Here is a 50,428-nt window from a genome sequence, read left to right as displayed (position 1 = left end):
GCCGCTGCCGGCCCACCGCTCGCACAGAGCGTCGCGCCGACCACGGCGGACTGCCCCGGCACCTTGACCAGACCGATGAACTGGCGCGAGGCACCGACCTCACGGCACAGCCCGTCGACCGCCATGGGGTCGAGACGCGGCGGTGACTGGGCCTTGCCCGCCAGCGTCGGCGTGCGGTCCAGGACGAGGACCAGCAACGCACCGCCCGAGGACGGAAGCCGGTCCAGTGGCGGGCACAACCCGGACCCGTCCCGGGTACACCCCTGCCCGTCACCGCCGAGCGGCTGCGGTGCCGCGTACGCCACCGCCCGCACCTTGGCCATGCGGTCCTCGGGGACCGTCAGGCCGTGCCAGCCCGGGGGCAACTCCAGGGTGAGACCGGCGAGTTCGGAGTGCCGCAGCAGGTCACGGGACGCCGAGCCCGCAGGCGGTACGAACTCAGGGCCGGGCTCCGTCCCGGATCCGGGCAGCAGCGTGCCGGCCAGCACCGCCGCGGCCGCGACACAGGCACCCGCCACCGCGCCCGTCCGCCGGCGTCGCCGCCGCCGCACCACCCGCTCGCGCACCCGGCGCATCCGGGAGTCGGGGGCGGGCAGCCGGGGAACGGTCCGTTCCAGCAGGTCCCGCAGCTCACGCTCGTCATCCACGGTCATCACCCGCCCCCACCTGCTCGGGCAGCACGGCCCGCAGCGTGCGCAGCGCCTTGGAGGCCTGGCTCTTGACGGTGCCCGTCGCACAGCCGAGTGTCGCGGCCGTCTCCTCGACGCTGAGGTCCTCGAAGTAACGCAGCACGACCACCGCCCGCTGCCGCACCGGCAGTGCCCGTACCGCCGCGGCAAGGGACTGCTCCAGTTCCACACCCTCGTACGCGTCCAAGGCGGCTGCCCGGTCCGGGAGTTCGCCGTGCGGCACCTCGCCGCGCCAGCGCCGCCGCCACCAGGACGCATGCGTATGGACGAGGGCTTTGCGGACATACGCCTCGGGGTGATCGTCCGCGATCCTGCGCCACTTGGGCCAGACGCGGGCCAGCACCGTCTGCAGCAGATCCTCCGCGAGATGCGCGTCGCCGGTCAGGAGCCAGGCCATCCGGAGCAGACGGGGACCACGGGCGTCGACGAACGCCTCGAAGTCGCTCTCCTCCTCGCCCCGCCCCCCGCGCATCGCCGTCCCGCCGTTCTCTTCGGTCTCTCACACTGGTGCAACCCGTTGGGCCCCCGATCAGGTTGCCTCGCCGGGCCGACTGACGGGAAGGCGGGGTGACGCCGGTTTGGGTGCGGGTTGTCCGGTGGGGTGTGTACGGGTTGTCCGGTGAGGGTGCTCGCGGGCTGTCCGGTGGGGTGTGTACAGGTTGTCCGGTGAGGGTGCTCGCGGGCTGTCCGGTGGCGTTGTGCGCGGGTTGTCCGGTGACTCGGATCCGGCCGAACACGCTGCTAAAGTGCGGCGTTTCCATGCTCGGCATGTACATCACACAACGTCACAACACATATGCAGTACGCGTCATAGGGGGGACCTTGAGCGCGCAGTTGTATCCGGCTGCCAAGGATCTGGCGAAAGTTCTCTGGCAGCACCACACGATCTACCGCGAACGCGACGGGGGGATGGTCATTCGCGGAGAGCACGTCCAGCGGTGGATCAGCCTCGGTGTCGCGGGCACCCGGGGGGATGTCCGGATCCGGGCGGGCCTCATCCTCGACGGCGGCACCACGGCGCCGGCCCGCACCGAGACGGTCGTCCCACTGGCCGCCGGCACCGCCGAACTGGCCGCGGCCTGCCGCCGCCTCCTCGCCGACCTCACCTCGGCGGCGGAGCCCCCGACGCCCTCCCGCCCGGAACGCGAACCACGCCGGCCCAAGGCGCCGAAGGCCCGGCGCGGGCGGGGCCGCCGGGTCACCGCATGGGTGCTGGGCGTGGTCGCGATCAGCGCGGTCACCCTGTACGCCCTGGCCGCGTACTCGGCTTCGCTCGGCGGTTAGAGCGTTCCTTCCGGACCATCCGTCCGCGCCCCGGCCGCACGGATTCCATCCAGGAGGTACACGGTGCGGCGGTCGTAGTCGGCCCGGGGAGGCAGCTTGCCGTGCTTGAGGGCGAGGGCGTTGTCGACGACGAGCGCGTGGAGGTCGCCCGCCGTGAACTCCGGCCGCAACGCACCGCCGGCGCGTGCCGCCGCGACGAGCTCTTCGTTGGCATCGCTGCCGACCCGGCAGATCTCCATGAGCTGCTGCGAGTGCGGATATGTCTGCAACAGAACGTCGTTGAAGGCAGGTTGGCGGTACTGGAGGTCGCGGAGCGCGGTGAGGTAGTACGTGATCCGCTCGCCGACGTCATCGATGGTCCGCGCGTGGTCGATGACGGCGAACAGCTCACGCGCCACGACCTCCTCGATGACGGCTTCGATGAGGCCGATCCGCCCGCCGAACCGGTTGAAGATCGTGGCCTTGCTCACCCCTGCCGCCTTGGCGACCTCCTCCAGCGGCACCGTCAGACCCTGCCCCTGGAAGGCGCCGATCGCGGCCGAGCGGATCTGTTCGGAATTGCGCCGGGCGTCGGCGCGCAGCCGCGATCCCGTAGGCGACGCCGCACCTGCCATGCCCCTCACCGTCTCTTCCCGATCCCAGTCGACATAACTTGACTCCATGAGTCAGCTTACCTACGGTCGCAGACGGAAGAGAAACTGACCCACTGGGTCAAGTTGTGCTGCGCGCCCACCGCCAGGACAGAGGCCGTGGGCATTCGGAAGGGTCGAGATCATGATCGTTGTCACCGGCGCCACGGGTGGCCTTGGCGGTGCCACCGTCGAGCACCTCCTCGCGCGCATACCCGCCGACCGGATCGGCGTCAGCGTCCGCGACACGGCCAAGGCACGGCACTTCGCCGACCGCGGCGTGCGCGTACGGCAGGGCTCCTACGAGGACCCGGCCGCGCTGCGTGACTCCTTCGCCGGTGCCGAGCAGGTCCTTGTGGTGTCCGGCAACGACCCGTCCGCCGACATGGTCGGCCTGCACCGCAATGCCATCGAAGCCGCGGTCGCGGCCGGCGCCCGGCGGATCGTCTACACCAGCCAGCAGGGCGCCGTCCCCGGCAACCCGTACCGGCCGTCGGATATCCACATCGCCACCGAGGCGCTCCTCGACGACTCCGAAGTCGCCTGGACCGCACTGCGCAACGGCGCCTACGGGCCGCTCGATCAGGTGCTCGGCCCGTGGCAGCGCACCGGCGTGATCGCCCGGCCGGGAGACGGCCCCGTCCCGTACACCGACCGTGCCGACATCGCCGAGGCCACCGCGATCATCCTCGCCGGTGACCGCTCCTTCGACGGTCCCGTCACCCTCACCGCGCCGAGCGCCGTCACCCTCGACGACCTCGCCGAGATCGCCTCCGACCTCACCGGCCGCCCTGTCGAGCGCGTCGTCCTCGACGACGAACAGTGGGTCGCAGAGCAGCTCACGACCGGTGTGCCGGAGCAGATCGCCCGGCTCATGCTCACCTGGTACCAGGCCGCCCGCGCCGGCTGCTTCGCCGAAGCCGACCCCCTGCTGGCCGAACTCCTCGGCCGCAGCCCCCGCAGCGCCACCGACCGGCTCGCGGCCCACCTCGCCGCCTGAACCGGAGCTTCTCGGATCGCGTCGCTCGGACACGGGCGCCGCGGGCGCCACCACCCGCACCCAACAGCCGGACCGCACCCGCACCGAGACCGCACGCCGAGGGGCCCGGAACCGCAGCGGTTCCGGGCCCCTCGTCACGTACGGGCAAGCCCTACTCGGCGTCCTTCTTGGCCACCGGCTTGCGCAGCGAGATGTTCAGCTCCCGCAGCCGGGACTCGTCCAGCTCCGTGGGCGCGCCCATCATCAGGTCCTGCGCGTTCTGGTTGAGCGGGAACGCGATGGTCTCGCGGATGTTGGGCTCGTCCGCGAGCAGCATGACCATACGGTCCACGCCCGGGGCGATCCCGCCGTGCGGCGGGGCGCCGAAGCGGAAAGCGCGCAGCATGCCCGCGAACTCGTGCTCGACGGTCTCCGCGTCGTAGCCCGCGATCTCGAAGGCCTTGAGCATGATGTCGGGCTCGTGGTTACGGATGGCGCCGGAGGACAGCTCGATGCCGTTGCAGACGATGTCGTACTGCCAGGCAAGGATGTCCAGCGGGTCCTTCTCCTCCAGGTCGGCCATGCCGCCCTGGGGCATCGAGAAGGGGTTGTGCGAGAAGTCGATCTTGCCGGTCTCCTCGTCCTTCTCGTACATCGGGAAGTCCACGATCCAGCAGAACCGGAACACGCCCTCCTCGAAGTGGCCCGCACGCTTGGCGGCCTCGACGCGGACCGCGCCCATGATCTTGGAGACCTCGTCGAACTCGCCCGCACCGAAGAACACGGCGTGCCCGGCCACCAGGCCGAGACGCTCGGTGAGGACCTTGTTGTTCTCCTCGGTGAGGAACTTGGCGATCGGGCCCTGGAACGAACCGTCCTCGCCGACGCGGATCCACGCGAGACCCTTGGCGCCCTGCTCGACCGCGTACTCGCCGAGACCGTCGAAGAACTTACGGGACTGCGAGGCGGTGTCCGGGACGGGCAGCGCCCGCACGTGCTTGCCGGCGAACGCCTTGAACTCGGAGCCCTCGAACACGTCGGTGATGTCGACCAGTTCCAGCTTGGCGCGCAGATCCGGCTTGTCGTTGCCGTACTTCAGCATCGACTCGCGGAACGGGATCCGCGGGAAGGGAGAAGTGACCTCGCGACCGCCACCGAACTCGGTGAAGATCTCCGTCATCAGCTTCTCGATCGGCTGGAAGACGTCCTCCTGCTCGACGAAGCTCATCTCGACGTCGAGCTGGTAGAACTCGCCCGGCGAACGGTCCGCGCGGGCGTCCTCGTCGCGGAAGCAGGGCGCGATCTGGAAGTAGCGGTCGAAGCCCGAGATCATCAGCAGCTGCTTGAACTGCTGCGGCGCCTGCGGCAGCGCGTAGAACTTGCCGGGGTTCAGACGCGACGGCACGACGAAGTCGCGGGCACCCTCGGGCGAGGTGGCCGTCAGGATGGGCGTCGCCATCTCGTTGAAGCCGAGCGCGACCATCTTGGAGCGGATCGAGGCGATGACGGCCGACCGCAGCATGATGTTCTTGTGCATGCGCTCGCGGCGCAGGTCCAGGAAGCGGTACTCCAGGCGGCGCTCCTCGCCGACCCCGTCGTCCTGGTTGATCTGGAACGGGAGCTGCTCGGCCGCACCGAGGATCTCCACCTCGGCGACCTCGACCTCGACCTCACCGGTCGGCAGCTCGGGGTTCACGTTGTCGGCGCCACGGGAGACGACCTTGCCGTCGATCCGTACGACCGATTCCTTCGTCTGCTTGTCGAGCGCCTCGTACGCGGGGGTGCCGGGGCGGGCGACGAGCTGGGTGATGCCGTAGTGGTCGCGCAGATCGATGAAGAGGATGCCGCCGAGGTCCCGCCGATTGTGCAGCCATCCGCTGAGCCGGACGTCCTGCCCGACGTCGCTTGAGCGGAGCTGGCCGCAGGAATGGGACCGGTACCGGTGCATGTTCTTCATCCAGTTCTTCGCGGGCACGGTGCGCATCGGCGGTGCCGCGGGGATTCTGTTCGCGTCGTTCATCGCGAGACAAGCGGGAATCAACGCGCTCAAGGTTACCCGTCACCGTCCAGGGCGCCGTCCGGGTTTTCCCGGCCCTCACAGCCCCGGCCCGCGATGTGCACCTTTCGGTCTTACGTACTTAATCTGGGGCAATGCGAACCGACCCCGACGACGAGCGGGCCGCGTGCCTGCCCCCGGTCGGGGACGTGCTCGAGGCCGTCGCCACCGGACTCTGGCAGTGGGACGAAGCCACCGGAGTCGTCACCCTCGACGCCGAGGCCGCACGCCTGCTCGCGCTCGGCACGCCCGAGGCCCCGATCGAGGGCCAGATCGCCGTCACGGAGGCCGCGATCCGCTCCCGTTTCCATCCGGTGGACTGGAACGAGATCAAGGGCGTGGTCAACCTCGCCGTACTCGAAGGCACCCTCGCCGAGGCCCGCCTGCGGATCATGGACGACCGCGGCCAGATCATCCGCACCATACGAAGCCGTACGAAACCCCAGGTCAAGGGCGATCGCTTCAAGCTGATCGGCACGATCCAGGAGGTCACCGAACCGCCCCCGGGCGCCTCCGCCCGCAGCCCCGTCACCGGCGACTGGCGCCGCTCGCGCGAGGCCTTCCTGCTCGACGCGGGCCGGGCGCTCGCCGAGGCCCGCTCCACCGCCGAGGTGCTCCGGGTGGCCGCGGGCCTGTCCATGCCCGGCTTCGAGCCGAACGGTCTGGCCGTCTTCGGCGTCCAGGGCGACCACCTGTCGATCATCGGCCACCACGGCCATACGCAGGACGACGAGCAGCCCTTCCGCGACATCAGGCTGGACGCCCAGTACCCGGCCGCCGACGTGGTCCGCACGGGCCGGGCGATCTATCTGTCGACCCCGGAGGAGTACGCGAGCCGCTACCCCGCCACCTGGCCCTTCGTACGGCGCTTCGACCGCAAGTCCTGGGCGTTCCTGCCGCTGACCGTCGCGGGACGCACGATGGGCGCCTGGATGGCGGGCTTCGCGCACCCCGTCTCCTTCACCCCCGACGAGCGCTCGGTCCTGACCACGGTCGCCCGGATGCTCGCCCAGGCCCTGTCGCGCGCGGGCGCCGCCGAGACGGAGCGGGAGCTCACCGAGGGCCTGCAGCGCTCGATGCTGCCGACGCTCGGCCCCGAGATACCCGGCCTCTCGGTCGCCGCCCGCTATGTGCCGACCGGCGGCGGGCTCCAGGTCGGCGGCGACTGGTACGACATGATCCCGCTGCCCAACGGCCGGATCGCGCTCGTCATCGGCGACGTACAGGGCCATGACGTACGGGCGGCCGGTCTCATGGGCCAGCTGCGGATCGCCCTGCGCGCGTACGCGTCCGAGGGCCACCGCCCCGACGCGGTCCTCTCCCGCGCCTCCCGCTTCCTCTACGGGATCACCGACTCGATCACGTACGGCTCGACCGGCGGCCCCGACGCCGGCGGCACCGCCGACCCGCGCTTCGCCACTTGTCTGTACCTGGAGGCCGATCCGGCGACCGGCCATCTGGAGATCGCCCGCGCGGGCCACCCCGACCCGGTGGTCCGCACCCCCGACGGCACGGTCATGATCCGGCCCACCGCGGGCGGGCTCCCGCTCGGCATCGACCCCGACGCGGACTATCCGACGACGGCGATCTCCCTCGAGCCCGGCGAGCTCCTGATGCTCTGCACCGACGGCCTCATCGAGACCGGCGGCCACGACATGTACACCGGCTTCACCCGGCTGCAGCCCATCCTCGAACAGCACCGCGGCGACGACCTCGAAGAGCTCGCGGACGCCCTGGTCCAAGGAGTGCACGGCCCGTCCTCGCACCACTCCACGGGCCCGCTCGTCGACCGCCGCGAGGACGACATCGCGGTCGTCCTGCTCGGCCGCCCGAGCCTGCACGGAGCCGCGGACGAGCCGGTCCACCCGCCCGTGCGCCGCATCATGCTCTCGGTCGCCCAGCCCGAGCCCCAGCGCATCGCCGAATGCCGCCAGCAGCTGCGCGATCTCCTGCACGACTGGGCCGACCCCGAACAGGTCGACTCGGCGGTGCTCCTGGTCTCCGAGATGGTCACCAACGTCCTCGTGCACACCGACGGCGACGCCCTCCTGGTCGCGGAGGCCCACGGCGAGCTCGGCACCCGCCGGCTGCGCGTCGAGGTCTCCGACTCCAGCGACGACCTCCCGCACAAGCGCCGCCCCGGCGAACTCGCCTCGTCAGGACGCGGGTTGGTCCTGATGGAGCTGCTCGCGGACGCGTGGGGCGTGGACCCGCGGGGCCAGGGCAAGTCGATCTGGTTCGAGCTGTACGAGGCCGTCAAGCTCTGACGCGTACGGCGAAGACCTGACCCGTACGCCGCAGCTCCGAGCCGTACGCCGATCAGGCAGCCGGTCGCCTGCTGTACTGCTCCCGCAGCTCGGAGTAGATCCCGAACGCGGCCGCCGTCAGCGGCACCGCGAGCAGCATCCCCAGGATCCCCGCGACCGAGGCGCCCGCGGTGATCGCGATCATCACGACCGCCGGATGCATCTGCACGGTCCGCGACTGGATCATCGGCTGCAGCACATGCCCTTCCAGCACCTGCACCGCCAGGACGACACCGAGCGCCCACAGACCGATGATGAACCCCCGGTCGGCGAGCGCGACGAGCACGGCGACGGCGCCGGAGATGAAGGCTCCGAGATAGGGGATGTACGCCCCCACGAACACCAGCGCCCCGAGCCCCACGGCCCCGGGCACCTGGAGGATCAGCAGCCCGACGGTGATGCAGAGCGCGTCGATCAGGGCGATCAGCGTGGTGCCGCGCATGAAGCCCTCGATGGCCTCGAACGCCCGCCGCGCCATGGTCTCCAGGGCCTCGCCACGGCCGCGCGGGGCGAACGAGTGCAGGGCGGCGACGGCGCGGTCGGAGTCGCGCAGGAAGAAGAACACGAGGAGCAGCGCGAGCACGGCCATCGCGATCATCTCGCCCACCACGCTGACCCCGCTGATCACCCCGGACGCCGCGGTGCTGCCGAACCTGGAGAGCAGGTCCTTGGAGTTCGCGGCGAGGTCGTCGAGCGAGGTGCCGGCCGCCCCGAGATGCGTGGCAAGGGACTTCGCCGCCTCCCGGAGCGAGGCGATGATCTGATCCCCCGTCTCGATCAGCGCACTGACGACGATGTACCCGGCACCGCCGACCACAAGGACCACGGCGGCACACGTAAGCCCCGCGGCAAGGGACTTCTGCACCTTCATCTTCACCAGCCGCCGGTACAGCGGCCCGAGCAGCGCGGTGCCCAGGAGCGCGAGCAGCACGGGTACGACGGCGGTCTTGAGGTGGACGCACAGCCAGATGCCCACGGCGCTGAGCGCGATGAGCAGCAGGGCGAGCACGCTCCAGGCGCCGATCTTGCGGGCGTTCTCGGGCAGCAGGGTGAGCACGGTCCCAGCCGATCACCGCTGCCCGGGCCCCGCGCGCCGGACGGGCCGCAGGAGTGATCCCGTGCCGCACGAGGCGCCATATGTGTGCCGGCCGAGACAGAATTAGCGTGAACGCGCGGGGAAGATTTCTGGTGCGGCAGTGAGAAAGGAAATTTCCTGCGCACATGGCCCAGCGCACCGTGCTATCGTGGTTTCAGTTGCAGTTGTGGTTCCCGAAAACTTCAAGTGCCCCCAAGGCCTCCATGGCCGCTGGGAGCACTTTCGTATGTCCGGTCATTTTCCGGCGGGTTGATCATCGCGGCGACACGGGTTCCGCAAAGTGCGGAATCCGGAACTGCCCCGAAGGAGAATTGACATGGCTACTGGCACCGTGAAGTGGTTCAACGCCGAAAAGGGCTTCGGCTTCATCGAGCAGGACGGCGGCGGCCCCGACGTCTTCGCCCACTACTCGAACATCGCCGCCCAGGGCTTCCGTGAGCTCCAGGAAGGCCAGAAGGTGTCCTTCGACATCGCTCAGGGCCAGAAGGGCCCGACGGCGGAGAACATCGTCACCGCCTGACGCTCACGCAGTTGACAGCTGGGGCCCGCACCTTGCGTGCGGGCCCCAGCTCGTTGCTTTTTTCAGGCGAGGTTTCCCGCCTGTCAGAATTTCGGTCCATTGTGAATTGCACGTCGATCGAAATTATTCACGAATTTAACCTGGCTCGTTCTCGCAATTCCCTGTGCTGTTCGCTTGACTTCGGGAATTCCTTGGTACGTGCCGTATCAAGGAGGTTCCTTTGAACCGCGCACGCACAAATGAACGTTTCAGCCGCACGCGCAGCGGCTCTTCCGCCGGCAGCAAGGGCGGGGGCTCCTACGGGTCCTCCGCGTCCGGCTCCTACGGCCGCCGCGGCGGTGCGCCGAACCGGGGCGGGAACGGTGGACGCCGGAAGCCCGCGCCGCAGGGCGAGTTCGCACTGCCCGTGACCGTCACCCCCGCACTGCCCGCCGTCGAGGCGTTCGCCGATCTCGACATGCCGGAGCCGATGCTGGCGACGCTCGGCGCACAGGGCGTGACCGAGCCGTTCCCGATCCAGGCGGCCACGCTGCCGAACGGCATCGCCGGCCGTGACGTCCTGGGCCGCGGCCGCACGGGCTCGGGCAAGACCCTCGCCTTCGGCCTCGCCCTGCTGTCCCGCACCGCCGGCCGGCGCGCCCAGCCGCGTCAGCCGCTGGCCCTGGTCCTCGTCCCCACGCGCGAGCTGGCCCAGCAGGTCACCGACGCGCTCACGCCGTACGCCCGCTCGGTGAAGCTGCGTCTGGCCACGGTCGTCGGCGGCATGTCGATCGGCCGACAGGCGGGCGCGCTCCGCGGCGGCGCCGAGGTCGTCATCGCGACCCCTGGCCGTCTCAAGGACCTCATAGACCGCGGCGACTGCCGCCTGGACCAGGTCGACATCACCGTCCTGGACGAGGCCGACCAGATGGCCGACATGGGCTTCATGCCCCAGGTCACCGCGCTGCTCGACCAGGTGCGTCCCGGCGGCCAGCGGATGCTGTTCTCGGCCACGCTCGACCGCAATGTCGACCGCCTGGTCCGCACGTACCTGAACGACCCGGTGGTCCACTCCGTGGACCCGAGCGCGGGCGCCGTCACGACCATGGAGCACCACGTCCTGCACGTGTCCGGTCCTGACAAGCACCGCACGACGACGGAGATCGCCGCCCGCGAGGGCCGCGTGATCATGTTCCTGGACACCAAGCACACCGTCGACAAGCTGACCAAGCACCTGCTGAACAGCGGTGTGCGCGCGGCCGCGCTGCACGGCGGCAAGTCCCAGCCGCAGCGCAACCGCACCCTGGCCCAGTTCAAGGACGGTCATGTGACGGTCCTTGTGGCGACCAACGTCGCCGCGCGCGGCATCCACGTCGACCAGCTCGACCTGGTCGTGAACGTGGACCCGCCCACCGATCACAAGGACTACCTGCACCGCGGCGGCCGTACCGCACGAGCCGGTGAGTCCGGCAGTGTCGTCACCCTGGTGACGCCCGACCAGCGCCGCCAGATGAGCCGGCTGATGGCCGATGCGGGCATCACCCCGCAGACCACCCAAGTACGCTCCGGCGACGCGGAGCTGACCCGTATCACCGGCGCCCAGGCGCCTTCGGGCGTCCCGGTCATCATCGCGGCGCCGGCGCCCGCGGAACGCCCCAAGCGCTCCGCGTCCTCGACCCGGGGGCGGCGCAGCCGCCCGGCTCAGGCCCGACGCACCGGGAGGCCGGCGACACAGCGCCGGTCTCAGGACCGTCCGGCCTCCGGCGCCGCTTAGAGCTTTCGCTCGGCGCCATCGGACCGTTCTACTTAGAGCCCGTCACGCGGCAACCCCTCTTACCAACCTGTGAGGCATCATGCGCGTCGTCATCGCCCGTTTCCCCTTCGACCTCACCAAAGACGGTGTGATCGCCTCGATGAAGGGCATCAAGCCCGAGCCCATCACCGCCGGTTCGGTGCTCATCGGCCGCCGTCACTACCCGCTCAAGCAGGTGGGCGCGGTCGTCACGCGGCAGGACCGCCGTGACTTCTCCGCCGGTGAGGTCTCCCGCGCCATGACCCGCCTCGGCTTCACCTGCCGCGACGAGGTCGAGGCGCCCCCGCAGGCCCTCACCCCGCTCCAGGAGGCGTCCGCCGCTCTCGGCACCACCTCCGAGTCCCTCTGACGGGGGACTTTCCCAGCGCAGTACCGAACAGCTTCGAGGCCCCGCCGAAACCGTCGGCGGGGCCTCTTTGCGTGCCGCTCCGGCCGGATACCCGGGATACACCAGGGCCGCAGGCTACTTGCCGCCCTCGCGAACAAAAATCTGTGCTCGCCGAAGTAGACATTGCGAGACAGCGTGGCTAAGGTTTCTCTTGTAGGCAAGAGTCGAAGAGGACCTGGCAGACACGAACTGCCAGGTGGCTGTACCTGAAGTTCGCACGTGAGCAAGTGGAAGTACTGAGGAAGAACGGAGGAAGCAGACGCCATCAGGATCGCCCGGGCCCTCGGATCTTCACCGGCCCGGGTACCGCAAGACCCCGGAATGGAAGGTGGTCCCCGGTCACGCATCCGCGATCCTCGTTCGCCCGCCCCGCTCCCGGGCCGGGCGGCGGAAACAGTAGGTCGGCGCCACAGTAGGGCCGACAGATGGTGTTCAATTTCCTTCGGGGCCCTGGTGCCGTACGGCACCAGGGCCCCTCGACGCGTTGGTTCAACGAGGTGACATGACAGCAGATTCCCCGCTCAGCGGTCGTCTGGACGACGACGACTACCCCGCCTACACGATGGGGCGGGCCGCCGAGATGCTCGGCACCACGCCCGGTTTCCTCCGGGCGATCGGAGAGGCGCGCCTGATCACGCCCCTGCGCTCGGAGGGCGGCCACCGCCGCTACTCGCGCTACCAGCTGCGGATCGCCGCACGCGCCCGCGAACTCGTCGACCAGGGCACCCCGGTCGAGGCCGCATGCCGCATCGTCATCCTCGAGGACCAGCTGGAAGAGGCCCAGCGCCTCAACGCCGAATACAGGCGCGCCGCGGCCGAGCGGGCCACCTCGGAAGGCTGACCCGGCACGGGCCGCGGCGCGTGTGTTCCGTCCGGTCCTGCGTCAAGCGCACGCCTGTCCTGCAGGGCGCGCACGCCGGTTCCTACATCCCGTGCACGGCGGGGACGGTGCCGAGCCGGCCCTTCTGGAAGTCCTCGAAGGCCTGCTGCAGCTCCGCCTGGGTGTTCATCACGAACGGACCGTAGTGCGCCATCGACTCACGGATCGGCCGGCCGCCGAGCAGCACGACCTCGAGGTCCGGGGTGTTCCCGTCCTGCTTCTCGTCCGCGCGGACGGTCAGCGCACCCCCGTCGCCGAAGACGGCGGTCTGACCCATGTGGATCGGACGCCGCTCCTCGCCGACCGTGCCACGACCGGCGAGCACGTACGCGAGCCCGTTGAAGTCGGAGCGCCACGGCAGCGTCACCGAGGCACCCGGCCGTACGGTCGCGTGGATCATCGTGATCGGGGTGTGCGTGATGCCGGGGCCCTCGTGCCCGTCCAGCTCACCGGCGATGACACGGAGCAGCGCGCCGCCGTCGGGGGAGCTGAGCAGCTGGACCTGGCCGCCGCGGATGTCCTGGTAGCGGGGGTCCATCATCTTGTCCTTGGCGGGCAGGTTCACCCACAGCTGCAGGCCGTGGAAGAGACCGCCGGACATCACGAGGTCCTCCGGCGGAGCCTCGATGTGCAGGAGGCCCGAACCCGCGGTCATCCACTGGGTGTCCCCGTTCTGGATGGTGCCGCCGCCACCGTTGGAGTCCTGGTGGACGAAGGTGCCGTCGATCAGGTACGTGACGGTCTCGAAGCCGCGGTGGGGGTGCCACGGGGTGCCCTTGGGCTCGCCCGGCGCGTACTCCACCTCGCCCATCTGATCCATCATGATGAACGGGTCGAGGTACTTGTAGTTGATGCCCGCGAACGCGCGGCGCACCGGGAAGCCCTCGCCCTCGAAGCCGGTCGGCGCGGTCGCCACGGCAAGGACCTTGCGGGCCACCGCGTCGGCGGGAGCGGCCACCTTGGGCAGGGTCAACGGGTTCTCGACGGTTACAGCAGGCATGGTCGGTACCTCCTTCTGATCCGAGAGTAGTTGAATCTCGAACTTTCTGCCACCTGGAACGAGGAACGCCCGGGAGGTATTCCTCCCGGGCGCCTCACATAGCCGTATGCCTGCTAGCCGTACATCCGCCGCATCGCGAAGTCGACCATCTGCTCCACGGCCTTCGCGTCGAAGACCATCCGGTGCTCACCCTCCATGTCGAGCACGAAGCCGTACCCCGTCGGCAGCAGGTCGATGACCTCGGCGCCGGTGATCACGAAGTACTTGGACTCCTTGCCCGCGTACCGCCGCAGCTCCTTGAGCGAGGTGAACATCGGGATGACCGGCTGCTGGGTGTTGTGCAGCGCCAGGAAGCCGGGGTTGTCGCCGCGCGGGCAGTAGACCTTGGAGGTCGCGAAGATCTGCTGGAAGTCCTCGGCCGCCATCGAGCCGGTGGTGAAGGCGCGCACGGCGTCGGCGAGCGAGGGCGGGGACGGCTCGGGGTAGAGCGGGGGCTGCTGGCCGTACGCAGCACCGGGCATGCCGCCGCCCATCGGCTGCTGCGGCGGGGGCATCGGCGGTGCGTACTGCTGCTGCCCACCGGGGCTCTGGTCGTAGCCGTACATGGGGTCGAGCGTACTGGGTCACAGATGGCCGGTTTGGGGTTGCATCTTATTACCGACGGGTAGCATCATCGGAGCTACTAGCTGGTACGCATACGAGGATCCTGCCGGGACACCTGCCGGGATCCACCTCCTCCCGGACTTTTACGGAGCCGTCGCCATGGGGCACTACAAGTCGAATCTCCGCGACATCGAGTTCAACCTCTTCGAGGTGCTCGGGCGCGACAAGCTGTACGGCACCGGCCCGTTCGCGGAGATGGACACCGAGACCGCCAAGGACGTACTCGCCGAGCTCACCCGCCTCGCGGAGAACGAGCTGGCCGAGTCCTTCATCGACGCCGACCGCAACCCGCCGGTCTTCGACCCGGAGACCAACACGGCCCCGGTGCCGGCCTCCTTCAAGAAGTCCTACAAGGCCTTCATGGACTCCGAGTACTGGCGTCTGGGCCTGCCCGAGGAGATCGGCGGCACCACCGCGCCGCCGTCCCTGATCTGGTCGTACGCGGAGCTGGTGCTCGGCGCCAACCCGGCGATCTGGATGTACTCCTCCGGCCCGGCGTTCGCCCGGATCCTCTTCGAGGAGGGCACCGAGGAGCAGAAGAAGTGGGCGAAGATCGCCGTCGACAAGCTCTGGGGCTCGACGATGGTGCTCACCGAGCCGGACGCCGGTTCGGATGTCGGCGCCGGCCGTACCAAGGCCGTGCAGCAGGCGGACGGCTCCTGGCACATCACGGGCGTGAAGCGCTTCATCACGTCCGGTGAGCACGACATGGAGGAGAACATCCTCCACTACGTCCTGGCCCGCCCCGAGGGCCACGGCCCGGGCACCAAGGGTCTGTCGCTCTTCCTCGTGCCGAAGTTCCACTTCGACTTCGAGACCGGCGAGCTGGGCGAGCGCAACGGTGTGTACGCGACGAACGTCGAGCACAAGATGGGCCTCAAGGCCTCCAACACCTGCGAGATGACCTTCGGCGACCAGGCCGGCAACCCGGCCGTCGGCTGGCTGATCGGTGACAAGCACGACGGCATCCGCCAGATGTTCCGCATCATCGAGTTCGCCCGCATGATGGTCGGCACGAAGGCGATCTCCACGCTCTCCACCGGCTACCTGAACGCCCTGGAGTACGCCAAGGAGCGCGTGCAGGGTCCGGACCTCGCGCAGTTCATGGACAAGACCGCGCCGAAGGTCACCATCACGCACCACCCCGACGTACGCCGCTCGCTGATGACGCAGAAGGCGTACGCGGAGGGCATGCGCGCGCTCGTCCTTCACACCGCGGCCGTGCAGGACGAGATCATGGTCAAGGAGGCGGCCGGCGAGGACACCGCGCAGCTGGAGGCCCTCAACGACCTGCTCCTGCCGATCGTGAAGGGCTACGGCTCGGAGAAGGCGTACGAGCAGCTCGCGCAGTCGCTGCAGACCTTCGGCGGCTCCGGCTATCTGCAGGAGTACCCGATCGAGCAGTACATCCGGGACGCGAAGATCGACACCCTGTACGAGGGCACGACCGCGATCCAGGGTCAGGACTACTTCTTCCGGAAGATCGTCCGCAACCAGGGTGCCGCGCTCAACGCGCTGGCCGAGGACATCAAGAAGTTCCTCGCGGTCGGTACGGGCGGCGAGGAGCTGTCCGTCGCGCGCGAGCAGCTGGCCAAGGCGGCCGTCGAGCTGGAGGCCATCGTCGGCCTGATGCTCACGGACCTCGCGGCCACCGAGCAGGACGTGCGCTCGATCTACAAGGTGGGTCTCAACACGACCCGTCTGCTGCTCGCCTCCGGTGACGTGGTCGTCGGCTACCTGCTGCTCAAGGGCGCCGCGGTGGCCGCCGAGAAGCTGCCGAACGCGTCCGCCAAGGACAAGCCCTTCTACGCCGGCAAGATCGCGGCCGCGAAGTTCTTCGCCGCCAACGTCCTGCCGGGTGTCACGGGTGCGCGCAAGCTCGCCGAGGGCGTGGACCTGGACCTGATGGACCTGGACGAGTCCGCTTTCTGATCGTCGCTTCTTGATCATCGCGATCGTCCGCTGTGCGTGACGGCCCGCCCCGGTCGGGGGGCGGGCCGTCCGTATGATCGGACGTCATCGACGAGGGGCGGGGCATGAACAGCAAGTGGTACGGCGCGGTCGTTGTGGGCGGCCTTGTGCTGCTCACCGGGTGCGGTGGCGGCGGCGGTACGGAGAGCGCCGAGCCGCTGACCGCGAAGCAGGTGGAGGCCGTGCTGCCGGACGACGCGGCGATGTCGGGCTGGAAGGTCAGCACGCGAGCGGCCGAACCGCTGCCGAGGATTTCCAGGGCCGGCGTCTGCGGCGTCGCGGAAGAGAAGAAGACCCCCTGTGACGGTCTGCGCTTCTACAGCCAGGGCCAGTACACCGCGCCGGACCAGCAGTTCTCAGTGATCGTCAGCGTTTTCGCGGCCAAGGACACCGACGGTGCGGAGCCCGCGTACGACGAGCTGTGGCAGCGTGTTCTCAAGTCCGGCGCCAAGCCGGAGAAGATCGATTCCGGCGTACTCGGTGACGAGCACGACGCCTTCAAGTCCGCATACGGGCGCGCCGGTGGTCCGGTCGCGCAGATCCAGGTCCGGGTCGGAGCGAACGTCCTGCAGATCACGGGCGAGGCCGCCCCCGACAAGGAGCTCGACGTCGACGCGGTCGTGGACGTCGCCGCCGTCGTCACCGAACGAGCCGAGCAGGCCGGCCGCGGCGACTCCCCGTCGGCGGCCCTCGGCGACTGACACCACGGCTCCCGGGAGCGCGTCGGAGCGCGTCGTTAAGGTGAAGCCATGAGCAGCAGCGCAGCCGCCCGGTTCGACCGAGGCCACACCGACGACCTGATCACCTTCCTCTCCGCGAGCCCCACGCCGTACCACGCGGTGGCGAGCGCCGCCGAGCGGCTGGAGAAGGCCGGGTTCCGTCAGGTCGACGAGGCGGCCGAGTGGGACGGCACGAGCGGCGGCAAGTACGTCCTGCGCGGTGGCGCGATCATCGCCTGGTACGTGCCGGAGGGCGCCTCGGCGCACACCCCGTTCCGTATCGTCGGCGCGCACACCGACTCCCCCAACCTGCGCGTGAAGCCGCTGCCCGACACCGGCGCGTACGGCTGGCGGCAGGTGGCCGTGGAGATCTACGGCGGGCCGCTGCTCAACTCCTGGCTCGACCGCGACCTGGGTCTCGCGGGCCGGCTGTCCCTGCGCGACGGCACGACCCGACTGGTCAACGTCGGCCGGCCGCTGCTGCGCGTACCGCAGCTGGCGATCCATATGGACCGGTCGATCTACGAGAAGGGGCTGCAGCTCGACAAGCAGAAGCACATGCAGCCGATCTGGGGTCTCGGTGACGCCCACGAGGGCGACCTGATCTCCTTCCTGGAGGAGGAGAACCAGATCGCGGCCGGCGACGTGACCGGCTGGGACCTGATGGTGCACTCCATCGAGCCGCCCGCCTACCTCGGCCGCGACCAGGAGCTGCTCGCAGGGCCCCGGATGGACAACCTCCTTTCCGTGCACGCCGCGACGGCCGCGCTCGCCGCCGCCTCGGCCTCCTCCGACCTCTCGTACATCCCGGTGCTCGCCGCCTTCGACCACGAGGAGAACGGGTCCCAGTCCGACACCGGCGCCGACGGGCCGCTGCTCGGCAGTGTGCTCGAGCGTTCGGTGTTCGCGCGCGGCGGCAGTTACGAGGACAAGGCCCGTGCCTTCGCCGGCACCGTCTGCCTGTCCTCCGACACCGGGCACGCGGTCCACCCCAACTACGGGGAGCGCCACGACCCGACGCACCACCCGCGCGCGAACGGCGGGCCGATCCTCAAGGTCAACGTCAACAACCGCTATGCGACCGACGGTTCGGGCCGTGCGGTCTTCGTCGACGCGTGTGAGCGCGCCGGCGTCCCGTACCAGCACTTCGTCTCGAACAACGCGATGCCCTGCGGCACCACCATCGGTCCGATCACGGCGGCGCGGCACGGCATCAAGACCGTCGACATCGGTGTCGCGATCCTGTCGATGCACAGCGCGCGCGAGCTGTGCGGATCCGACGACCCGCACCTGCTCGCCGGCGCGCTGACGGCCTTCCTGGAGTCCTGAACCGGCCCTGCCTGCATGGCTGTTCCGGCGCCGGGTACCCGGGGTGCCGGAACAGCCATGTACAGGGAGGCGTAAGTCATGGGCATGGGCGGATGCATCCTGCTGATCGCAGGCGGCGCCATCCTCACGTTCGCGACCAACTGGGAGATGCAGGGGGTCAACCTCGACATCGTGGGCATCATCCTGATGCTCGTCGGGATCATCGGTGTCGCGGCCTTCAGTTCCGCGGCACGCAAGCGGCGGGTCATCACCCCCGGCGGCACCGTGGTGGACGACCGTCAGACCGGGCGTACGTACGAATGAGCCGTACGTACGGGGTTCGAGGGAACTGAGGCGCGGCGATCCTCGTCTTGGAGCGCGGGACGGTACGAACTCCGTACCCACTGACCGCACTTCAAGCACGGGGGATTCATTCATGGGTACGTTGCGTCGGCGCGCCGCGCTCGTCATCGCGGGAACGGCTGCTGTCGGTATGGTCCTGACCGGCTGCTCGGACTCCGGGTCCGGGCGCAAGTCGTCCAACTCGTCCGGGGGCAGCTCGTCCTCGAAGGGTTCGTCGAAGGACTCCTCGAAGGGGTCGGGCAAGACGCAGGACCCGTCGGACACCCCGACCAAGGACGGCGGCAAGACCGTCCCGGCGGGCAAGCCCTCCAAGCCGGCCGCGGGCGGCGGCGGCAAGACGGGGCCGTGCACCAACGCGGAGACGAAGCTGACCGTGACCGCCGCTCCGCGCCCGGTCAACTACCAGCTGATCACGCTCACCAACACCGGCAAGCGCACCTGCACGGTGCTGCACTACCCGGTCGTCAGCTTCGGCCCCGACCTGGACGGCACGGCGGAGGGCCGCGAGGACACCAGGCCGCAGGCCGTCGTCACGCTGAAGCCCGGTGCCTCCGCGTACGCCGGGCTCAACACGAGCCCGGCGGACCGGGCGGACGACGGCACCAAGCCGCACGCCAAGACGCTCTCCGTCGACCTGATCAGGAAGGTCGGCGCCGACGGCTCGACGGTCCAGTTCGGCGAGCCGGACACCGTCAAGGTGAACGACCTGTTCATCTACGAGCCCAAGGTGTCCTACTGGCAGCAGGAGATGGACCTGGCGCTCAGCTAGGAACCCTTCGGGGACTACGCGTCCATCCCCGCGAGCACCAGCGCCAGCCGGTCCGTCGCGCCTTCGGTGAGGCGGACCGGGACGCCCCAGTCCTGCTGGTGGACATGGCAGGCGGGGTACTCGTTCGCCGGGTCGTCGTCGCACGAGGCGGCCATGGCCGATACGTGCAGGACACCCTCGGCGACGGCCGGGTTCAGCTCAAGGTCGCGGGCCAGGTCCGTGCCCGCGCCCTCGCCGGCGAGCAGCAGCGCGGGCGGGGTGGACGAGACGAGCAGCCGGGTGGACGGGCCGTAGCGGGTGTCCAGCTTCTGGCCGGTCGGGGCCTGGAAGACCACGTCCAACGTGAGCTTGCCCGGGGCGACTTCGGTCGCGGCACGCTGCGTACGGTGCGCGACCGCCTCCACGCGTACGGCCTCGTCGGGCAGCCGCAGCCGGGTGAGCCGGTGGCGGGCGGACTCGACGACCACGATGTCCTCGCCGACCAGGACCGCGTCGGAGGGCTCGCGCAGATCGGTCGCCAGGGTGGTGACCTCCCCGGTTGCCGGGTCGTAGCGGCGCAGCGCGTGGTTGTACGTGTCGCTGACCGCGACCGATCCGTCGGGGAGCGCGGTGACGCCCAACGGGTGCTGGAGCAGCGCCTGTTCGGCGGCTCCGTCGCGGTGGCCGAAGTCGAAGAGGCCGGTGCCGACGGCCGTGTGCACGATCCGGTCGCGGTCGATCCAGCGCAGCGCGCTGGTCTCCGAGTCGGCGATCCACAGCCGGTCCTCGGTGGCCGCGAGGCCGGAGGGCTGCGCGAACCAGGCCTCGGCCGCGGGTCCGTCGACCAGCCCTTCGTTGGTCGTGCCCGCCGCGACCTGGACCGTCCCGGCCTGAGGGTCGTACGTCCACAGCTGGTGCACACCGGCCATGGCGATCCAGACCAGCCCGTCGAACCAGGCCACGTCCCACGGCGAGGAGAGGTCCACTTCGAGCGCAGGGCCCGAGGTGGGCGAGCCCTGCCACCACTGGCGTCCGGTGCCGGCCACGGTCTCGATCGCGCCGGACGCCGGGTCGTACGTCCTCAGCGCGTGATTGACCGTATCGGCGATGATCACGCGCCCGTCGGGGAGCAGGGCGAGGCCCTGGGGCTCGCTGAACTCCCCTTCCCCGAAGCCTCGTTCACCGCTGCCGATCCTGCGCACCACCGTCTCTCCGTCGGCGGCCATCTCCACCAGCTGGTGCCGGGTCGAGTCCGAGACGAGGAAGTTCCCGCCGGGCAGCAGCAGCGCCTTGCCGGGGAAGCGCAGATCGGTGGCGACCGGCTCGGGCGCGACATAGGGGCCGTCACCGCGCCGCAGCGTCCCCTTCGCCTCGTGCTCGGCCTCCAGCTCCTCGACCAGCTTCTCGATCGCGTGCGCATGGCCCTCGCCTGCGTGCTGCGCGACCACATAGCCCTCGGGGTCGATGACGACGAGCGTCGGCCAGGCCCGTACGGCGTACTGCTTCCAGGTCGCGAGCTCCGGATCGTCGAGCACCGGGTGGTGCACCTCATAGCGCTCGACGGCGTCGACGACGGCCGCGTGCTCGGCCTCGTGCACGAACTTCGGCGAGTGCACCCCGATGATCACGACGGTGTCCTTGTGCTTCTCCTCCAGCTCACGCAGCTCGTCGAGCACGTGCAGGCAGTTGATGCAGCAGAAGGTCCAGAAGTCGAGGATCGTGATGCGTCCGCGCAGGTCGGCGAGGGTGAGTTCCTTGCCTCCCGTGTTCAGCCAGCCGCCCTTGCCGATCAGCTCGGGGGCACGGACTCGGGCGCGGCGGGGGGCCGGGGCTGCGTCGTTCATGGTTCAAGCTTGCCACCCGGGCGGCGCATGGCCGTCAGGCGGTCAGCGGGTACGGATCCCGGCATGAAATATCTCGTACGCGACAAGCTCTTCGCCATCGGTGACGACTACTGGATCGAGGACGAGCACGGCCGCAAGGCCTTCTTCGTCGACGGCAAGGCCATGCGGATCAAGGAGACCTTCGAGCTCAAGGATCCCGAGGGGCGGGTGCTCATCGACATCCGCGCCAAGATGTTCAGCCTGCGGGACGCGATGACCATCGAGCGCGGCGGCGAGGCGCTCGCCACGGTCAAGAAGAAGCGGTTCTCGCTGCTGCGCAACCACTACCGCGTCCAGCTCGTCGACGGCACCGAGCTGGACGTCAGCGGCAAGATCCTCGACCGGGAGTTCGTCGTCGAGTACGAGGGCGAGATGCTCGCGCATATCTCGCGGCGGTGGCTGCGGGTGCGCGAGACGTACGGCGTCGATGTCGTACGGGAGGAGGCCGACCCCTCGCTGATGATCGCGATCACGGTGTGTGTGATCCGGCTGGCCGAGAAGGAGCGGGTCGGCGAGGTCGTGGACTGACGCCCCCGGACCGCCCTGACCCGGATGCCTTCGCACGGCGTGCGCGTCACCCAGAGCGATGGTGCCCTTACGGACAGTGGTCGATTTATCGACCTTCATCCGCAGGGAAGGAATTGGGTGGCTATGTCTGCATGGCACACCACGGGTCTGCGCGCCGCGACCGCGGCCGGGCTCGCACTGACGGTGGCGGTCACCGCCATGGGTACCGCACACGCCGACGAGAAGGAGCCCTCGTACGACTGGGGCACGGTCGTCGAGACCAAGGACGGCGTCCAGGCCAACGCCTGGGTCATCGGGGTCACGGGCATCGGCCGGTTGATCAACGCCCGGCTGTTCGAGTCGGCCTCGCCAGGCACCCCGAAGGCGCCCCGGGAGATGGAGGGCGGCAACGAGCTGATCAACCTCGCCCCGGGCGGCGTGGGCCTCGGCAAGGTGTCGGCGCTGTACTCCAAGGCCCTGACCAACAAGCTGCCGATGAACAAGTCGAGCAAGCGGACCTTCCCGGTCCCGGGTGCCTCGTACGCGAACGCCGGCGGCGGCTCCGTGCACATCGGCCTGCCCTACGTCGAGAACCCCTTCGGTGGCACGCCCCTGTCGGGCCTCGGTGTGAGCGTCGACGCGATCGACGTGCACGCGCGCTCGCTGCCGGGCCGTCCCGTGGAGTTCCAGGGCGGCGCGGCCAGCGGTGAGATCACGCTCTTCGGTACGAAGATCGTCGAGATTCCGCCGATCTGGGCGGTGAACCTCGGCGCGACCATCCCGGGCACCGGCAACGACGCCGCCCCGATCATCGCGCAGACCAACGAGCAGATCACCACCGATGCCAAGGGCGTGCCCACCAAGGGCAAGAACGGCTCGTACGCGTACGACCCGCGCGCCACGAGCGGTTACGTCAACGCTATCCACGCCAGCGTGCTCGGCCCGAACGTCGCCGACGTGACGATCGGCCACGCCGCCGTGATCCGCGACGCGGCCAAGACGGACCACCTCAAGGACAAGATGCCCAAGGTGCCGACCCTGCTCGACCTGGTCACGGCGTCCAGCCACAAGCTGCCGACGGACCCCGGCGTCAAGCTGCCGACGGTTCCCGACCTGACCAACTGAGGCCGCCGCCTCGGCCGAGACCGGCCGCCGCCCGCCCGTCCGTCCCCGACGGCGGCGGTGGCGGCCGTCTCCATGGGCACCGCCCCGCCCGGCTTCATGGGCACTGCCCCGCCGGTCTCGATGGACACCGCCCCGCCCGTCCCGCCCCATCGGCGGGACCCCTCCCCGCAGCAGCATCCCAACCCCAGGACCAGGGGGTCCCCCATGCCACCCAGCACCCGAACGTCCCGCCCGCGTACGGCCGTTGTGGCCACCGTCGCCCTGACGCTCTCCCTGTCGGCGCTCGCCTCAGGCGCCTACGCCACCGGGCTCCAGCCGCCCCCGTTCCCGCCGCCCGGCGGGATCGAGGTCAACGAGGACGGCCAGCCGCAGGGCGAGGGGAACGTGCCCGTTCCCGAGAAGCCCGAGGTTCCCGAACTGATCGAGCCCGAGCTCCCCGACACCCCGGAGCTGCCCACGCTGCCGGAGTACCCGGGGCACAAGGAAGCCGAGAGCATGTTCTCCGGCATCACGGACATCGTGCACGGCGCCCTTGATCTGGGGTTCGGCTTCTTCAAGCCGCCGAGCGCCCGCAACGCCCCTCCGCCGCCCCCGCAGCAGCCGCTGCCCGCCACCCACTGGGGCACGATCTCCGACGACGACACCTCCGCCCAGGCGAACGCCTGGACGCTGCGGGCGCGCGGCGGGAACGCCCACAGGGACGCCCGTCTGACCGAGGCGCACCTGCCGGCGCTGCCCGACGCGCCCGCCGCCGTCAGCGGTGCGGCCAAGCCCCTCGAGCTGGGGAAGAAGTACTCGTTCGGCAGTCTGCACCGGCTTTCGACGCGTACGTGGATGAAGGACGGCTCCGTGCACGCCGAGTCGAAGCTCGGGCGTGCGGAGCTGGGCGTGCCGTATCTGAAGGCGCCGGGCGGGCCCGTGGACACGAAGCGGCTGCCGGTCCTGCTCGATCTGCGGGACGCGGTGACGACGGCGGTCGCGCACGCGGACCGTGCCGCCGAGTTCCGTACGGAGATCAAGGGCGGCAGGGCGATGTCGTTCGGGCGTGAACTGATCGCGTTCGACGGCCCGTTGAAGCCAAACACGAGTCTGCGCATCCCCGCCGACAAGAAGCTGCCGCCGTGGGGACTCGTCACGTTCAACGAGCAGATCACCACCGACGCGCAGGGCCACCCCACCGCGGGCAAGGACGGCCGGTACGCCCCCGAGCCGGGGGCCGGCAGCGGCTTCGCGAACACGGCCCACATCACGCTGCTGTTCCCGGTGGCGCTCGACATGACGGTGGGGCACGCGGCGGTGCTGCACCGCGGGACCGCCGACGCGGGCAAGGCCGGCGCGGACGGCGGCGACGCACAGTGACGAGCCGCCCCCAGATGGCCCCTCCGGCATGCGGATATCGCGCTGCGTAGCGAGCCTCTAACTATCAGTGGTCGATCTTCTCGGCTGCTTCCTCCTCCTTCAGATCGACTTCAGCTCCCTTCAGATCCCTTCAGCTCCCGAAGAACCCACCCGGGACCCACTCCCGGGAGATTCACCGAAAGAGAGGGTCGGCCATGGCCTCATGGCGCATTTCAGGGTCCCGCGCCCTGCTGACAGCGGGCGTCGCCCTGACCGCGGTGCTCACCGCCACACTCCCCGCGCAGGCCGCCCACGCACCCGGCGGTGTCGACGACTGGGGAACGGTGGTGGACACCAAGGACTGCGTCCAGGCCGACGCCTGGCTGGTGCGGGTGAAGGGCCTGGGCAAGATCATCGACACCAAGCTCTTCCAGTCCCACTACCCGATCACCCCGCAGGCGCCCAAGCAGCACGCGGGCGGCCGGGAACTCGTCAACCTGGCCCCCATGGGCATCGGCCTGGGCAAGGTCTCCGCGCTCTACTCCCGCGCGATGGGCCACGCGCACCCGGCGACGACGTCCGGCAAGCAGGACGTGCCGGCGCGCGGCGAGGTGTACGCGGACGCCGGTGGCGCCGCGGTGGACATCGGTCTGCCGTACATCCAGAACCCGACCGGCGGCACCCAGCTCTCGCCGTTCGGTGTCCACGTCGAGGGCATCACGGTCTCCGCGTACTCCCAGCCGGGCAAGCCCGTCGCCTTCACCGGCGGCGCCGCCCGCGGCTACATCTCGGTGGCGGGCACCCGCATCATCGACATCCCGCCGATCTGGGCGGTCAACCTCGGTCTGCGCATCCCGGAGGACTACACCCAGGCGCCGCTCGCCCTGGCCACGACCAACGAGCAGGTCACGACGGACGTGAAGGGCAACCCGACCAAGGGTCCCAACGGCGCGTACAAGTACGACCCGAAGGCGACGAGCGGGTACGTCAACGGCATCCACGCGAGCGTGCTCGGCACGGACGTCGCGGATGTGACGGTCGTGCACGCCGCGGTGCTCCGCGACCCGAAGATCACCGACAAGTTCGCGGTGGCGCCGCGCGCGGCCTCGGACCGTGCGGGTGCCCCGGCCCGTCCGCTCTCCAAGTCCTGTGCCCCGTTCGCGCCGCCGCGTACGGCCGCCGCGGGCATGAAGGACACCTCGTCCTGCTGGTAAGTCCCCTGTGGCTTGACCTGCCGGCTTGACCTGCGGTCCCCGAGCCGCCTGCCGTACGCCGAACGAGCGTACGGCAGGCGGCTTTTCGCGTGCGGTACGCCGGCGGGCGAGGGGGCGGGGCAAGGCTGAGAGGCCCGTACCCGCCCCCGCTCGAAGGAGACCCCGTGGCCGCACCACCCCGCCGCGCACGGCGCACTGCCGCACTCGCCGTTCTCGCGGCGCTGATCCTGCCCGCACTCGGCTGCGGCGGGAAGGCAGAGAACATCCCCCAGGTGAAGGGGGAGTTCGGCAGCCGGCCCGAGGTCGCGATGCCCACGTATCCGCCGCCGAAGGACGCGCGGATGAAGGTCCTCGTCGAGGGTGACGGGCCGGTGACCCGCAAGGGCCAGGTGATCGTCACCGATGTGGACATGCGGATCTGGGAGAGCGGCCGCGCCCTGATGGACACCTACCGGCTCGAACAGCCGACGACCGCGGTGCTCGACGGCCAGCACGTCTCGCGTACGTGGGACCAGGCGCTGATCGGCCGCAAGGCCGGCAGCCGGGTGCTGCTCGTCTCGCCCGCGACGCACGGCTTCGGGCCGCACGGCATGGCGCCCGCGCAGGTCACCCCGACCGACCACATGGTCCTGGTCTTCGACGTGATCGGCGGCTACGACCCCAAGGCGCAGGCGGCGGGGCCCGGCAAGTGGCCGGCGAGCGGCGGGTTCCCGTCGGTGAGCGTGAAGGCACCGGGCGCCGAGCCGGTGATGGCGGACTTCGGCGCGGAGCCGAAGAAGGTCGGCGTACGCACGCTGGTCGAGGGCAAGGGGGCACCGCTCAAGGCCGGGCACAGCGTCGTGATGCAGTACACGGGTGTGGTGTGGGGGACGAAGACTCCGTTCAACTCCACGTATCTGCGCAATGGTCCCAACGGGTTCGTGATGAAGGACGCGGCGATGCTGCCGGGGTGGTTCGAGGCGCTCGAGGGCAAGCGCGTCGGCAGCCGCATCCTGGTCATGGTGCCGGGGAACGAGCGGCCCGGGTTCACGCACACCAAGGGGGCGCTCGGGATGCCGAAGGACAAGCCGGCGGCGTACGTCCTGGATGTGGTGGACACGCGGCCGCGGTGACTCGTGGGCAGTGGCCCGCACTGGATCCACAGGCTGTGGACAGGAGTTGACGGCAAAGCACCGCGGCCCCGGAGGCGAGTCGCCTCCGGGGCCGCGGTGTCCTTCAGCGGATCACCGCCGTACGGGGATCACTCCTCGCACTGGGCGGCGCGGGTGCTGCTCGTGATCCAGCCACCGCAGTCGATCAGCTGGCCCGCGTCCTCCTTCACCACGAAGGTGTCGAAGACCCGGTTGCCGGCGTTCGGGTCACCGGGGGTGGACAGGTCCGTCCAGCCCTCCAGCTGACCGGTCGCGCCCGCGTCGACCTTGGTGTCGATCGTGATCGTCGGGGCCTTCTTGCCCGGGGCGATCACACCGTCGTGCTGGCAGGTCACGGTCCGGCCGACGATGGCGCACTGCCAGCCGTCGCCCGCGGCCTTGACCGGGGTGACACCTTCGGGGAAGGTGCGCGACACCGTCGTACGGCCCGTGGTCGGGCCGGCCTCCGGCGCGTTGGACACGTCGATGGTGAACTGGGCGGGCTTGCCCGCGATCACATCGCCCTTGGGCTTGGTCACGACGCTCAGGTTCGGGTCCTTGGCGGGCGCCGGCTTGACGTCGGTGGTGTCCTTGACCGGACCCGTGCCCTTGCCGCCGGAGGTCGCCTCGGTGCTGCCCTCGAGCGGGCCCTTGGCGTCGTCGTCGACCTGGGTGCCGATGGAGATGGGCGGGTAGCTGTTGCCCGGGTTCAGGACGTCGCTGCCGGTGCCGGGGCGGGTGCAGGTGACGGTCTGGCCGTCGATCTTGCAGGTCCAGCCCTCACCGACCGCGTTGATCGGCTTGACGCCCTCCGGGAAGGTACGGACGACCTTGACCTCGCCGTTGGTCGCACCCGCGTCGGGCTTGTTGGCCACGTCGATCTGGTACACGGCGGGGGCACCGCCGACCACGTCGCCGACCGGCTTGGTGGTGACCACGAGCGCCGGGTCCTTGGCCGGCGTCACGGTGAAGCTGCTCGTGTCGGGCTGCTTCGGGGGCGAACCGGGCGTCGTGGCCTGCGAGGTGACGTTCTTGTCACCCTTCGCGTCGGCCGCGACCTCGGTCTTCACCTTGACCGGCGGGTAGGAGTCGCCGGGCTTGAGCGCGTCGGCACCGGTGCCGGGACGCTTGCAGGTGACCGTCTGCCCGGCGATCGTGCAGGTCCAGCCGTCGCCGGAGGCCGCGACCGGCTTGACGCCCTCGGGGAAGGTCTGGGTGGTGACGACCTCGCCGGTGGTGGGTCCGGCCAGCTTGTCGTTGGTGGTGGTCAGCTCGAACTCGGCGGGCTCGCCCGCGTTGACCGGGCCCTTGGGCAGGACGCTGGTCGACAGGTTCGGGTCCAGGGACTCGATCTTGCCGTTCCACACCTCGTGGATGGCGGTCGAGTTGCCGGTGCTGGCCGCGATGCCGATGCGCAGCGAGTCGGGCACCTTGGGCTGGCCCTTGATCTCGTCGAGGTCGACCGGCTCGATGACCTCGCGGACCGGACGTCCGTCGTGGAAGTCGATGGAGACCTTCATGACGCCCTCGTGGGACAGCTCCACGATGGCGGTACGCCGGGCCTCGGCACGGTTCTTGGCGCCGTCGGCGGCAAGCAGCCGGGTCGACTTGTACGTGGCGACCATCGGGTTGTCCACGGCTGCCGCACCGCGGACGGTGATCGAGTTCGGCGTACGGCCGTTGAGCCCGCCGGCCGCGTCGAAGTCGTCCGAGGTGAAGTTGCCGTAGACGTCCAGACCGACGCCGAGGTAACCGCCCTCGAGTCCCACATATCCGAGACCCGCACCGTTCTGGCCCGACTTCTTCGGCATCTCGGCGGTGCCGTCGAGCAGCATCAGCGAGATGCCGTCGGCGGGGTCGCCCGGACGGCCGGGGCTGTAGACGGCGAAGTCGACGCTGAACTTCATGCCCGCGCGGGCGGGGATCGCCTTGCGCGAGATCACGTAGCCGTTCTGCTTCTTGCTGTTGGTCGTCAGGCGCAGAGCACCTTCGCCGGCCTTCTCGCCCACCGGCTTCTGGCACTTCTTGAGCGGCCCCTCCGCACCGGCCGCCGCCGTGAGGCACGCGAAGCCGGTCGGGTCGCCCGGGGTGTACGGACCGCCGTACCACTTCGCCTCGTCGACCGAGGCTCCGGTGAACGGCTCCGAGGAGATCTCCTCCGCCGACGCCGAAAGGGGAGCCGCGAGGGACAGCCCGAGTGCCACCACGGTGGCCAGTCCGAACGGAGCCGAGAGACGGGCCCTGAGCGGCCCCGCCTTCCGGCCGCGCCTGTGTCCGTTTTCCGTCATTAGGGTGCCTCCTCGGGCGCACCACGCCCTGCACGGGACCTGATGATGACGTCACGTATGCAAGTGATTGCATACAGTGACCGATTTTCGATCATCAGAACACCGGCCCCGGGGCGCCGCGATCGGCGAAGCCCATGCGGGTGACGGGGTTTTCCGGCCCGGCGGGCGAACCTTCCGGTGACTACGGTGCGTCAGCGCGGGCGTGACGGAGCGTCCAGGCCGAGGACGCGGTCCTTGAGCGCCGGGAACTGTTCACGGGTGGCGGCCACGCGGGCGGGGTCGAACTCCACGCGCAGCACCTCTTCGCCGGCTCCCGCCTCGGCGAGCACCTCGCCCCAGGGGTCCACCGCGATCGAGTGCCCGGCCTGCTCCACGCCCGCGTGCGTGCCCGCCGTGCCGACCGCGAGCACGAAGCACTGGTTCTCGACCGCGCGCGCCTGCGCGAGCAGCGTCCAGTGGGCGCGGCGGCGCTCCGGCCAGCCGGCGGAGACGATCAGGGTCTCGGCTCCCTGGTCCACGAGCGTCCGGTAGAGCTCGGGGAAGCGGAGGTCGTAGCAAGTGGTGACGCCGAGCGTGGCCGCCGGATGCGCGACGGTCACGGGCGCGGTGCCCGCGCCCATCATCACCGCCTCGCCCTTGTCGAAGCCGAAGCGGTGGATCTTGCGGTACGTGGCGGCGAGTTCGCCGTCGGGGGAGAACACCAGGGCCGTGTTGTAGAGGGTGCCGTCGCTCGCGCGCTCCACGATCGAGCCCGCGTGCAGCCAGACTCCGGCGTCGCGCGCGGCCTTGGCCATCGCCTCGCGCGTCGGCCCTTCGAGCGATTCGGCTTCCTGCGCGAAGAGTTCGTACGCGAAGGCCCCGGTCGGCCACAGCTCGGGCAGCACGACCAGATCGGCGCCGGCTTCCTCCCGTACCAGTGAACCCACGTACTCGCGACGGGAATTGACCGATTCATCCGGGTTTACCGCGATCTGGATGAGCGAGGCGCGCACACTACCACCGTCCTGGCATTCGAACCGGCGGGCCCGGGTCAATCAGGACCTACGATCGTCACTCGAAAGCACTGCAAGGGGCCCTCGTGGCAGCGTAACTTAAGGGCGCGAGAGCCTCTTCTGCATGCCGCCGCCGAGCCCGCGCACCCGAACCGCCCGAGGGGTCCCGTCCTGTGAGTCTCCATCCCAGCCTTCAGTCCTACGCCGACGCCTGGACCCACTCCGTGGAAGCGATATCCGAGCTGGTGCAGCCGCTCGCGGAGGGTGAGTGGAGCTGGGCGACGCCCTGCCCCGGCTGGTCGGTGCGCGATGTCGTCTCCCATGTCATAGGCGTCGACTGCGAGATGCTCGGCGATCCGCGGCCCATCCACACGCTGCCGCGCGACCTGTACCACGTACAGACGGAGTCGCAGCGGTACATGGAGATGCAGGTCGACGTGCGCCGGCACCACACCGCGCCCGAGATGACCTCCGAGCTGGAGTACACGATCATCCGGCGCTCACGGCAGCTGCGGAACGAGACGCGGGATCCCGGGACCAAGGTGCGCGGCCCGCTCGGCAGCGAGGAGACGCTCGAAGAGTCCATGCGCCGCCGCGCGTTCGACATCTGGGTGCACGAGCAGGACCTGCGGACCTCGCTGAAGAAGCCCGGCAACCTGGACTCCCCCGGCGCCCTCGTCGCCCGCGACGTGATGCTCTTCTGGCTGCCCAAGGTGGTCGCCAAGCGGGCCGGTGCGCCCGCCAATTCGGCCGTCGTCTTCGATGTGCACGGCCCGGTGGACTTCCTTCGTACGGTACGGGTCGACGCCGACGGCAAGGGCACCATCGACGGCGCCCCCTCGCTCGGTCCCGCCGTGACGCTCGCGCTCGACTGGGAGGTCTTCTACAAGCTGGCCTGCGGACGCGTGAAGCCGGCCGCGGTCGCCGACCGGATCAAGGTCGAGGGCGATCAGGTCCTCGCGCAGGCCATCATCGACAACTTCGTGATCACTCCGTAGAGATTCCTGGCTTACGCAGGTACGTGCACGACCTCCACGCGGCTGGCCACGAGCCGTTCGCGCTCGCGGCGGGCCGCGTGCCGGCGCAGGCGCAGGATCTGGGTGACACCCAGCGCTTCCAGGACGAAGATCGAGCAGAACGCGATGCGGTAGTTGTCGCCGGTCGCGTCGAGCAGCACACCGACCGCGAGCAGGGTCGTCATGGAGGCGACGAAGCCGCCCATGTTGACGATGCCGCTCGCGGTGCCCTGGCGCTGGGGCGGGTTGGCCGGGCGGGCGAAGTCGAAGCCGATCATCGAGGCCGGACCGCAGGTGCCGAGTCCGATGCAGAGCAGGATGAGCAGCCACAGCGGCGCACGGTCGCCGGACAGGCCGAGCGTCGCCGCCCACAGGAGCGCGGTCAGGGCGATCGTGCCGAGCGCGAGCGGGGTGCGGGCCTTGTGGTGGCGGGCGATGATCTGGCCGTAGACGAGGCCGATGGTCATGCTCGACAGGACGGTGAGCGTGAGGAGTTCACCGGCGGTGTCCCGGCTCAGGCCCTGCGCCTCGACCAGGAACGGCAGCCCCCAGAGCAGCGTGAACACCATCATCGGGAACTGCGTGGTGAAGTGCACCCACAGGCCGAGCCGCGTACCGGGTTCGCGCCAGGCCGCGGTGATCTGACCTCGTACGGAAGCAAGGCCCTGCGGCCCGGACGGCTTCACCGGCTCGGGGGCCTGGCCCTCGGGGTGGTCCTTGAGGAAGAGCAGCATCAGGACGAGGACGACCACACCGGCGAGCGAGCTGCCGACGAACGCGGCGGTCCAGCCGACACCGTGCAGAAGTCGGGCGAGCAGCAGGGTGGAGACGAGGTTGCCGCCCATGCCGATCAGACCGGCGAGCTGGGCCACCAGCGGGCCGCGGCGGGCGGGGAACCAGCGGGTGCCCAGGCGCAGGACGCTGATGAAGGTCATCGCGTCACCGCAGCCGAGCAGGGCGCGGGCGGCGAGCGCCATCCCGTACGAGGGCGCGAGGGCGAAGGACAGCTGGCCGAGCGTGAAGAGCACCGCGCCGATGGTCAGCACCTTCTTGGTGCCGAGGCGGTCGACGAGCAGGCCGACGGGTATCTGCATGCCCGCGTACACGAGGAGCTGCAGGATCGAGAAGGTCGACAGGGCGGAGGCCCCGACGTCGAAGCGCTCGGCGGCATCGAGGCCCGCCACACCCAGCGAGGTACGGAAGATGACCGCGACGAAGTAGACGGCGACACCGATCGACCAGACCATCACGGCGCGCCGGCCGCCGGGCGGATCCCCCGGCAGACGTACGGCGGCAGCGCTCATGCGCCAGCCTCGCTTCGCTCGGCGGGCTGTGAGCACAGCGCGCACCTCTTATTGATTCGCTCGCTTCGCTCGCTCATCGGGCTTCCCCGCGCGCGAGCGTGTGGAACCAGCCGATGTGCCGGTGGATCACGGCGACCGCCCGGTCCGCGTCACCCGCGCGCAGGGCCTCGAGGATCTCGCCGTGCTCGCCCAGGGTCTTGGTGGTGCGGTCGGGGTGGGAGTGCATCACGGCGATGCCCATCCTCAACTGCCGGTCGCGGAGCTGGTCGTAGAGCCTGGAGAGGATCTCGTTGCCGCCGCTGCGCACGATCTCGGCGTGGAAGCAGCGGTCGGACTGCGCGGCGCCCGTGTAGTCGCCGGCGGCGGCCTGCTCCCGCTGCTGCCCGAGCAGTTCCTCGAGGCGCGCGATCAGCCGCGGCGACGCGGGCACGGCCTTGCGTACCGCGTGCTCCTCGACGAGCAGCCGCGTCTCGACCACGTCGGCGATCTCCTGCGCCGATACGGGCAGCACCAGCGCACCCTTCTTCGGGTACAGCTTGATGAGCCCCTCGACCTCCAGCTTGAGCAGCGCCTCCCGTACGGGGGTGCGCGAGACCCCGACATCGGCGGCCAGCTCCCCTTCGGTGAGCAGCGTGCCGCCCTCGTAACGCCGGTCCAGAACCGCCTGCTTGACGTGCTGGTAGACGCGCTCTGCGGCGGGGGGCTGCTTCAGGGACTTCAGGGCGGGGGCGGGTGCTGCGGGCATGCGCACAGCTTAGATACAACACGTACGCAAGTGGAGGGCGCGTCCGGGATGCGGACGGATCCGAGGGGACGGGCGGACGGATCCGAGGGGACGGGCGGACGGATCCGAGGGGCCGACGGCCGGGCCCGGGGGCGGACACGGGGTGAGCCGAATCGTGACACTCCATTTCCACCTCCCGTACATCCATCCGCACCACTCGTCCGTCTGGTCTACGGGCATCACATCAAGGGTGCCCGTCGGTGAACACACCTTTCGGAGCTGTTGAGTTGATATCTGCCATTAAGGGCACCCACCGGCGCAGCCGCAATCGCGCGCGCATCCGCAACGGCGCCATCGCCACCGTGGTCGCCGGCGGCATCGCCTTCGCCGTCCAGCCGCTGATCTCTCCCGCGCAGGCCGCGGCGACCCTGCCGACGCTCAGTGCCAAGGGGGCCTTCCTCCTCGACAACGCCACCGGGGCCAAGAAGTACGGCAAGAACGCCGACATCAAGCGCCAGATGGCCAGCACCACCAAGGTCATGACGGCGGCCGTGGTGCTCGACACCCCGGGCCTTGACCTGAACCGCAAGGTCACCATCAAGCAGTCCTACCGGGACTACGTCGCCCGCAACGGCGCCAGCACCGCGGACCTGCGCACCGGCGACAAGATCACCGTGCGCTCGCTGCTCTACGGTCTGATGCTGCCGTCCGGCTGCGACGCCGCGTACGCGCTCGCCGACGCCTTCGGCAGCGGCACCACCGAATCGGCGCGTACCAAGTCGTTCATCAGCAAGATGAACAGCAAGGCGACCGCGCTCGGGATGACCAACACGAAGTTCGACTCGTTCGACGGCATCTCGACCACGGGCAACAACTACACGACGCCCCGTGACCTCGCGAAGCTCGCGCAGCACGGGATGAAGTCGGCGACGTTCCGCGGTGTCGTGAAGACCACCAAGAAGTACGAGTACGCGACGACGTCCACGGGCGGCACGCGCAAGTACACCTGGTACAACACCAACAAGCTGCTCGGCTCGTACGGCGGCGCCCTCGGCATCAAGACCGGTACGGGCACCGCGGCCGGTCCCTGCCTGGTGTTCACGGCGACCAAGGACGGCAAGACCTACACCGGCGTCATCCTGAACGGCACCGACCGCTTCAACGACGCCGCGAAGCTGCTCGACTACGGCTTCGGCACGAGCACCGCGTCGACGATGCAGCTGCGGAAGCTGCCGCCGGGCGCCCAGCGCGACTAGCCGCTACGGGCCCTGCGCCCTCAGCGCGACAGCGGCTCCGTGGACTCGGCAGCGGGCCGGTTCGTCGTCTCGGAGGAGGCGACGACCCGGCCCGTCCGCGTTCCCGCCACCGCCGCCATCACCACGGCGACGAGAGCGAGCGCGGCGCCGGCGACGGTCGCGGGGGTGATCTCCGTATCGCCGTGCGGGAGCAGACCGTCGAGGGCGAGGGAGCCGATCAACTGGCCGGTGATGGTGCACAGTCCGAGCACCAGGACGCCCAGCTTCTGGACGGCGGCGACGGCGATGGTGATGAACACGATCCCGACGAGCCCGCCGACGTAGAGATACGGCCGGGTGGGCAGCCCGGCCGGCAGGCCGGCGAACGCGGCGTGCACGAGGAAGGCGGCGAGCAGGGCGGCCGCTCCGGTGGCGAAGTTGAAGAAGGTGCCGGTGTAGGCGGAGCGGGCGGTGTTCTTCACATGGCCGTTGACGGCCTGCTGCCAGCTGACGCAGACACCGGCGACGAGGGGGAGTGCCAGCATCGCGTACGGAAATCCGCCGCCGACCTTGTCGGCCATGGAGATCCCGACGGCGACGAGCACGAGGACCGCGCCGACGACCCGGCGCCGGGTGGGCCGCTGCGGTCCGGCGGGCCCGAGTCCGATCCGGTCGAAGACCAGACCGCCGCCGACCTGCCCGGCCACGACGGCCACGGTGAAGAGCGCGACGCCGAGTGCGGTGACGGTCAGTCCCTGGGCGAGGACGAAGGTCGCGCCACCGAAGCCGCCGACGACCTGCCACCACTTGAGCCGCTGCTCTCGTACGGCGGTGAGGACCCGCCGCACACCCCGCCGGGGCTCGGCGAAGAGGAGCAGCCCGAGCGCGAGCACGACGAACCCGGACCCGAACGAGATCACCGCCGCGGCGAACCCGTCCTTGCCGAGCCCGGCGGCGAGCTCCCCGTTGATCCGGGACTGCAGGGCTATGAGGGTCCCGGAGAAGGTGGCGAGCAGCACCCAGGGGGCTGTGGTGAGGCGCATGGTGGTTCTTCCTGCAGGTTCTGCTGATGTGCGAAGGGCCCGGGGTGAAGTGCGAAGGGCCCGGGATGCGGAGCACCCCGGGCCCTTACTCTCCAGGCACTAGGCCCAGGTGATCAAACGCTTCGGCTGTTCCAGGACCGCCGCGATGTCCGCGAGGACCTTGGAGCCGAGCTCCCCGTCGACCAGGCGGTGGTCGAAGGACAGGGCAAGGGTCATCACCTGACGCGGCTTGACCTTGCCCTTGTGCACCCACGGCTGGAGCTTGATCGCCCCGACCGCGAGGATCGCCGACTCGCCGGGGTTCAGGATCGGCGTACCGGTGTCGACCCCGAAGACGCCCACGTTGGTGATCGTCACGGTGCCGCCCTGCATGGCCGCCGGAGTCGTCTTGCCCTCACGGGCCGTGGACACCAGCTCGCCGAGCGCGGACGCCAGTTCCGGCAGCGTCTTGTCGTGCGCGTCCTTGATGTTCGGCACGATCAGACCGCGCGGAGTCGCCGCCGCGATGCCCAGGTTCACGTAGTGCTTGAGCACGATCTCCTGAGCGGCCTCGTCCCAGGCGGCGTTGACGTCCGGGTTCCGCTTGATCGCGACGAGCAGCGCCTTCGCGATGAGCAGCAGCGGGTTGACCCGGAGCCCCTGCATGTCCTTGCCGGACTTCAGCTCCTCGACCAGCTTCATCGTGCGCGTGACGTCGACGGTCACGAACTCCGTGACGTGCGGCGCGGTGAAGGCCGAGCCGACCATCGCGGCCGCGGTGGCCTTGCGGACACCCTTGACCGGGATACGGGTCTCGCGCGCACCCGCCGCGACGGGCGCGGCCTGAACGGGAGCCTGGGCGGCGGGAGTTGTTTCACGTGAAACGGGGGCCGCCGCGGGCGCCGGAGCCACCGCCGCGTGCACATCCTCACGCGTGATGATCCCGTCGGGCCCGGACGGCGTGACCGTCGCGAGGTCCACCCCGAGGTCCTTGGCCAGCTTGCGCACCGGCGGCTTGGCCAGCGGCCGCGCGGACGGGGCCTCGGGCTCGGCCGGCGCCTGACCGTTCAGCTCCGCCTGGACCGCGGCAGCGGCAGGCGAGGCGTAGTACGTACCCGCGGGAGCGCCGGACTCCTGGGCGGGAACCCCGGGAGCCTCCTTGCGCGCCCGCCGCTTCGTCGAGCTCTGGGACACCCCGTATCCGACGAGGACCGGCTGACGGCCCTCGGGCTCGGCGGCGGTCTCCTCGGCGGGAGCGGCAGGAGCGGCGGCCGGAGCAGCAGCCTCGGCCGGCGCCTCGGCAGGGGCGGACCCCGGCGCCACATCGACCGAGATGATCACCTGGCCGACATCGACCGTCGTCCCCTCGGGGAAGCGCAGCTCATGCACCACACCGTCGTAAGGAATCGGCAGTTCGACCGCGGCCTTGGCGGTCTCGACCTCGCAGACGACCTGCCCGTCGGTGACGGTGTCGCCCGGCTGGACGTACCACTTGAGGATTTCGGCCTCGGTGAGTCCCTCGCCGACGTCCGGCATCTTGAACTCACGGAAGCGAGCGTCAGTAGTCATGGTGGTCACGACCCTCTCCTCAGTACGCCAGCGAGCGGTCGACGGCGTCGAGCACCCGGTCGAGGCCCGGCAGGTACTCCTCCTCGAGCCGCGCCGGCGGATACGGCGCGTGGAAACCGCCGACCCGGAGCACGGGGGACTCGAGGTGGTAGAAGCACCGCTCGGTGATCCGCGCGGCGATCTCCGCACCCGAACCGTAGAAGACGGGAGCCTCGTGGACCACCACAAGACGGCCGGTCTTCTCGACAGAGGCCTGGATCGAGTCGAAGTCGATCGGGGACATCGACCGCAGGTCCAGGACCTCGATCGACTTGCCCTCCTCCTCGGCCGCGGCGGCGGCCTCGAGGCAGACCTTCACCATCGGGCCGTACGCCACCAGGGTCAGGTCCGTGCCCTGGCGCAGGGTGCGGGCGGAGTGCACGGGAGCCGGAATGGTCTCCGTGTCGACCTCGCTCTTGTCCCAGTAGCGGCGCTTGGGCTCGAAGTAGATCACCGGATCGTCGCTCTGGATCGCCTGCTGGAGCATCCAGTACGCGTCCTGCGAGTTCGAGGGCGAGATCACCTTGAGGCCGGCGACGTGCGCGAACAGGGCCTCGGGCGACTCGGAGTGGTGCTCGACCGCGCCGATGCCACCGCCGTACGGAATGCGGATGACGACCGGCAGCTTGACCTTGCCGAGCGAGCGGGCGTGCATCTTGGCGAGCTGCGTGACGATCTGGTCGTACGCGGGGAAGACGAAGCCGTCGAACTGGATCTCCACGACGGGCCGGTAGCCGCGCAGTGCCAAGCCGATCGCGGTGCCGACGATGCCGGACTCGGCGAGCGGGGTGTCGATGACACGGTCCTCGCCGAAGTCCTTCTGCAGGCCGTCGGTGACGCGGAAGACACCGCCGAGCTTGCCGATGTCCTCGCCCATGAGCACGACCTTGGGGTCGGTCTCCAAGGCCTTGCGCAGCGATTCGTTGATCGCCTTCGCGAGGGGCAACTTCTGTACGGCCATGGTTACTTGCCCTCCCCATCCGCGAAGGACGCCTGGTAAGCGGCGAACTGTGCGCGCTCCTCGTCGACGAGGGCGCTCCCGTCCGCGTAGACATTCTCGAAGATCGCCATCATGTCCGGGTCCTCCATGGACCGCACGGCCTCGCGCACCTTCTTGCCGAAGGCCTCGGACTCGGCCTCGAGCTCGCTGAAGAAGGCCTCGTCGGCCAGGCCCTCCGCGAGCAGGTAGGTACGCAGGCGCAGGATCGGGTCCTTGGCCTCCCAGGCCTCGCGCTCCTCGTCCCTGCGGTACTTCGTCGGGTCGTCGGAGGTGGTGTGGGCACCCATCCGGTACGTGAAGGCCTCGATCAGCATCGGGCCCTCGCCACGGCGGGCCCGGTCGAGGGCCGCTCGGGTGACGGCGAGGACGGCGAGCACGTCATTGCCGTCGACGCGGACGCCCGGGAAGCCGAAGCCCTGGGCGCGCTGGAAGAGCGGCACCCGGAACTGCTTCTCGTTGCCCTCGGAGATCGCCCACTGGTTGTTCTGGCAGAAGAACACGACCGGCGCGTTGTAGACGGCGGCGAAGTTGAAGCCCTCCATCACATCGCCCTGGCTGGAGGCGCCGTCACCGAAGTACGCGACGACGGCCGAGTCGGCGCCGTCCTTGGTGATGCCCATCGCATAGCCCGTGGCGTGCAGCGCCTGGGAGCCGATGACGATCGTGTACAGGTGGAAGTTGTTGCTGTTGGGGTCCCAGCCGCCGTTGTTCACCCCGCGGAACATGCCGAGGAGGTTCTTCGGCTCGACGCCCCGGCACCAGGCGACACCGTGTTCGCGGTACGTGGGGAAGACGTAGTCGTCGTCCTTCGTGGCGCGTCCGGAGCCGATCTGGGCGGCTTCCTGGCCGAGCAGTGAGGGCCAAAGACCCAGCTCGCCCTGGCGCTGCAGCGCGATGGCCTCGGCGTCGAACTGCCTGGTCAGGACCATGTCCTTGTACAGGCCGCGCAGCTCGTCGGCGCTCAGGTCGATGGCGTAGTCGGGGTGCTCGACGCGCTTCCCCTCGGGGGTCAGCAGCTGTACGAGCTCGGGCTCGGCGGCCTGGGCCTGCGCGGTCTTCGCGGCCTTGGTGGCGGTCTTGCCCCCGGCGCGCTTGCCACCGCTGGTGCGGCGCGGTGTGCGCGCGGCGGTGCTTTCCACGGTCACGTGTACTCCTCCGTCGGTCCGGCCCCCGGGATCGGCCGGGAACCAGTGCGGCTCACCTGTATCCGTACCCGCGCACGGGGTGGGTGCGATCGGGATGTGGGAACAGGCGTGACAGGTGCCCCGGCGAGCGCCCTGTACAAAGCACGTTACCCAGGGGATCGCATATCTGCGAAACCCCATCTGACCTGCGATTTTGCTTGGATTTCCAAGTAAATCCCGGAGATGGGGAACAGCCGCTGGTCAGCGCGTTGCAAGGGGCCGGAACACGGGCACGTTATCCCGGTCACCCTCGGCATTGGAAGGCTTGTCTTTTCCCGGATCGCCTACTCACGGGATGCGCCCGGAGCGGCGGAAGGGACGGTGTGTGACACTTGCGGTGTGCGCGAAGAAGGAAAAATCACCGTATTTCTTCTCGACGACCATGAAGTGGTCCGTCGCGGAGTTCATGAGCTGTTGTCCGTCGAGGCGGATATCGAGGTGGTCGGCGAGGCCGGTACGGCTGCGGACGCCCTGGTAAGGATCCCCGCGACGCGACCCGATGTGGCCGTACTCGATGTGCGGCTGCCCGATGGCAGCGGCGTCGAGGTGTGCCGCGAGATCCGCTCGCAGAACGAGGACATCAAATGCCTGATGCTCACCTCGTTCGCCGACGACGAGGCCCTTTTCGACGCGATCATGGCCGGCGCCTCCGGCTATGTGCTCAAGGCCATCCGCGGCAATGAGCTCCTTACGGCGGTACGTGACGTGGCCGCCGGAAAGTCGCTGCTCGACCCGGTCGCCACGGCCCGTGTCCTGGAGCGGCTGCGCGACGGGAACAACCCCAAGGGCGACGACCGGATGTCGAACCTCACCGAGCAGGAGCGCAAGATTCTCGACCTGATCGGCGAGGGTCTGACGAATCGTGCCATCGGCGAGCGGCTGCATCTGGCCGAGAAGACGATCAAGAACTATGTCTCCAGCCTGCTCTCCAAGCTGGGCATGGAGCGTCGCTCCCAGGCCGCCGCCTATGTCGCGCGCATGCAGGCCGAAAAGCACTGAAACGCGCCCCGGGCGCACTGAAGCCGCCGGTGGGACTTGGTCCCGTCGGCGGTTTTTGCTTGTTCCGGGTCCCGTCGGCGGCTTTCGCATGTTTCCCACCGCTTTACTGCGGCTTTATTCGGGACTTACGTCCCCGGCCACGAGGGGCGGGTGCCCCTTTCCCGACGCCGTGTCGTCGCGGACAGTGGAGACATGTCCACCGATGAGAACCGCGCCCTCGATCTGCTGTCCCACGTCCCGCACGGGCGCGTGGCCACCAGCATGCGAGCGCTGCCCTTCCTCGCCCTCGCCCGGCACATCGTCGTGGACGGCACCCTGCTGCTCCGTATGCACAAGGGCTTCGGCTACCACCAGGCCTGTATCGGCAGCGTCGTCGCCTACGGCGCCGACAATCTCAACTCCGGCGCGGACGGCCTGTGGTCCGTCCAGCTCGTGGGCCTGTGCGAGGCCATCGAGCCGACCGTCGAGCAGCTCCAACTCTTCGGTCCCGCCCCGCACTTCGTGGACGGTGCGCTGTTCGAGCCGGTGTACATGCGCATCCAGCCGCAGGTGGTCACGGTGCACAGCATGAACGGGGCGTACACGCGGCAGCTGCAGCAGGTGCTGTAGCACCCGGGACGTACGAGATGGGGCCGACCACGTGGCGTGGTCGGCCCCATCTCGTATGCCCTTGATCCGTGCCCGTGCTCAGCCCTCGGCGGGCGGGTCCGTGTCCCCGGCCGTGGTCGGCGGGTCCTCCGGCGTGGTCGGCGGGTCCTCCGGCGTGGTCGGCGGGTCCTCGGGCTCCGTCGTCGGGTCGTCCGTGGGCGGCTCGGTGGTCGGCGGCGTCGTCGTGGGCGGCTCGGTGGTCGGCGGCTCGGTGGTCGGCCCGTCCGTCGTCTGGTTGCCGCCCGTGCCGCCCGGCTCCGTCTCCTCGTCCGTCGTCTTGTCGTCCGTCGGCTCCTTGGACTCCTCGGACTGGGTGACGGACGGCGACTTCCCCGGGTTCTGCGGTTCCTTGTCCTTGCCCTGCTGCAGCGCGTACGCGACACCCGCGATCACGGCGATCACCGCGAGCGCGACGAGGAGCCAGAGCTTGCCGCGGCCGCCGCCCCGGTTCCCGTCCCCGTCGTAACCGCCGTCGTCGTATCCGTCGCTGCCGGATCCGCGCGGGATCATCGGCTGCGCCGGGATCTGCGACGTACCGCTGTCGGGATGCCCGAGCGCGGGCGAGCCCATCGCCGGGGTGCCGGCGCCCTCGTGCATCAGCACCGGGCCCGTGTTCCACGTGCCGGTGTGGCCGCCCTGCTCCTGCAGCATCTGCAGGGCGTACTGGACCAGGCCCCGCATCTCCTCGGCGCTCTGGAAGCGGTCGTCCGGATCCTTGGCCAGCGCGCGCATCGCGAGGCCGTCGAGCTCCGGCGGCACCCCGTCCGACATCTCGGACGGCGGGATCGGCATGTCCTGGACGTGCTGGTAGACCACCGAGAGCGGGGTCTCACCGGTGAACGGGGGCCGCAGCGACAGGAGTTCGTAGAGCAGACAGCCCGTCGCGTACAGGTCGGAGCGGTGGTCGACGGCCTTGCCGAGCGCCTGCTCCGGGGAGAGGTACTGGGGTGTGCCCATGACCATGCCGGTCTGCGTCATGGTGTTCGACGCACCGTGCAGGGCGCGGGCGATGCCGAAGTCCATCACCTTCACCGCACCGGTGTTGGTGATGATCACGTTGGCGGGCTTGATGTCGCGGTGCACGATGCCGTGCTGATGCGAGTACGCGAGCGCTTCGAGCACACCGGAGACGATGATCAACGCCTGGTCGGGGCCCGGGGCTTCGGCGTTCAGGAGCAGATCGCGGATCGTGCGGCCCTCGACGAGCTCCATCACGATGTACGGGATGGTGTTGCCGCCGAAGAACTCCTCGCCGGAGTCGTACACCGCCACCACCGCATGGTGGTTGAGACCGGCCACCGACTGCGCCTCACGCGTGAAGCGGGCCTTGGAGACCGGGTCCTCGGCGAGATCGGAACGGAGCAGCTTCACCGCGACGGTACGGCCGAGCCGTACGTCCTCGGCGCCGAAGACTTCGGCCATGCCACCCCGGCCGAGTCTGTGGGTCAGACGGTAACGACCGTCTCCGACCAGTCCTCCGTTGCCCCAGAACTCAGGCGTATCCGACATTCCGCCGCCGCCAGTCGCCTCGGGGTCGGACGGGCCCTGAGCGCGCTGCTGGTCCATCAGTCCTCGCCGTCGTTTCCTGTCGTCCTGCTCGCCTTGGCCGTATTCCGCCGCAGTCAGCCACATCGGGCTGCGCTCCGCCGCCTTGATCCGCCACGGTGAACAAATTGCGACGGGGTCGTGCCTACGGTCTCCGTCGAGCCACGCTACAGCCTTTGCGCAGCACGTCGGTTGAGATGGACCGGCCATCAAACCCCCAGCGGGGCTTCCTGGGCAAATCCTGTGCGGGCTCCGTAACGCTTACAAGACGGTTCTTGCGCGTACGGTCACGGAACGGGCACCCGGCTTGACGTGTCAGTGGCCTACGGCAGACTTGGCCCGAAAAGCAAGGGATCTTCGCGCACTTGGGCGCCGATGGGGGACGCAGCGACATGAGCCAGGACGGCGCACACGGCGGCCGGTACACGGGGCGGTCCCTCGCGGGCGGCCGCTACCAGCTGCGGGACCTCCTCGGCGAAGGCGGTATGGCCTCCGTACACCTGGCGTACGACGCGACGCTCGACCGGCAGGTGGCGGTCAAGACGTTGCACACCGAGCTCGGCCGTGAGCAGTCCTTCCGCGAGCGCTTCCGGCGCGAGGCGCAGGCCGTGGCCAAGCTCACCCACACCAACATCGTCTCCGTCTTCGACACGGGCGAGGACGAGCTGGACGGCTCGACGATGCCGTACATCGTCATGGAGTACATCGAGGGCCGGCCGCTCGGTTCGGTGCTCGACCAGGACGTCGCGCAGTTCGGCGCGATGCCCACGGACAAGGCGCTGAAGATCACCGCCGATGTGCTCGCCGCGCTCGAGATCAGCCATGAGATGGGCCTGGTCCACCGCGACATCAAGCCGGGCAACGTGATGATGACCAAGCGCAATGTGGTCAAGGTCATGGACTTCGGCATCGCGCGGGCCATGCAGTCCGGCGTCACGTCGATGACCCAGACCGGCATGGTCGTCGGTACGCCCCAGTACCTCTCGCCCGAGCAGGCGCTCGGCCGCGGCGTGGACGCCCGAAGCGACCTCTACTCGGTCGGCATCATGCTGTTCCAGCTGGTCACGGGCCGTCTTCCGTTCGAGGCGGACTCGCCGCTCGCCATAGCGTATGCACACGTACAGGAGGAGCCGGTCGCTCCTTCCTCGATCAACCGCTCGCTGCCGCCGGCGGTGGACGCGCTGGTGGCCCGCGCGCTGAAGAAGAACCCGAACGAGCGTTTCCCGACCGCCGAAGCGATGCGCGACGAATGTCTGCGCGTGGCCCAGTCCTTCCAGGCCTCGGCCCCTTCGATCGTCCCCGGATCTCCGTCCGCCGCCGGCTCGGGCGTCGGCTCGGCGGTCTTCCCGCCGGTCGGCACGGGCACCCCGGCCCCCGGGCCAGGCAGCGTACAGCAGCCCTACAACCCGAACCCGTACGGCACGCCCACCCCGGCGCCGACCCCGGGCTACGGCTACCCGCAGCAGGCCGGCTACCAGACCCCGGCCCCGGCGGCGTACAGCCCCCAGCAGGGCTCCTCGACCCCGCCCCCGTACAACCTCACGCCTCAGACGTCACCGATGTCGGCGGGCGCGAACGGCGGTGGCAGCGGCGGCGGCCGGAACAACAAGTCGGTGATCATCGGCGCGATCGTCGTGGCCCTGCTCGCGATCGGCGGCCTGATCACGGCCCTGACGCTGAACGGCGGCGACAAGGACCCGGAGGCCAAGCCGTCGGAGTCGGTGGGGGCGGGCCACAAGGGTCCGGACACCACCAAGAAGATCGACAGGGAAGAGTGCACCGAGCCTCAGGAGGGCCAGGACCCGGAGAAGATCCAGGTCCCGAACTTCCGGTACAAGAACATTGACTCGGTGAAGGCTTGCTTGCAGGCGGCGGGCTGGCACTTCAACGAGAAGGACTACCACGAGAACACGTACGGCGAGGACACGGTGATGGAGCAGTATCCGGAACCGGGTGACGAGGTCCGCGAGGACGAACTGGACCTCACGCTGGAAGTGTCGACGGGCAACCCGCCGCAGTAGGCAGTACGTACGCACGCAACGCGAGAGGCCCGGTCGATCCGACCGGGCCTCTCGCGTTGCGTGACTGACGGGGGCTTAGAGGTACGGGCCCCCGGAGCGGCCCGCTGCCGGGCCCTCCTCGTCGTCGTGGCCGCCGACGCCCGGGGGCAGCGCGCGGCGCATCTGTTCCAGCTGGGCGCGAGCTGCCATCTGCTGGGCGAACAAGGTGGTCTGGATGCCGTGGAAGAGGCCCTCCAGCCAGCCCACCAACTGGGCCTGCGCGATACGCAGCTCGGCGTCCGTCGGCGTCGCCTCGTCGGTGAACGGGAGCGACAGTCGCTCCAGCTCCTCGACCAGCTCGGGCGCGAGACCGTCCTCGAGCTCCTTGACGGAGCTGGTGTGGATCTCCTTCAGGCGTGCGCGGCTCGCCTCGTCCAGAGGTGCCGCCCGCACTTCTTCGAGAAGTTGCTTGATCATGCTGCCGATCCGCATGACCTTGGCAGGCTGCTCGACCATTTCCGTCACCGGGACCTCCCGGGACTCATCGTCGCCGCCTCCGCCGAGAGCCATTCCGTCCTGGCCCACGACCAGGATCTGGGGGTTCTCCGGTGACCTGTCGTTCCTCGGCATCTCCATGCCGCCATTCTCTCGCACACCCGACTCACATCACGGTGGTGCCCCCGTTCTGATGTGATCCACCCTCCAACCGGGTCGATGATTCAGCCCCTGCGGCGCTCGAGCAGAATTTTCAGCCCCTGCGGCGCTTGAGCAGATCCGAACGAAGTTCGGATGCGGGGCCCGGGGCGAAGCCCCGGTTTCGGGAAGGGGCGGGGTGGGGGAAACACCCCCCTCCTCAGCCCCGACGCAGCCGCAGAGCCAGAAAAGCAAGCCCCAGCCCGATGAGGACCAGCCCCGTCCCCACCGGCAACACATGCAGCGCCGGATCCGTGCGAGGCGGCGACGCCGCCTGCGCGGCCGCATCCGGATCCGCCACCACATCGCGGGCCGCGGCGTCACGGGGTGCATGCCCGGCGGAGTGGTGCTGAGGGACCGCGCTGGTACGAGGGGACGCAGGCATGGGCGTCGACTCACCCGCAGAAGTGGGGAGTTGGGACGCCGCCGCCTCGGGGTCAGCCGCCTCGGACGCAGCGGGCGAAGAAGGCGAGGAGGGCGGAGCGGACGGAGAGGGCGGGGAGCTCTCACCGGCCACGGGGGAGTCCGTCGGAGTGCCGACCGCCGCGGGCGAATCCGCCGCGCCCTCCGAGGCGCTGGGCGTGGGACCGCCGGGCGTCGCCGACGCCGAGGCGGACGGGTCCTGCAGGGCAGGAGCGCTGGGCGTGGGCTCAGGTTCGAGCCGGCCCGGCCGCTCACGCCCGTCGCCTGCGCGGCTGCCCGCACGTGAGGCATCCGGCTCCGGCGTGGCGGACTGTTCCTGAGGCGCCGGCTGCTGCGCGTACACCGGAGAAACCGGCGCCCACGTCAGCAGCACGAAAAGCGCCAACGCTCCGAGCCGTGGAGCCATGAGGTCGACCCCTCCCCGTCCGAGTCGCCAAGAAGCCGGTGATGCCAGCGTCACATGGCGTGACAAATCCGGCATCCCGACTGATTCCTGGCTACCCGGAACGGGTGGCTGTCATGTCGTGCACGGGGACCCGCCCCGCTATCGCGTGAGCGTGAGCAGCACCTTCCCCACGTGCCCGCTCTCCTCGAGCACCCGGTGCGCCGCTGCCGCCTCGCTCGCCGGCAGCGTCCGGTCGACCACCGGCCGGACGCGGCCCGCGCCGATCAGCGGCCAGACATGCTCGCGTACGGCCGCGACGATCGCCGCCTTCTCGCCGAGCGGGCGCGCCCGCAGCGAGGTCGCGGTGATCGCGGCGCGCTTGCTCAGGAGCGCGTTGAGGTTGATCTCGCCCTTGACGCCGCCCTGCAGACCGATGATGGCGAGCCGCCCGTTGACGGCCAGCGCCTTGATGTTCCGGTCCAGATACTTGGCGCCCATGATGTCGAGGATCACGTCCGCGCCCGCGCCGTCCGTCGCCCGGCGCAGCTCCTCGACGAAGTCCTGCTCGCGGTAGTCGATGAGGATGTCGGCGCCGAGCTCGGCGCAGCGCTCCAGCTTCTCCTTGCCACCCGCGGTCACCGCGACCTTGGCGCCGATGGCCTTGGCCAGCTGGATCGCCATGGTGCCGATCCCGCTCGCACCACCGTGGACGAGGAGCGTCTCGCCCGGCCGCAGATGGGCCACCATGAACACGTTGGACCAGACGGTGCAGACGACCTCCGGCAGCGCGGCCGCCTCGACCAGACCGACGCCGTCGGGCACCGGCAGCAACTGCCCGGCCGGTACGGCCACTTGCTCGGCGTATCCGCCGCCCGCGAGCAGCGCGCACACCTCGTCGCCCACGGACCAGCCGCTCACGCCGGGGCCGAGCGCGCTGATCCGCCCGGAACACTCCAGGCCCGGATACGGGGACGCCCCGGGCGGAGGGTTGTAGAAGCCCTGGCGCTGCAACAGGTCGGCACGGTTGACCGCGCTCGCGGCCACCTCGACGAGGACTTCGCCCTCACCGGGTACGGGATCGGGGACCTCGGCCCACTGGAGCGCCTCGGGTCCGCCGGGTTCGGGGATCGTGATCGCATACATGCGGGCGAGGCTACTCGCCCCGCGCGTACGGCGGTTGAGCCAGGCCCGGGCCGTTACCGCCGGGCCCGGGCCGTCGAGTGCTGGGCCCGGGCCGTTCCCTGCTGGGCCCGGTGCCGTCTACTGCTGCGGAAGCGGCCGGGTGTCCGGCGGCTGCGGGGCGGACGGTGTGGCCCGGACGATGGTGATCAGGCGGTCCGTCAGCTGCAGCGGGGAGGCCGACGGGTCGTCGTAGGCGAGAAGCCTGTGACCGCGCAGCACGCTGACCACCAGGTCCTCGGTCTCCCGCACGCTCTTGCCGACCTCGGCCTTTATCACCGGCCGCTCGACCAGATCGAGCCCCGATCCCTGCTGGATGAGGTCCTCCATGACCGTGCCCGCGCTGGGGCTGAGCACCGAGAGGCCGAGGAGCCGGCCGGCCGCGCTGGCGCTGGTGATGACGGCGTCGGCGCCGGACTGCCGCAGCAGCGGGGCGTTCTCCTCTTCCCGTACCGCCGCGACGATCTTCGCCGTACGGTTCAGCTGGCGGGCGGTGAGCGCCACCAGGACGGCCGTGTCGTCGCGCTGAGTGGCGATGACGACCTGGCGGGCCTTCTGCAGTTCGGCGCGGAGCAGTACGTCACTGCGGGTGGCGTCACCGGCGACACCGACGAAGCCCTCGGCGGTGGCGGCCTCGATCACCTTGTTGCTGGGGTCGACGACCACGATCTGCATCTTCTTCAGACCCGTGGCGCACAGGGTCTGGATCGCCGAACGGCCCTTGGTGCCGAAGCCGACGACGACGGTGTGGTCACGCAAGGCAGACCTCCAGCGGTTCAGCCGCCACTCCTCCCGGGTGCGTTCCGTGAGGACCTCGAGAGTGGTGCCGACCAGGATGATCAGGAAGAGCACACGCAGGGGTGTGATGACGAGGATGTTGATGAGCCGTGCGAAGTCACTGGCGGGGGCGATATCGCCGTAGCCGGTGGTGGAGAGGGTGACGGTCGCGTAGTAGAAGGCGTCGAGCAGATCGACTTCGCCGTCGACGTTGTCGTTGTAGCCGTCATGGTCGAACCAGACGAGCAGAGCGGTCGCGACGAGGATGGACAGCGCCATCGTGACGCGCTTGGCGACCTGCTGCAGCGGGCGTTCGACGACCCGCTTGGGCAGATGGATCCGGCCGTTGGTGAGGCGCTCGTCGGCATTGCGCGCCATCACATCGCTGCCGTGTTGTTTCACGTGAAACAGCCTCCCGGCAAAGGCGCCGAGAGCGGCGAGAGCGCCCAGGGCAGGTCGAGAATCTCCAGCTCCTGGCCGGGCTTCGCACCGCCCGGCGGCACCACCGCGAGGCCGTCGGAGGCGGCGATACCGCGCAGCATGGCGGGCCCGTTGTAGTGCAGCGGTACGGCTTCGTCGCCGCGCAGGACGACGGGGACGAGCCGGGTGTCGTGCGGGTGGCCGTGGATCTCGTCCCTGGTGGGTGCGTGATACGGCTCGACCGCCGGGTGTCCGGAGAGCTTGCGCAGCAGGGGCTCGGCGAGGGTGAGCAGCCCGGAGACGGCGGCGAGCGGGTTCCCGGGCAGGCCCACGAGGTGGCGGCCGCCGGGGAGTTGGGCCAGCAGCATGGGGTGGCCGGGGCGCACCTGGACGCCGTCCACGAGGAGCTCGGCGCCGAGGCGCTTCAGCGTCGGATGAACGTGGTCGACCGGGCCCGAGGCGGTGCCTCCGGTGGTCACCACGAGGTCGGCGGGGGATTCCTTGACAGCCTTGAGTACGGCCTGTGCGTCGTCGCCGAGGCGGCGGACCGCGATGACCTCGGCGCCGAGGCTGCGCAGCCAGGGCGGGAGCATCGGGCCGAGCGCGTCGCGGATGAGGCCCTCCTGGGGGAGCCCCTCGGTGAGCAACTCGTCGCCCAGGATCAGCACTTCGGCCCGCGGCCGGGCGAGGACCTCCAGCGCGTCGTAGCCCGCCGCGGCGGCGAGACCGAGCACGGCCGGGGTGACCAGGGAGCCGGCGGGCAGCAACTGGTCGCCGCTGCGGCACTCCTGGCCGCGCGGCCGGATGTCCTGGCCGTGCACGACCTCGCGTTGCGGATGCAGCCCGCCCTTGTCGTCGGTGAGGCCGTGCTCGCTGCGCAGGACGGCGGTGGCCTCCTGCGGTACGCGGGCGCCGGTGGCGATCCGTACCGCCTCACCGTCGGCGAGCGGGCGGGGGCGGGCGTGACCGGCGAGGATCGCTTCCTCGCGGACGTCCCAGGGGCCGGGGCCCGCGACCGCCCAGCCGTCCATGGCGGAGGTGTCGAAGGAGGGCAGGTCGGTGAGGGCGGTGAGCGGGGTGGCGAGGATCTGGCCGAGTGCCTCGTCGAGGGGGACGGGGGCGGCGTCCCGGCGGGGCGCCCGTCGAGCGGCCTGGGCGGCTCGGGCGCGGGCCTCGGGCCAGGGAGTGGCCCGGGGGTGGTGGTGCTTCTCCTTGTGTCCCGGCTGTGCGGGACCTCCGTGTCCCGGCTGTGCGGGGCCGCCATGCGTACCCGGCATCGGCTGAGCCGCCTGTGCTGCCCGGTCCGCCTGACCTGCCGGCTCGGGCGTCCGGCCACCGGGGATCGGGTCGGGGCCGGAACCCGCCCTGCCGGACGCCTCGTTGACGAGCGCGAGGGCCTCGTCGACCTCCAGGTCGCCGTCGTCGGCGGCGCCGGCCGGCGCGTATCCGGTCTGCGCGGAGAAGCGCCGGGGCGGTGCGGTGTCCGGCGTACGGCGGCGGCCCGGTCCGGACGCGGGGTTCCCGGTCACTCCGCGTCCGGCGTGACGTCGGTCCGGTCGGCCGGCTTGCTGTCGGGCCGGTCCTCGTCGGCCCAGCGGGCGGCGAGAGCGACGGCCTTCTGCGTCGCCTCGGCGACGGCCTCGGGGCCGCCGCCCGCGCGCGCCGCCGCGTAGCCGACCAGGAAGGTCGTCAACGGCGCCGCGGGCCTCGCCACGCCGTGCGCGGCGTCGCGCGCGAGGTCGAGGAGCAGGGCGGTGTCGACGTCCAGGTCGAGACCCAGTTCGTCCTTGACTGCGGTGATCCATTCATCCAGCACGCGTTCATGCTCCCTGATCCGTGCCCGGGCCGCGGCGATGTCCTCCCAGGTGTCGCAGTCGAACGCGGCACGGGAGCCTTCCGGCTCGGTCACCCGGGTGAGCGCGAGTCCGGTGGTGAGCAGTCTGAGGGGCAGCCCGGTGAAAGAGCCGTGTTCGGCGCGCAGACGGTCGAGACCGTGACGCAGCGCACTGCGGCGGTAGACGGCGACGAGGGGCTGGTCGCGGCCGGTGGCGTCGGTGAAGAGGGCACCGTCGAGCGGGGCCTCGGCCGCCGTTTCGGCCGCGTGGAGCGCGCCGATGAGGAGGTCCACGGCCGGCTCGGCGAGGAAGGGGAGGTCCGAGGAGAGGACGAGGACGGGCCGGTCTTCGGCTGTGCGGTCCGGGCGCTCTGCGTGGTCCAGGTCCTCTGTACGGTCCGAGCTCCCTGCGTGGTCCGGGCTCCCTGCGTGGTCCGGGTCCGCTGCGTGGTCCGCGTCCGCTGTGCGGTCCGGCTCCCCTGTGCGGTCCGGCACCCCTGTGTGGTCCAGCGCCTCAACTCCCGCCGCCAGCGCGGCGAGCGGCCCCCCGCCCGGGGGCTCCTC

General features: G+C 70.0%; 45 protein-coding genes. 23 read left to right on the top strand and 22 right to left on the bottom strand.

What is annotated here, in order from left to right:
• Positions 1-653: hypothetical protein (locus ABT367_RS19595; RefSeq protein WP_352254344.1), on the bottom strand; the 653-nt coding region annotated here is incomplete at its 3' end.
• Positions 640-1,161, bottom strand: a complete 522-nt coding sequence (locus ABT367_RS19590) for a SigE family RNA polymerase sigma factor (RefSeq protein ID WP_352254343.1) — start codon at positions 1,159-1,161, stop codon at positions 640-642. The genes ABT367_RS19590 and ABT367_RS19595, both read right to left, overlap by 14 nt.
• Before the next feature lie 350 nt (positions 1,162-1,511).
• Here ABT367_RS19590 and ABT367_RS19585 point away from each other — a divergent pair, with 350 nt between their 5' ends.
• The gene (locus tag ABT367_RS19585) at positions 1,512-1,973 is read left to right on the top strand and encodes a hypothetical protein (RefSeq protein ID WP_352254342.1); all 462 of its coding nucleotides are present in this window, start codon (positions 1,512-1,514) and stop codon (positions 1,971-1,973) included.
• Here the strand turns inward: ABT367_RS19585 and ABT367_RS19580 are convergent.
• Positions 1,970-2,587, bottom strand: a complete 618-nt coding sequence (locus ABT367_RS19580; protein ID WP_352254341.1) for a TetR/AcrR family transcriptional regulator — start codon at positions 2,585-2,587, stop codon at positions 1,970-1,972. The two genes, ABT367_RS19585 and ABT367_RS19580, sit on opposite strands and share 4 nt — an antisense overlap.
• A 160-nt stretch (positions 2,588-2,747) precedes the next feature.
• Between ABT367_RS19580 and ABT367_RS19575 the strand changes: the two genes are divergently transcribed.
• Positions 2,748-3,602: an NAD(P)H-binding protein gene (locus ABT367_RS19575; protein WP_352254340.1), complete on the top strand. Its 855-nt coding sequence runs from the start codon at positions 2,748-2,750 to the stop codon at positions 3,600-3,602.
• 151 nt (positions 3,603-3,753) lie between these two features.
• Here the strand turns inward: ABT367_RS19575 and aspS are convergent, their stop codons facing one another.
• The gene (gene aspS / locus ABT367_RS19570) at positions 3,754-5,529 is read right to left on the bottom strand and encodes an aspartate--tRNA ligase (RefSeq protein ID WP_352254350.1); all 1,776 of its coding nucleotides are present in this window, start codon (positions 5,527-5,529) and stop codon (positions 3,754-3,756) included.
• 203 nt (positions 5,530-5,732) lie between these two features.
• Between aspS and ABT367_RS19565 the strand changes: the two genes are divergently transcribed.
• The gene (locus tag ABT367_RS19565; protein WP_352254339.1) at positions 5,733-7,904 is read left to right on the top strand and encodes an ATP-binding SpoIIE family protein phosphatase; all 2,172 of its coding nucleotides are present in this window, start codon (positions 5,733-5,735) and stop codon (positions 7,902-7,904) included.
• 52 nt (positions 7,905-7,956) lie between these two features.
• Here ABT367_RS19565 and ABT367_RS19560 read toward each other — a convergent pair whose 3' ends face one another.
• Entirely contained in the window at positions 7,957-9,000 is a 1,044-nt protein-coding gene (locus ABT367_RS19560) for an AI-2E family transporter (protein ID WP_352254338.1), read from the bottom strand.
• A 355-nt stretch (positions 9,001-9,355) separates the two neighbouring features.
• Between ABT367_RS19560 and ABT367_RS19555 the strand changes: the two genes are divergently transcribed.
• The 4 genes from ABT367_RS19555 (at position 9,356) to ABT367_RS19540 (ending at position 12,580) form a co-directional block, all read left to right on the top strand.
• Positions 9,356-9,559, top strand: coding sequence for a cold-shock protein (locus ABT367_RS19555; protein WP_020113641.1), 204 nt, complete (start codon positions 9,356-9,358; stop codon positions 9,557-9,559).
• Positions 9,560-9,779: 220 nt separating this feature from the next.
• Positions 9,780-11,312 carry a DEAD/DEAH box helicase gene (locus ABT367_RS19550; protein ID WP_352254337.1) on the top strand — a complete coding sequence of 511 codons (1,533 nt, stop codon included), beginning with the start codon at positions 9,780-9,782 and terminating at the stop codon, positions 11,310-11,312.
• Positions 11,313-11,391: 79 nt separating this feature from the next.
• Complete coding sequence (locus ABT367_RS19545) at positions 11,392-11,700, top strand: SCO5918 family protein (RefSeq protein WP_352254336.1); 309 nt, start codon at positions 11,392-11,394, stop codon at positions 11,698-11,700.
• Positions 11,701-12,241: 541 nt separating this feature from the next.
• On the top strand, positions 12,242-12,580 hold the full coding sequence (locus ABT367_RS19540; protein ID WP_352254335.1) for a MerR family transcriptional regulator: 339 nt from the start codon (positions 12,242-12,244) through the stop codon (positions 12,578-12,580).
• A gap of 82 nt (positions 12,581-12,662) precedes the next feature.
• On the opposite strand, the gene ABT367_RS19535 is transcribed toward ABT367_RS19540, so the two are convergent.
• Positions 12,663-13,619, bottom strand: coding sequence for a pirin family protein (locus ABT367_RS19535; RefSeq protein ID WP_352254334.1), 957 nt, complete (start codon positions 13,617-13,619; stop codon positions 12,663-12,665).
• Positions 13,620-13,732: 113 nt separating this feature from the next.
• Entirely contained in the window at positions 13,733-14,224 is a 492-nt protein-coding gene (locus tag ABT367_RS19530; RefSeq protein WP_199552588.1) for an SseB family protein, read from the bottom strand.
• 157 nt (positions 14,225-14,381) lie between these two features.
• Between ABT367_RS19530 and ABT367_RS19525 the strand changes: the two genes are divergently transcribed.
• From ABT367_RS19525 to ABT367_RS19505, 5 genes are all read left to right on the top strand, one after another.
• Positions 14,382-16,214 carry an acyl-CoA dehydrogenase gene (locus ABT367_RS19525; RefSeq protein ID WP_352254333.1) on the top strand — a complete coding sequence of 611 codons (1,833 nt, stop codon included), beginning with the start codon at positions 14,382-14,384 and terminating at the stop codon, positions 16,212-16,214.
• Positions 16,215-16,318: 104 nt separating this feature from the next.
• The gene (locus tag ABT367_RS19520) at positions 16,319-16,954 is read left to right on the top strand and encodes a hypothetical protein (RefSeq protein ID WP_352254332.1); all 636 of its coding nucleotides are present in this window, start codon (positions 16,319-16,321) and stop codon (positions 16,952-16,954) included.
• 48 nt (positions 16,955-17,002) lie between these two features.
• Positions 17,003-18,301, top strand: a complete 1,299-nt coding sequence (locus ABT367_RS19515) for a M18 family aminopeptidase (RefSeq protein ID WP_352254331.1) — start codon at positions 17,003-17,005, stop codon at positions 18,299-18,301.
• Between the two features lie 78 nt (positions 18,302-18,379).
• Positions 18,380-18,604 carry a DUF6458 family protein gene (locus ABT367_RS19510; RefSeq protein ID WP_165334909.1) on the top strand — a complete coding sequence of 75 codons (225 nt, stop codon included), beginning with the start codon at positions 18,380-18,382 and terminating at the stop codon, positions 18,602-18,604.
• A gap of 112 nt (positions 18,605-18,716) precedes the next feature.
• Entirely contained in the window at positions 18,717-19,412 is a 696-nt protein-coding gene (locus ABT367_RS19505) for a DUF4232 domain-containing protein (protein ID WP_352254330.1), read from the top strand.
• A 14-nt stretch (positions 19,413-19,426) separates the two neighbouring features.
• Here ABT367_RS19505 and ABT367_RS19500 read toward each other — a convergent pair whose 3' ends face one another.
• Positions 19,427-21,235, bottom strand: coding sequence for an NHL domain-containing thioredoxin family protein (locus ABT367_RS19500; RefSeq protein ID WP_352254329.1), 1,809 nt, complete (start codon positions 21,233-21,235; stop codon positions 19,427-19,429).
• 63 nt (positions 21,236-21,298) lie between these two features.
• Between ABT367_RS19500 and ABT367_RS19495 the strand changes: the two genes are divergently transcribed.
• The 5 genes from ABT367_RS19495 to ABT367_RS19475 all read left to right on the top strand — a co-directional run bounded on the left by ABT367_RS19495 (position 21,299) and on the right by ABT367_RS19475 (position 26,570).
• Complete coding sequence (locus ABT367_RS19495; protein WP_352254328.1) at positions 21,299-21,802, top strand: LURP-one-related/scramblase family protein; 504 nt, start codon at positions 21,299-21,301, stop codon at positions 21,800-21,802.
• Positions 21,803-21,925: 123 nt separating this feature from the next.
• A complete protein-coding gene (locus ABT367_RS19490) occupies positions 21,926-22,906 on the top strand; it encodes a hypothetical protein (RefSeq protein ID WP_352254327.1) in 981 nt (326 codons plus the stop codon).
• Between the two features lie 204 nt (positions 22,907-23,110).
• Entirely contained in the window at positions 23,111-24,265 is a 1,155-nt protein-coding gene (locus ABT367_RS19485) for a hypothetical protein (protein ID WP_352254326.1), read from the top strand.
• 194 nt (positions 24,266-24,459) lie between these two features.
• Entirely contained in the window at positions 24,460-25,458 is a 999-nt protein-coding gene (locus ABT367_RS19480) for a hypothetical protein (RefSeq protein WP_352254325.1), read from the top strand.
• A gap of 164 nt (positions 25,459-25,622) precedes the next feature.
• Positions 25,623-26,570, top strand: coding sequence for an FKBP-type peptidyl-prolyl cis-trans isomerase (locus ABT367_RS19475; RefSeq protein ID WP_352254324.1), 948 nt, complete (start codon positions 25,623-25,625; stop codon positions 26,568-26,570).
• A gap of 128 nt (positions 26,571-26,698) precedes the next feature.
• Here ABT367_RS19475 and ABT367_RS19470 read toward each other — a convergent pair whose 3' ends face one another.
• Both ABT367_RS19470 and ABT367_RS19465 read right to left on the bottom strand, forming a co-directional pair.
• Positions 26,699-28,876, bottom strand: coding sequence for a lectin-like domain-containing protein (locus ABT367_RS19470; protein ID WP_352254323.1), 2,178 nt, complete (start codon positions 28,874-28,876; stop codon positions 26,699-26,701).
• A gap of 191 nt (positions 28,877-29,067) precedes the next feature.
• Complete coding sequence (locus tag ABT367_RS19465; RefSeq protein ID WP_352254322.1) at positions 29,068-29,868, bottom strand: carbon-nitrogen family hydrolase; 801 nt, start codon at positions 29,866-29,868, stop codon at positions 29,068-29,070.
• A 173-nt stretch (positions 29,869-30,041) separates the two neighbouring features.
• On the opposite strand from ABT367_RS19465, the gene ABT367_RS19460 reads away from it, so the two are divergent.
• Positions 30,042-30,866, top strand: a complete 825-nt coding sequence (locus ABT367_RS19460) for a maleylpyruvate isomerase family mycothiol-dependent enzyme (RefSeq protein WP_352254321.1) — start codon at positions 30,042-30,044, stop codon at positions 30,864-30,866.
• 11 nt (positions 30,867-30,877) lie between these two features.
• Here ABT367_RS19460 and ABT367_RS19455 read toward each other — a convergent pair whose 3' ends face one another.
• Positions 30,878-32,188, bottom strand: coding sequence for an MFS transporter (locus ABT367_RS19455; RefSeq protein ID WP_352254320.1), 1,311 nt, complete (start codon positions 32,186-32,188; stop codon positions 30,878-30,880).
• A gap of 73 nt (positions 32,189-32,261) precedes the next feature.
• Positions 32,262-32,933 (bottom strand): GntR family transcriptional regulator, encoded by a 672-nt coding sequence (locus tag ABT367_RS19450; RefSeq protein WP_352254319.1) that lies wholly within the window; start codon positions 32,931-32,933, stop codon positions 32,262-32,264.
• Positions 32,934-33,250: 317 nt separating this feature from the next.
• On the opposite strand from ABT367_RS19450, the gene ABT367_RS19445 reads away from it, so the two are divergent.
• Positions 33,251-34,168 carry a D-alanyl-D-alanine carboxypeptidase family protein gene (locus tag ABT367_RS19445; RefSeq protein ID WP_434975497.1) on the top strand — a complete coding sequence of 306 codons (918 nt, stop codon included), beginning with the start codon at positions 33,251-33,253 and terminating at the stop codon, positions 34,166-34,168.
• A 20-nt stretch (positions 34,169-34,188) separates the two neighbouring features.
• Here the strand turns inward: ABT367_RS19445 and ABT367_RS19440 are convergent, their stop codons facing one another.
• From ABT367_RS19440 to pdhA, 4 genes are all read right to left on the bottom strand, one after another.
• Positions 34,189-35,190, bottom strand: a complete 1,002-nt coding sequence (locus ABT367_RS19440) for a DMT family transporter (RefSeq protein ID WP_352254318.1) — start codon at positions 35,188-35,190, stop codon at positions 34,189-34,191.
• Between the two features lie 99 nt (positions 35,191-35,289).
• Positions 35,290-36,747 carry a dihydrolipoamide acetyltransferase family protein gene (locus ABT367_RS19435; protein WP_352254317.1) on the bottom strand — a complete coding sequence of 486 codons (1,458 nt, stop codon included), beginning with the start codon at positions 36,745-36,747 and terminating at the stop codon, positions 35,290-35,292.
• A 10-nt stretch (positions 36,748-36,757) separates the two neighbouring features.
• A complete protein-coding gene (locus ABT367_RS19430) occupies positions 36,758-37,738 on the bottom strand; it encodes an alpha-ketoacid dehydrogenase subunit beta (RefSeq protein ID WP_352254316.1) in 981 nt (326 codons plus the stop codon).
• A 2-nt stretch (positions 37,739-37,740) separates the two neighbouring features.
• Positions 37,741-38,922, bottom strand: a complete 1,182-nt coding sequence (pdhA, locus tag ABT367_RS19425) for a pyruvate dehydrogenase (acetyl-transferring) E1 component subunit alpha (protein WP_352254315.1) — start codon at positions 38,920-38,922, stop codon at positions 37,741-37,743.
• 378 nt (positions 38,923-39,300) lie between these two features.
• Between pdhA and ABT367_RS19420 the strand changes: the two genes are divergently transcribed.
• Together ABT367_RS19420 and ABT367_RS19415 are read left to right on the top strand one after the other, a co-directional pair.
• On the top strand, positions 39,301-39,960 hold the full coding sequence (locus ABT367_RS19420) for a response regulator transcription factor (RefSeq protein WP_352254314.1): 660 nt from the start codon (positions 39,301-39,303) through the stop codon (positions 39,958-39,960).
• A 192-nt stretch (positions 39,961-40,152) separates the two neighbouring features.
• Positions 40,153-40,569: a pyridoxamine 5'-phosphate oxidase family protein gene (locus ABT367_RS19415; protein WP_199550218.1), complete on the top strand. Its 417-nt coding sequence runs from the start codon at positions 40,153-40,155 to the stop codon at positions 40,567-40,569.
• A gap of 78 nt (positions 40,570-40,647) precedes the next feature.
• On the opposite strand, the gene ABT367_RS19410 is transcribed toward ABT367_RS19415, so the two are convergent.
• Positions 40,648-42,177, bottom strand: a complete 1,530-nt coding sequence (locus tag ABT367_RS19410; protein ID WP_352254348.1) for a protein kinase domain-containing protein — start codon at positions 42,175-42,177, stop codon at positions 40,648-40,650.
• A 368-nt stretch (positions 42,178-42,545) separates the two neighbouring features.
• Between ABT367_RS19410 and ABT367_RS19405 the strand changes: the two genes are divergently transcribed.
• Complete coding sequence (locus ABT367_RS19405) at positions 42,546-44,174, top strand: protein kinase domain-containing protein (protein ID WP_352254313.1); 1,629 nt, start codon at positions 42,546-42,548, stop codon at positions 44,172-44,174.
• A 75-nt stretch (positions 44,175-44,249) separates the two neighbouring features.
• Here ABT367_RS19405 and ABT367_RS19400 read toward each other — a convergent pair whose 3' ends face one another.
• Positions 44,250-44,789 (bottom strand): bacterial proteasome activator family protein, encoded by a 540-nt coding sequence (locus ABT367_RS19400; RefSeq protein WP_165334656.1) that lies wholly within the window; start codon positions 44,787-44,789, stop codon positions 44,250-44,252.
• 440 nt (positions 44,790-45,229) lie between these two features.
• On the opposite strand from ABT367_RS19400, the gene ABT367_RS19395 reads away from it, so the two are divergent.
• Positions 45,230-45,589 (top strand): hypothetical protein, encoded by a 360-nt coding sequence (locus tag ABT367_RS19395; protein WP_352254312.1) that lies wholly within the window; start codon positions 45,230-45,232, stop codon positions 45,587-45,589.
• 224 nt (positions 45,590-45,813) lie between these two features.
• On the opposite strand, the gene ABT367_RS19390 is transcribed toward ABT367_RS19395, so the two are convergent.
• The 4 genes from ABT367_RS19390 to ABT367_RS19375 all read right to left on the bottom strand — a co-directional run.
• A complete protein-coding gene (locus tag ABT367_RS19390; RefSeq protein ID WP_352254311.1) occupies positions 45,814-46,797 on the bottom strand; it encodes an NAD(P)H-quinone oxidoreductase in 984 nt (327 codons plus the stop codon).
• Between the two features lie 117 nt (positions 46,798-46,914).
• Entirely contained in the window at positions 46,915-48,021 is a 1,107-nt protein-coding gene (locus ABT367_RS19385) for a potassium channel family protein (protein WP_434975496.1), read from the bottom strand.
• Positions 48,009-49,442: a molybdopterin molybdotransferase MoeA gene (locus ABT367_RS19380; protein ID WP_352254346.1), complete on the bottom strand. Its 1,434-nt coding sequence runs from the start codon at positions 49,440-49,442 to the stop codon at positions 48,009-48,011. Before ABT367_RS19380 ends, ABT367_RS19385 begins: the two co-directional genes overlap by 13 nt.
• A gap of 113 nt (positions 49,443-49,555) precedes the next feature.
• Positions 49,556-50,428: DUF6457 domain-containing protein (locus tag ABT367_RS19375; protein ID WP_434975495.1), on the bottom strand; the 873-nt coding region annotated here is incomplete at its 5' end.

The sequence above is a fragment of the Streptomyces mesophilus genome (genome assembly GCF_040300965.1).
GTDB lineage: Bacteria > Actinomycetota > Actinomycetes > Streptomycetales > Streptomycetaceae > Streptomyces > Streptomyces mesophilus_A.
This window is presented reverse-complemented; position numbering and strand designations above follow the sequence as displayed.

Excerpts from the sequence above, each read along its gene's own strand:
- ABT367_RS19590 (WP_352254343.1), bottom strand. The coding sequence starts at position 1,161 with ATGCGCGGGGGGCGGGGCGAGGAGGAGAGCGACTTCGAGGCGTTCGTC.
- ABT367_RS19580 (WP_352254341.1), bottom strand. The coding sequence starts at position 2,587 with ATGGCAGGTGCGGCGTCGCCTACGGGATCGCGGCTGCGCGCCGACGCC.
- ABT367_RS19575 (WP_352254340.1), top strand. The coding sequence starts at position 2,748 with ATGATCGTTGTCACCGGCGCCACGGGTGGCCTTGGCGGTGCCACCGTC.
- aspS (WP_352254350.1), bottom strand. The coding sequence starts at position 5,529 with ATGCACCGGTACCGGTCCCATTCCTGCGGCCAGCTCCGCTCAAGCGAC.
- ABT367_RS19565 (WP_352254339.1), top strand. The coding sequence starts at position 5,733 with ATGCGAACCGACCCCGACGACGAGCGGGCCGCGTGCCTGCCCCCGGTC.
- ABT367_RS19555 (WP_020113641.1), top strand. The coding sequence starts at position 9,356 with ATGGCTACTGGCACCGTGAAGTGGTTCAACGCCGAAAAGGGCTTCGGC.
- ABT367_RS19545 (WP_352254336.1), top strand. The coding sequence starts at position 11,392 with ATGCGCGTCGTCATCGCCCGTTTCCCCTTCGACCTCACCAAAGACGGT.
- ABT367_RS19540 (WP_352254335.1), top strand. The coding sequence starts at position 12,242 with ATGACAGCAGATTCCCCGCTCAGCGGTCGTCTGGACGACGACGACTAC.
- ABT367_RS19535 (WP_352254334.1), bottom strand. The coding sequence starts at position 13,619 with ATGCCTGCTGTAACCGTCGAGAACCCGTTGACCCTGCCCAAGGTGGCC.
- ABT367_RS19530 (WP_199552588.1), bottom strand. The coding sequence starts at position 14,224 with ATGTACGGCTACGACCAGAGCCCCGGTGGGCAGCAGCAGTACGCACCG.
- ABT367_RS19525 (WP_352254333.1), top strand. The coding sequence starts at position 14,382 with ATGGGGCACTACAAGTCGAATCTCCGCGACATCGAGTTCAACCTCTTC.
- ABT367_RS19520 (WP_352254332.1), top strand. The coding sequence starts at position 16,319 with ATGAACAGCAAGTGGTACGGCGCGGTCGTTGTGGGCGGCCTTGTGCTG.
- ABT367_RS19515 (WP_352254331.1), top strand. The coding sequence starts at position 17,003 with ATGAGCAGCAGCGCAGCCGCCCGGTTCGACCGAGGCCACACCGACGAC.
- ABT367_RS19510 (WP_165334909.1), top strand. The coding sequence starts at position 18,380 with ATGGGCATGGGCGGATGCATCCTGCTGATCGCAGGCGGCGCCATCCTC.
- ABT367_RS19505 (WP_352254330.1), top strand. The coding sequence starts at position 18,717 with ATGGGTACGTTGCGTCGGCGCGCCGCGCTCGTCATCGCGGGAACGGCT.
- ABT367_RS19500 (WP_352254329.1), bottom strand. The coding sequence starts at position 21,235 with ATGAACGACGCAGCCCCGGCCCCCCGCCGCGCCCGAGTCCGTGCCCCC.
- ABT367_RS19495 (WP_352254328.1), top strand. The coding sequence starts at position 21,299 with ATGAAATATCTCGTACGCGACAAGCTCTTCGCCATCGGTGACGACTAC.
- ABT367_RS19490 (WP_352254327.1), top strand. The coding sequence starts at position 21,926 with ATGTCTGCATGGCACACCACGGGTCTGCGCGCCGCGACCGCGGCCGGG.
- ABT367_RS19485 (WP_352254326.1), top strand. The coding sequence starts at position 23,111 with ATGCCACCCAGCACCCGAACGTCCCGCCCGCGTACGGCCGTTGTGGCC.
- ABT367_RS19480 (WP_352254325.1), top strand. The coding sequence starts at position 24,460 with ATGGCCTCATGGCGCATTTCAGGGTCCCGCGCCCTGCTGACAGCGGGC.
- ABT367_RS19470 (WP_352254323.1), bottom strand. The coding sequence starts at position 28,876 with ATGACGGAAAACGGACACAGGCGCGGCCGGAAGGCGGGGCCGCTCAGG.
- ABT367_RS19455 (WP_352254320.1), bottom strand. The coding sequence starts at position 32,188 with ATGAGCGCTGCCGCCGTACGTCTGCCGGGGGATCCGCCCGGCGGCCGG.
- ABT367_RS19450 (WP_352254319.1), bottom strand. The coding sequence starts at position 32,933 with ATGCCCGCAGCACCCGCCCCCGCCCTGAAGTCCCTGAAGCAGCCCCCC.
- ABT367_RS19440 (WP_352254318.1), bottom strand. The coding sequence starts at position 35,190 with ATGCGCCTCACCACAGCCCCCTGGGTGCTGCTCGCCACCTTCTCCGGG.
- ABT367_RS19430 (WP_352254316.1), bottom strand. The coding sequence starts at position 37,738 with ATGGCCGTACAGAAGTTGCCCCTCGCGAAGGCGATCAACGAATCGCTG.
- ABT367_RS19415 (WP_199550218.1), top strand. The coding sequence starts at position 40,153 with ATGTCCACCGATGAGAACCGCGCCCTCGATCTGCTGTCCCACGTCCCG.
- ABT367_RS19405 (WP_352254313.1), top strand. The coding sequence starts at position 42,546 with ATGAGCCAGGACGGCGCACACGGCGGCCGGTACACGGGGCGGTCCCTC.
- ABT367_RS19400 (WP_165334656.1), bottom strand. The coding sequence starts at position 44,789 with ATGGAGATGCCGAGGAACGACAGGTCACCGGAGAACCCCCAGATCCTG.
- ABT367_RS19395 (WP_352254312.1), top strand. The coding sequence starts at position 45,230 with ATGGGCGTCGACTCACCCGCAGAAGTGGGGAGTTGGGACGCCGCCGCC.
- ABT367_RS19390 (WP_352254311.1), bottom strand. The coding sequence starts at position 46,797 with ATGTATGCGATCACGATCCCCGAACCCGGCGGACCCGAGGCGCTCCAG.